At 33.9% G+C, this 57,671-nt stretch carries 36 protein-coding genes and 7 pseudogenes (2 of these 43 only partly in view); 18 read left to right on the top strand and 25 right to left on the bottom strand.

Annotated elements, in window-relative coordinates:
• The 5 genes and pseudogenes from OOK99_RS01065 to OOK99_RS01045 all read right to left on the bottom strand — a co-directional run.
• Positions 1 to 969, bottom strand: the 5' portion of a protein-coding gene (locus tag OOK99_RS01065; protein WP_264719917.1) for a hypothetical protein. Its footprint begins 1,218 nt before the window's first position; the window shows 969 of its 2,187 coding nt (coding positions 1–969); its start codon is at positions 967 to 969; its stop codon lies beyond the left edge, outside the window.
• A gap of 9 nt (positions 970 to 978) precedes the next feature.
• Positions 979 to 2,361: a hypothetical protein gene (locus tag OOK99_RS01060; RefSeq protein WP_264687007.1), complete on the bottom strand. Its 1,383-nt coding sequence runs from the start codon at positions 2,359 to 2,361 to the stop codon at positions 979 to 981.
• Positions 2,362 to 2,470: 109 nt separating this feature from the next.
• Positions 2,471 to 2,629: pseudogene (locus OOK99_RS01055) on the bottom strand (Rpn family recombination-promoting nuclease/putative transposase); the annotation flags it as partial.
• A 23-nt stretch (positions 2,630 to 2,652) separates the two neighbouring features.
• Positions 2,653 to 3,162, bottom strand: a pseudogene (locus tag OOK99_RS01050) (pyrimidine dimer DNA glycosylase/endonuclease V).
• A pseudogene (locus OOK99_RS01045) lies at positions 3,163 to 3,324 on the bottom strand (Rpn family recombination-promoting nuclease/putative transposase); the annotation flags it as partial.
• 73 nt (positions 3,325 to 3,397) lie between these two features.
• Here OOK99_RS01045 and OOK99_RS01040 point away from each other — a divergent pair.
• The 3 genes and pseudogenes from OOK99_RS01040 (at position 3,398) to OOK99_RS01030 (ending at position 5,765) form a co-directional block, all read left to right on the top strand.
• Positions 3,398 to 4,512, top strand: a protein-coding gene (locus tag OOK99_RS01040; RefSeq protein ID WP_264719915.1) for an IS3 family transposase whose coding sequence is annotated in 2 segments (ribosomal slippage) — positions 3,398 to 3,671 and positions 3,671 to 4,512 — 1,116 coding nt in all. Because the reading frame shifts where the segments join, the coding sequence is not laid out codon by codon here.
• A gap of 111 nt (positions 4,513 to 4,623) precedes the next feature.
• Positions 4,624 to 5,541, top strand: a pseudogene (locus OOK99_RS01035) (recombinase family protein); the annotation flags it as partial.
• Between the two features lie 65 nt (positions 5,542 to 5,606).
• The gene (locus tag OOK99_RS01030) at positions 5,607 to 5,765 is read left to right on the top strand and encodes a hypothetical protein (RefSeq protein ID WP_167471216.1); all 159 of its coding nucleotides are present in this window, start codon (positions 5,607 to 5,609) and stop codon (positions 5,763 to 5,765) included.
• Positions 5,766 to 6,034: 269 nt separating this feature from the next.
• Here OOK99_RS01030 and OOK99_RS01025 read toward each other — a convergent pair whose 3' ends face one another.
• Positions 6,035 to 8,929 carry an ankyrin repeat domain-containing protein gene (locus OOK99_RS01025; protein ID WP_264719913.1) on the bottom strand — a complete coding sequence of 965 codons (2,895 nt, stop codon included), beginning with the start codon at positions 8,927 to 8,929 and terminating at the stop codon, positions 6,035 to 6,037.
• Positions 8,930 to 9,875: 946 nt separating this feature from the next.
• Between OOK99_RS01025 and OOK99_RS01020 the strand changes: the two genes are divergently transcribed.
• Genes OOK99_RS01020 through OOK99_RS01005 form a run of 4 tightly spaced genes read left to right on the top strand, consistent with a single transcriptional unit; the run spans position 9,876 to position 22,366 of the window.
• Complete coding sequence (locus OOK99_RS01020; RefSeq protein ID WP_264719912.1) at positions 9,876 to 11,150, top strand: hypothetical protein; 1,275 nt, start codon at positions 9,876 to 9,878, stop codon at positions 11,148 to 11,150.
• A 32-nt stretch (positions 11,151 to 11,182) separates the two neighbouring features.
• The gene (locus tag OOK99_RS01015; RefSeq protein WP_264719911.1) at positions 11,183 to 12,148 is read left to right on the top strand and encodes a hypothetical protein; all 966 of its coding nucleotides are present in this window, start codon (positions 11,183 to 11,185) and stop codon (positions 12,146 to 12,148) included.
• A gap of 2 nt (positions 12,149 to 12,150) precedes the next feature.
• Positions 12,151 to 17,814 carry a hypothetical protein gene (locus OOK99_RS01010; protein ID WP_264719910.1) on the top strand — a complete coding sequence of 1,888 codons (5,664 nt, stop codon included), beginning with the start codon at positions 12,151 to 12,153 and terminating at the stop codon, positions 17,812 to 17,814.
• Positions 17,795 to 22,366 carry an ankyrin repeat domain-containing protein gene (locus tag OOK99_RS01005; protein WP_264719909.1) on the top strand — a complete coding sequence of 1,524 codons (4,572 nt, stop codon included), beginning with the start codon at positions 17,795 to 17,797 and terminating at the stop codon, positions 22,364 to 22,366. Before OOK99_RS01010 ends, OOK99_RS01005 begins: the two co-directional genes overlap by 20 nt.
• 337 nt (positions 22,367 to 22,703) lie before the next feature.
• Here OOK99_RS01005 and OOK99_RS01000 read toward each other — a convergent pair whose 3' ends face one another.
• Positions 22,704 to 23,657 (bottom strand): Rpn family recombination-promoting nuclease/putative transposase, encoded by a 954-nt coding sequence (locus OOK99_RS01000; protein ID WP_264719908.1) that lies wholly within the window; start codon positions 23,655 to 23,657, stop codon positions 22,704 to 22,706.
• Between the two features lie 89 nt (positions 23,658 to 23,746).
• Here OOK99_RS01000 and wmk point away from each other — a divergent pair.
• The 4 genes and pseudogenes from wmk to OOK99_RS00980 all read left to right on the top strand — a co-directional run.
• Positions 23,747 to 24,657: pseudogene (wmk, locus tag OOK99_RS00995) on the top strand (WO male-killing family protein Wmk).
• A 169-nt stretch (positions 24,658 to 24,826) separates the two neighbouring features.
• Entirely contained in the window at positions 24,827 to 25,483 is a 657-nt protein-coding gene (locus OOK99_RS00990) for a JAB domain-containing protein (RefSeq protein WP_264719907.1), read from the top strand.
• 107 nt (positions 25,484 to 25,590) lie between these two features.
• Positions 25,591 to 26,772, top strand: coding sequence for a hypothetical protein (locus tag OOK99_RS00985; RefSeq protein WP_264719906.1), 1,182 nt, complete (start codon positions 25,591 to 25,593; stop codon positions 26,770 to 26,772).
• Between the two features lie 65 nt (positions 26,773 to 26,837).
• Positions 26,838 to 27,041, top strand: a pseudogene (locus OOK99_RS00980) (helix-turn-helix domain-containing protein); the annotation flags it as partial.
• 107 nt (positions 27,042 to 27,148) lie between these two features.
• On the opposite strand, the pseudogene OOK99_RS00975 reads toward OOK99_RS00980, so the two are convergent.
• The 10 genes and pseudogenes from OOK99_RS00975 to OOK99_RS00930 form a co-directional block, all read right to left on the bottom strand.
• Positions 27,149 to 27,595 (bottom strand): annotated as a pseudogene (locus tag OOK99_RS00975) (IS3-like element ISWpi17 family transposase); the annotation flags it as partial.
• Between the two features lie 108 nt (positions 27,596 to 27,703).
• A protein-coding gene (locus tag OOK99_RS00970) for an IS3-like element ISWpi17 family transposase (RefSeq protein ID WP_214303219.1) occupies positions 27,704 to 28,818 on the bottom strand; the annotation gives its coding sequence in 2 pieces (ribosomal slippage) (positions 27,704 to 28,545 and positions 28,545 to 28,818; 1,116 coding nt in all).
• Between the two features lie 280 nt (positions 28,819 to 29,098).
• Positions 29,099 to 29,647, bottom strand: coding sequence for a 16S rRNA (guanine(966)-N(2))-methyltransferase RsmD (rsmD, locus tag OOK99_RS00965; RefSeq protein ID WP_264720210.1), 549 nt, complete (start codon positions 29,645 to 29,647; stop codon positions 29,099 to 29,101).
• Between the two features lie 104 nt (positions 29,648 to 29,751).
• Complete coding sequence (locus OOK99_RS00960; RefSeq protein WP_264719905.1) at positions 29,752 to 30,381, bottom strand: WD_0853 family protein; 630 nt, start codon at positions 30,379 to 30,381, stop codon at positions 29,752 to 29,754.
• On the bottom strand, positions 30,365 to 34,198 hold the full coding sequence (locus OOK99_RS00955) for a TrbL/VirB6 family protein (RefSeq protein ID WP_264719904.1): 3,834 nt from the start codon (positions 34,196 to 34,198) through the stop codon (positions 30,365 to 30,367). Before OOK99_RS00955 ends, OOK99_RS00960 begins: the two co-directional genes overlap by 17 nt.
• Before the next feature lie 81 nt (positions 34,199 to 34,279).
• Entirely contained in the window at positions 34,280 to 37,210 is a 2,931-nt protein-coding gene (locus OOK99_RS00950) for a TrbL/VirB6 family protein (protein WP_264719903.1), read from the bottom strand.
• Positions 37,207 to 39,579 (bottom strand): TrbL/VirB6 family protein, encoded by a 2,373-nt coding sequence (locus OOK99_RS00945; protein ID WP_264719902.1) that lies wholly within the window; start codon positions 39,577 to 39,579, stop codon positions 37,207 to 37,209. Before OOK99_RS00945 ends, OOK99_RS00950 begins: the two co-directional genes overlap by 4 nt.
• Before the next feature lie 17 nt (positions 39,580 to 39,596).
• Positions 39,597 to 42,170 carry a TrbL/VirB6 family protein gene (locus OOK99_RS00940; protein ID WP_264719901.1) on the bottom strand — a complete coding sequence of 858 codons (2,574 nt, stop codon included), beginning with the start codon at positions 42,168 to 42,170 and terminating at the stop codon, positions 39,597 to 39,599.
• Positions 42,163 to 44,568: a VirB4 family type IV secretion/conjugal transfer ATPase gene (locus tag OOK99_RS00935; RefSeq protein ID WP_264719900.1), complete on the bottom strand. Its 2,406-nt coding sequence runs from the start codon at positions 44,566 to 44,568 to the stop codon at positions 42,163 to 42,165. Before OOK99_RS00935 ends, OOK99_RS00940 begins: the two co-directional genes overlap by 8 nt.
• Before the next feature lie 9 nt (positions 44,569 to 44,577).
• Positions 44,578 to 44,874 carry a type IV secretion system protein VirB3 gene (locus OOK99_RS00930; protein WP_108784517.1) on the bottom strand — a complete coding sequence of 99 codons (297 nt, stop codon included), beginning with the start codon at positions 44,872 to 44,874 and terminating at the stop codon, positions 44,578 to 44,580.
• Positions 44,875 to 44,939: 65 nt separating this feature from the next.
• On the opposite strand from OOK99_RS00930, the gene OOK99_RS00925 reads away from it, so the two are divergent.
• Positions 44,940 to 46,517: a lysine--tRNA ligase gene (locus tag OOK99_RS00925; protein WP_264719899.1), complete on the top strand. Its 1,578-nt coding sequence runs from the start codon at positions 44,940 to 44,942 to the stop codon at positions 46,515 to 46,517.
• Between the two features lie 538 nt (positions 46,518 to 47,055).
• On the opposite strand, the gene OOK99_RS00920 is transcribed toward OOK99_RS00925, so the two are convergent.
• From OOK99_RS00920 to OOK99_RS00895, 6 genes are all read right to left on the bottom strand, one after another.
• A complete protein-coding gene (locus tag OOK99_RS00920; protein ID WP_264719898.1) occupies positions 47,056 to 47,670 on the bottom strand; it encodes a hypothetical protein in 615 nt (204 codons plus the stop codon).
• A protein-coding gene (locus OOK99_RS00915) for an IS630 family transposase (protein ID WP_264719384.1) occupies positions 47,667 to 48,678 on the bottom strand; the annotation gives its coding sequence in 2 pieces (ribosomal slippage) (positions 47,667 to 48,215 and positions 48,217 to 48,678; 1,011 coding nt in all). The genes OOK99_RS00920 and OOK99_RS00915 overlap by 4 nt, the downstream gene beginning before the upstream one ends.
• A gap of 20 nt (positions 48,679 to 48,698) precedes the next feature.
• The gene (locus OOK99_RS00910; RefSeq protein ID WP_264719897.1) at positions 48,699 to 49,037 is read right to left on the bottom strand and encodes a hypothetical protein; all 339 of its coding nucleotides are present in this window, start codon (positions 49,035 to 49,037) and stop codon (positions 48,699 to 48,701) included.
• A gap of 181 nt (positions 49,038 to 49,218) precedes the next feature.
• Entirely contained in the window at positions 49,219 to 49,797 is a 579-nt protein-coding gene (locus OOK99_RS00905; protein ID WP_007302033.1) for an RlmE family RNA methyltransferase, read from the bottom strand.
• A gap of 75 nt (positions 49,798 to 49,872) precedes the next feature.
• On the bottom strand, positions 49,873 to 50,403 hold the full coding sequence (locus OOK99_RS00900) for a PopZ family protein (protein ID WP_264719896.1): 531 nt from the start codon (positions 50,401 to 50,403) through the stop codon (positions 49,873 to 49,875).
• Positions 50,404 to 50,413: 10 nt separating this feature from the next.
• Positions 50,414 to 51,649, bottom strand: coding sequence for a TolC family protein (locus OOK99_RS00895; RefSeq protein WP_264720208.1), 1,236 nt, complete (start codon positions 51,647 to 51,649; stop codon positions 50,414 to 50,416).
• Positions 51,650 to 51,768: 119 nt separating this feature from the next.
• Between OOK99_RS00895 and rplM the strand changes: the two genes are divergently transcribed.
• From rplM to OOK99_RS00880, 3 genes are all read left to right on the top strand, one after another.
• A complete protein-coding gene (rplM, locus tag OOK99_RS00890; protein ID WP_006014941.1) occupies positions 51,769 to 52,227 on the top strand; it encodes a 50S ribosomal protein L13 in 459 nt (152 codons plus the stop codon).
• Positions 52,227 to 52,676: a 30S ribosomal protein S9 gene (rpsI, locus tag OOK99_RS00885; protein ID WP_264719895.1), complete on the top strand. Its 450-nt coding sequence runs from the start codon at positions 52,227 to 52,229 to the stop codon at positions 52,674 to 52,676. Before rplM ends, rpsI begins: the two co-directional genes overlap by 1 nt.
• A gap of 145 nt (positions 52,677 to 52,821) precedes the next feature.
• Positions 52,822 to 53,133: an HU family DNA-binding protein gene (locus OOK99_RS00880; protein ID WP_264336228.1), complete on the top strand. Its 312-nt coding sequence runs from the start codon at positions 52,822 to 52,824 to the stop codon at positions 53,131 to 53,133.
• On the opposite strand, the gene OOK99_RS00875 is transcribed toward OOK99_RS00880, so the two are convergent.
• Entirely contained in the window at positions 53,126 to 53,833 is a 708-nt protein-coding gene (locus OOK99_RS00875; protein ID WP_264336229.1) for a pyridoxine 5'-phosphate synthase, read from the bottom strand. The two genes, OOK99_RS00880 and OOK99_RS00875, sit on opposite strands and share 8 nt — an antisense overlap.
• 372 nt (positions 53,834 to 54,205) lie before the next feature.
• Here OOK99_RS00875 and OOK99_RS00870 point away from each other — a divergent pair, with 372 nt between their 5' ends.
• Positions 54,206 to 54,661, top strand: a complete 456-nt coding sequence (locus OOK99_RS00870; RefSeq protein WP_143689773.1) for an Hsp20/alpha crystallin family protein — start codon at positions 54,206 to 54,208, stop codon at positions 54,659 to 54,661.
• 625 nt (positions 54,662 to 55,286) lie between these two features.
• Here the strand turns inward: OOK99_RS00870 and gltX are convergent.
• Positions 55,287 to 56,639: a glutamate--tRNA ligase gene (gene gltX / locus OOK99_RS00865; RefSeq protein WP_264719894.1), complete on the bottom strand. Its 1,353-nt coding sequence runs from the start codon at positions 56,637 to 56,639 to the stop codon at positions 55,287 to 55,289.
• A 139-nt stretch (positions 56,640 to 56,778) separates the two neighbouring features.
• Here gltX and OOK99_RS00860 point away from each other — a divergent pair, with 139 nt between their 5' ends.
• Together OOK99_RS00860 and OOK99_RS00855 are read left to right on the top strand one after the other, a co-directional pair.
• Positions 56,779 to 57,456, top strand: a complete 678-nt coding sequence (locus tag OOK99_RS00860) for an ankyrin repeat domain-containing protein (protein ID WP_264719893.1) — start codon at positions 56,779 to 56,781, stop codon at positions 57,454 to 57,456.
• A 61-nt stretch (positions 57,457 to 57,517) separates the two neighbouring features.
• On the top strand, positions 57,518 to 57,671 hold the 5' portion of the coding sequence (locus OOK99_RS00855; protein ID WP_264719892.1) for an acetyl-CoA carboxylase biotin carboxylase subunit. The gene runs 1,826 nt beyond the window's last position; 154 of the gene's 1,980 nt are visible here — the first part of the coding sequence; its start codon is at positions 57,518 to 57,520; its stop codon lies beyond the right edge, outside the window.

The following is a 57,671-nucleotide window of genomic DNA, read 5'->3' as shown; positions in this document are numbered from 1 at the left end:
CTCTGATGAAGTGTGAATAGATATAGATGAAACGGGACATCTTCTAACGTAATTTTCAGCCTGTACTAATGCTCGATCAACTTGTCTGTCTCTTGCTTGTCCTGCTTTGAGTTCAATAATAATGGGAACAGAATCTCTCAACCGCTGTACACCACGCACAAGAAAAGTAATATCTGTATATCCACCTCCCACAAACAACTCAAGGTAAATGCCAGCTATATGGCGATACCTAAAATTCATTAAAAACCCTGACAGAAAACCATGATAATCTGACTCCTTACCATTAAAATCTAGCACATGATCATATCTATTGTAGATGCCAATTATATACTGCAAAATTCTCCTGGTGTCATCCCTTATACTACCTGCATCATTACTTGCTAGCCCTTCTATAAGGTCTGATAAGTAGTCTTGCTGTCTAGTTCTAACAATCTCCCGAAAGCCATCATTGAAAGGCCTAGTATGAGCAAAGGCTTCTCTTTCATTAAACTGTACACATCTTATTGCCTCTTCTTCTTCATCTTCACCTTGATTATCTGCCCATGCAGATACTTTGTACTCTTCACAAAAAACGCGTTCTGGATATAGTGTATTCTCTACCCATTCCCTCTCTTCCGTGCTAAACCTTGAATGTGGACTATTTATTCTGTCAGAAATGGTATAACATCTTACAATTCTCCTCCTCCTAGCAATATCATTAGTCAAAACAGCAACCTTTAGGTTTCCTTTTCTATTCTGCTCTCCATAATTTTCAAAACGGAAAAAAATTCTTCCATCATCTGCAACATCAGAATCAAATGCAGTAGCAAACATCCCAAAAAAGAATGCAGGAAAAAAGCGATCTTTGCCAACAGAATGCAAAAAAGACGGACACTGATCTAAAAAAGATTCAAATCTTTCAACAAACCCACGGCTATTTCCATTCAATAAACTTCTTATTAGTCCAATATTCTCACCATTGTTGTGCATGAAGAACTCCTACTTACTAAGACCAGAAAAACCACTGATTCCAGCACCCTTTAGCATGGACTGTGGATTACCAGAGCAATCGAGATTACTACTTCCTGGAAGCAAAGATATTTTTTCCAGCTCAGAAAACAACTCTTCTACTGATTCAATATAATCTACACCATCTTTCATGCCAACCCTATCAACCATTTTTAGATTATCAGCCACATCCTTTTTGAAATTCCTAAAATCTTGAGCTGAACAAATTTTTTGAGTGAATTGCAATATCTCTAATATTTGGCTTTTTTTTACAATTGACCTATTCTTATCATCGTCGTTATCGTTTCTCCAATCTATAACTAGATTTGCTAGTACATGTGTTACTGAATTTATGCCCTTAGAAAAATCAACTGCAATTTTTTTATGCTCATCGAAGAGATTACGTTGCCAGAGATCCATCATAACTGCTTTAACTTGAATGCTTGACCCAGGATTTTCAAGTATCATATCTGAAAGCATAGAAAGAAGGCGCGAATAATCCTTATGCGAAAGTATTTTGTCTGCAGGTAATGAAACTTCCTCATAGCACCAGCGTTTCACTATATCTTGAACTGCATCAAGAAAACCCCAACGTATTAACCTATTAAGAAGTGAATATACCCCTTGATCTTTCTCTGATAACTTAAGCAACAGATCGCGTTTTGTTGGATCATCCATTTTATACAGACAAAAATCCAAAACAATAGCACGATCGTAGTTACATTGAATAGTAGACAAAGCAATAACTGCATTAGTGACTTCCTCTTTTCTCTCTTGCTCACTTAAACGATTATAGAAATATTCCGCTCCCTCATTCCATTTAAGATCTACAGCTTCTCGGAAACCATCTACATTGCTGTATTCTTTTAATTTTAATTCTTCAGACTCTCTATCAATCCAAAAACTGGATACAGGATCATAACTTTTCATAGAGTCTAACAGATCACTTCTTATATACTTGTTATTGCCAGCTGCGGGTCTATCATCATTATCTACTGCATCAGGAGAAAACCTGCTCTTGTGAAGATCGAACTTTTCCTGAAAGAGATCCTTAATTTTTTCTTTCACACAATACCTGCATGCCATTTTATATCTAGAAAGAGGATTCTCTATTCCACCCATTTTTTCTTCAACTAGTTTCTGACCTAACATTGCATTGTTCAACTTTGTACCTGACCAACAACTTTCATCTTGGAATACATTGTATAAAAATTGTAACCCGTTATCTTTGAGATACTCTATTTGCCTCATATAGGTTTTCACCCATCTTTCAATAGCTAAACGCCTTCCAGCAGCAATATTACAATCCGAATGTTCAACAACATTTTGTAACTTATTAAGTACCGCAGCATGACGATCTGTCTTCCTTGGCATTTTACCCTCCTATTGAATGTTTTATGTACAAGGAGTATTATACAAACACCAAAATGGACTGCAACATAAAAATTACTAGAACAGAGGATTTAGTAAAAAAACGTTATGGCTAAAACTTCTTTTCTTGAATTTTCTCAATATAATCAACAGAAAGGCCTGTTATTTCAGCAATAACACCTATAGAGACACCCACCTTAAGTGAATTCTTTGCCACCTCAATTTTCTCTTCTTCTCTGCCTTTTTCATGACCGATGAGGATGGCTTTTTTATTTATGAGCTGTGGGTAAGATTTCATATTATCCAACATGGTGCTCCTCTGCCTTTTTCCCACTTAGCAAATCTCATCTTTTCCTTTAGGTAATACTCTCTATAGGCTTATATAGGGCTACTGCATTTATATCGATCCGGCAGGGCTTGTATAAAAGTTTGTGTATCATTTGATTGGAAAATGAGCAAATCCTTATTACTACTACACCAATCTATTACTTCTTCCGATTTATGCTTTTTTTTGTATCGCCAAGCATACTCTTTACATAACTCTTTTCCGTACTCTATCAACCAATAAAAGTTCCCCTTCGACTGCCTAGCCCACAAAGAACAAGGATGATTTTTGTGAGTAAGTTTATATGGAACTGTTATATCTTGGTTTGCAATATTGACGAAAGGATTTAGCACTTTTAATGCTATTGAAAAAACATTACTCAATAGTTGAGCAGTCTCTAATGGCATTTTTACTATATGCTTATCACATAACATTTGTGCTGCAATTGCTGGGTTTTCATCTAATATAAAGATATTCATCTAAAAGCTTAAGTTTTTGACTTCATCAGATGTAAGACCAGTAGTTTGAGTTATAATATCAACAGAAACCCCTGCTTTAAGTAGGTTTTTTGCAACTTCAAACTCTCTTTCTTTTCTGCCTTTTTCATGGCCGATTTGGATGCCTTCTAGTCTACCTTTTTGAGTTATAATGCACCCCATAAACTAGACCAAAAAAAAATGGTTGATCCGAGTAGGAAGGTAAAGGGGTAAAAGTATGGCAACAAAAAAATATGAACCAGAGTTAAAAGCAAAGATAGCTTTGGAAGCAATAAAAAATCAAAAAAGCACAGCTGAGATATGTAGTGAATATAAAATACCATCAACAAATCTATATGATTGGCGTGATAGAGTATTGGCAAGGTTAAAAGACCTATTTGTTGAAGAAAGTGAAAGTGCGAGAAAACAAAGAATCTTAGCGCAAGAAATAGAAAGTTTACATAAAGTAATAGGAGAATTGACAGTGGAAAATAGCTATTTGAAAAAAAAATTACTGAAATAAGCAAAAAAGATAGAGTAAGGTTTATAGAAAAAGATTCTGATCTGTCAATTAGGAAACAGGCTGATTTATTGGGGATTTGCAGATCTAGCCTATATTATAGGCCTATAATTAATAACGAAAGTGAAGTAGCAAATTTGATTCAAGAAGTATATTTGGCTTCTGATTGCCGTTATGGATATCGTAAAATTACTGCTGAAATCATAGCGAGTGGAGTAGTAGTCAATCACAAAAAAATCTTAAGAATTATGAAAAAAATGAAGATTAGTGGGCTGTATTGTAGAAAAAGATGTAATACAAGTATTAAAGAAAAAAAGCATAAAATATATCCTTATTTACTCAAAGATTTGATTATTTGTAGAGTTAATCAGATATGGGCTACTGATATAACATATATTATGGTAGAAGGTAAGTTTATCTATTTTGTGGCAATAATGGACTTGTATAGTCGCTATATTATTGCTCATTCATTATCACCATATCTCGATGCTGGATTTTGCCTTTATACTCTCAAAGAAGCTCTAAAACAAGGTAAACCTGAGATTTTTAATAGTGATCAGGGGGTGCAGTTTACTAGCTACAACTTTATTATGGAATTAGAGCGTGCTAATATTAAAATCAGTATGGACCATAAAGGACGTTGCTTCGACAATATATTTGTTGAGCGCTTATGGAGAACTTTAAAGCAAGAAGCTATATATTATTATAGACCAAATAGTATCAGAGATTTAAATCTTATAATAAATGATTTTGTTGCTTGGTATAACTATAGAAGGCGACATCAGACTCTACATTATAAAGTTCCTGCTGATCTTTATTATCATAAACAGTAAATGAATATATTGATAAATACTTTAAATGTGTGTCGACGTATTTATCAACATATTCATTTTAAAAATCGGATCACTTTGAAAAAAATGGTCTAGACAAATGGGTGCATTATATATTTGGAGCTAAAATCAATGGCAGAATTGGCAAGGGAGCTAAATAGTCAAGGTTACAGAACAAAATCAGATATCTTTAAAAAAGCGACGGTAAGGAGAATAATAACAAATCCAATATATATGGGAAAAATAAGGCATTATGAGAAAGAGTATGAGGGAAAGCATGAAGCAATAATAAAAGAGGAAAAATGGCAAAAAGCGCAGGAATTGATAAGGAATCAACCATATAGAAAAGCAAAATATGAGGAAGCATTGCTTAGGGGAATAATTAAGTGCAAGAGCTGTAGTGTAAATATGACGCTGACATACTCAAAAAAAGAAAATAAAAGGTACCGATATTACGTATGCAACAATCATTTAAGGGGAAAAGGTTGTGGATCAGAAAACCGAAATGTAATAGCAGGAGAAGTAGAAAAAGAAGTGATGAAGAAAGCTGAACAGCTATATGAAAATTGGAAAGAAAAGACCGAAGAAAAATGGAAAAATTTAAGTTTTGGAAAACAGGAGGAAGTAGTAAGGAACTTAATAAGTGGGGTAATGGTAAGAGACGATGGAATAGAGGTGAGTTCAGAGGATAAGGTGGAGTTTATAGCAATAAAGAAGAAAGTAAGCAAATGTACAGTAATTGAACCAGAAGGAAAAACAAACAATGCGTTACTCAAAGCAGTGGTAAGAGCCCATCTATGGAAACAGCAACTAGAGAAAGGGAAATATAGAAGTGTGAAAGAGCTGAGTGCCAAAATTAATATAGGTACAAGACGTATACAGCAAATTTTAAGGTTAAATTATTTAGCACCAAAAATTAAAGAAGATATAGTAAATGGGAGACAGCCAAGGGGTTTGAAGTTAGTTGATTTAAGAGAAATACCGATGCTGTGGAGTGAGCAACTGGAGAAATTTTATGGATTAGCGGCGTAATTATACCGTTTATAAAAACAACAAAAGGAGAGAAACTATGAAAACACCAAAACTATTGAAAGGTATTGCTGAGAAATAAGAAAGGTAGCCAAATTGCTGCTACTGCAGTTGATATAGAGGAATCAAGGACCTCTGATGTACCAAGAGATCTTGAGGTAAAAGAACAAACTAATGCTGAAAAAGCTACAGGAATCGACACTCAATTATACAAAATATCAATATAAATGATGAAGATTTTAGCATATCAAATGCAATAGTGGTAGAAAATGTATCGAATAAACATCAAATAAACATCAAAAAATTCAATACTCTAAACCCCAGCACACAACTCCAGAAAGTAGTACATGTGGAGCAATCTATAGCCCTTTTTGAATCTGAGAGTGTGCTTGAAAATTGATAAGCGCTAAGTAAACTTTTTAAATAAAATAAATTCTTCTTTAACCATCTAAATAAACTTCCTCCATCATTGCTGTGTAGCAAGTCATATACCGAGCTATGATCCACTTACAGGTAGTGACTTATGTTGGTGAGATTCTATCTTTAACTCGTCCATATTACACCTTGGTGAGCTTGAATAGCATTTTGCCAAGACCTTATTTCTACAAAGTAGGGGTTGAAAATGATTACTTCCCTTATTTACTATATGTAAGACATTATTGTCATCATAATCTATCCTATTATACTCACCTGCACTTCTTGATCCTGAACTATCTATTAGTTGATGCAAGTATGGATCTTGTTGCTCATCAGTAGCATTGAATGGATTACTCTCTGCAACATGTAATTTCACACCATACTTACTACAAAGTACTCTGCCCTCGACATCGGAACGTCCCCACAATTCATTCTTTCCAATGCTATTGATATATTGGTTACACGTAATTCCACGATTTACGAACTCACCTTCAACCTCATCAAAGTCGTTGCCAATTTTACTTATAAACCACTCTGGAGGATTGTCTTGCGCAAATCTCTTACACTCATTCCTTAACTGCTCTACAGTAACTTTGATTCCCTTCTGTTGTTCCAGACTTTGCCTGAATGAATCAAAAAAACAGCTTCCATTATTGATTGCGTGCCCTAAATAGAAGTCATCAGGTATGTTTGATTTTTGCTCTTTATCACCTTGTTTTTCTGCCTTTTCAATAATTTCTTCCTCTAAACCAAAAATCTTACTCCAGTTGTATTTACCTTCTAACCCCAATTTTTTACTTTCCTTTTCTGCTGCTTTAGCTAAGTCTGTTTTAGAAATATCCCCTTTTTCTTCATAGAACCTAGATAAAATTTTAAAGATATCTATCAGGTAAGTTTTTACGTCAAAATTCTTCTCCTTTTTTACAATATTAGACTCAATATTGCGTAAATCTTGTAATAACTTATGCCTTCTAGCAACTTCCTCCATAGAATCCTTTCTTAACTCTTCACGTTCTGTCCATTTGTTGTTAGACTCGCTTATTACTTCAGGATGCATTAATTTTCCAGACCTTTCAAAATATCCCTGTTCAATAGCATCGTAGACCCAGTAGTTACCAAGCTCGCAATCATTGCCTAACTCTTCTTCGCGACCTTTGAATTTTTCTAATATTTCCTCTCTATTACTCACTTCTACTATAATTTTGCTTTTATTCTGTATGTCAGGATACAGCCTAACGTCTACATTTCCCAAACTAGTATAGAAAGTTAATACTACATCGCTGCCTTCTGTAAGATCTGTGTAATTCCTTATGCCATCTTGGGTTATAATTTCCACCTCACTTTTGCCAATTTTTATTACACTCCTTCCATATCCTTTTTCTCCTTGAGGTATTCCTAAATTCCTTGTTCTATCTGTGATTTTTGCAACATCTATTATACTATCCTCTGAGTATTCTAAGTAAGATACACTGTTATCGATTTTTCCATCACACAGTTGACCACTGGTAGCATCCTTTGCAACTCTAAAAAATTCTTCAGCATAATTAATGTACTCTACATGAGCCTTGATTACATTAGCTTTATGATCTTTAAACTCTCGTTCTATTGTATCAATGACTTTTAAACTATCTGAGTTTTTTAACTTTGCTCCTCTCGATATTAATGCACATACTATATCACTGGCAATTCCATAGCTTCCTTCTAGCTGAGCAATTTTTTCTAGTACGTGATCTGCAAAGTAATAATCTTTGTCTTTAGCAAAATTTAATCTCATTCCAGAAGCTATAATCTCATTTACAACTTCCTGTAGTTCAATCATGCTTTTAGCTTTTACTACCTTACTCAAAAACTTATTTAGCTTAGCAAGTTGATTTGTTTGATACATCTCTGATAAGAGACTATCACATTTTTCACAATTATCTTGCTTATTACCTACAAAGTCAGTTGCTCCTGCTTTTAAGAGTAAAGCTTTTACATCAGGAAATTGACAAAACGGCCAAATTGAACTATCACCCTTAACATTTAAAACTATCTTTAAATCTTGGTTATTTTTATGTTTATCTAAAAATTTTTTCAGATCTTCAACACCTGGACCATAAGGATTATCCCAATCTTCATCAGAATCTGTAGCTTTAACCATTTTACGTAGTTGGTCTCTTAACTTTTTTTGGTTGTCAGTTAAAAAACACTCTATAATATTGTTGCTATCAATTGCAATTTGCAGTGGGGTTTTTCCATTGTTATTTTTTATGTTTAAATCAGCTCCTTTGCTTATGAGTAAATCCATAACCTTTCTGCTATAATCATTACAATTAGCAGCATAATAGTGTAAAGGTGTATTACCTTTTTTATCTTGTATATTTGGATCAGTTTTTGCATCTAAGAGATACTTTAGACCTTCATACTCACTGGAATAAATAGCAGTATCATGCAAAAGTGTTTTACCTTTATTATCCTGCATATTTAGATCAGCACCAGCTTTGAGAAGAGGATGAATGGCTTCATCGTGTGCGACAAACACATTCAATACTGTTGTTCCTAGATGCCCTCTTTTTAGATTAAGAACGTACTTCAGGTCTTTATTTTTCTCGTTACTTTCTAAAAACTGCTTAAGATTTGAAAATGAGTCATAATTCCCCATATTAAAATCTTTTATAATACTATTGAGTAATTTTTGATTTAACTTTTTTTGACTCTCTTCCAGTTTTAAGTTAGGTGCATGAATAAGCCACTCATCTATTAAATCCTCTAAGTATTTTTTATCATCTATCAAACTTCTATCAGCCCAAAGTAAACCTCGCTTAATGAATTCATAATAACTATCTACTGGTAATTCAGTTGCTTCTGTTTTTGGGCTACCTATTTCTGAACACTCTTGTCCAGCACTTAGGTCACACTTCAGTTTTTGCTCATCAGTGTGTTTGCTTTGTTCACTGATAGGTTCTGCAATATATTTTACTGACCCTGTACCCATATTACCTGCTAGCTCTAGATATAGAATATATTATATAGAATGTGTAGTATGTGTCAAACTAATTTCAACATAATCTTTTTACTACTCATATTTTTGTTAAGTTTTTATGGTGAGTACTGCTAGGTTAAAAGTTGTTTATTACTGGAAGTTTTAGCCAATTTTACTATAGATCAACAAAATTGAGAACACCAGCTATATTTAATATATAGGAATATGATGCTTTAAAGGAGTACAAAAACTGCTGAAGCTTATACAGTAACCTGCGGAGCCACTTCAGCAGAATAAACAAACATATGCTAGTATTAGTAGAGAATTATTTATAAGTCAACTAACTTTTTAAAAAAATATTTTAGTGAAGATACCATGCTAGCTAGTGTTATAAGGAATTGAATTATTGACTCTTCCTAAGATTGCAAAAAAGGTCGTATATTTGTGAGAACAAGCCGCGTAAAAATAAGGTTATAAAAATAGAAGATTTAAATTATTTCTATAAGCTTGAGCAAATTAGTTCGTATGTAGATATGGATGAAATGGGCTAATGTGGCTAGTTTTAGCGCATAGTAAAATTATTATAAAGAAAAGTTCGTATGTATCGTTTGGTAGACCAATACATTCCAAAAAGAACAATTCTCACCGACTTTGATTTTGAGCGCTGGAAATTGGTTATATTATTTTATTTTTAATAAAGTACGTCACTAAATTAATAGCATTTTACTTTCGAAAGAATTAACAAGCGTATGATAAAAATAAAATATAAAAACAAATTGATCCTGTTAAGAGTCTTTCATCGGAAATTACTTTGGGTTGGAAAAATTTCTAAAATCATGATTGACAAGTTGTAAAGACAGAGTAATATGCCTAGAGTATGATAGAGGCTAGTTCATTATGGTACGTGAGAGGGTTAAGAATCAAAGTATTTTTTCATCATTTGCAAAGAGGGGTAATTATGGACCGTGGAGATATTCCGGAAGTTTTATTTTCATCTATTAAGGAGGATGATCCTTACAAGGCATCTAAGCTCCTCCAAATTGAACGCTGGTGCTATGCACATTGGGGTTTAATCACAAAGATTGGTAAAAAGTGGTACAATTTTCTTGCACAAGTACTATCTGACAAGCAGTCTTGGAAAGAAGTAAGTGGCTTGCACGGAGTTAAGCTTAATAGACAAATGGTAGGTAAAAAGCTTATTGCACCACCAGATTCAGATAATCCCTTTATTAGAGAAAAAAGATATCAGATTGCATGTGAGTGTTGCTTGGAAGATGAAATACGAGCTATATTTGAGGAAAGAAAGGAGGAGTTGTCTGCCCAAGGTAATGACAGTTTGCTTGAATATAGTCACTTAGTTAGGTGTTGTGGAGAAGGTCCTTTAGCTCAGTTTTGGTCACATTTCATTAGTGGGTATCTCGATAAATTGGATTTAAGAGGTCGTCATCCATATGAGTATGGGCTTTACTGCGCTATAGATCGTAGAAAAGTAGAAGCAGTGGAATTCTTTTGGAATAAGATAAAATCATTGCCTGCAGGTGAATTAAGTGCTCAGAAGAAAGATGAGATCTTGATGAAAAATGCAGCTTATACGGCAGGACCTAATTTTCGCGTTTACCCTGATATATTCGAGTTCTTCCTTAATCAGATAAATCCTGATAGATATCGAGAGCTCTTGAAAAGAGATTTAGAGAAGAATGGTTATTATGGTTCTTTAAACGTTATGATTGATATACTCAACTTTGGTAAATTTCAAGAATTATTTGATTGTTTAGAACCAAGTGATGTTAAAGAAGATGATTACCTTCTCTGGGTAAAGTCCATGACAGGAGACTGTCCGGAGTGTTATTTAGATGAAGGTGTAAATGTTTTCACGCACATGTGGAAAAAGAGGGGTTTTGATGATCATTGTGTTTTGATATTGGAAAAAGAAATGATGAATGATTCTTTCTTTCAAGGAAGATTTTTAGTGCCTTTGATTGAGAAGGGTTATATGGAGCCAGTGTGGGCAATGTTAGATAAGGCTAATTCTAGGCAAATCAAGGAGTTTATGGATTCTAAAAAAGATCATATACGTTCTATATTATTAGGGAAGGAAGATAGTAACTCATTAAATAGGTTTTTGGCATATGGTAAGTCTGCTGATGAAGAACTTAATCCCAAAAATATACCTGGCCCAAGTGGTGATCTAACTGAAGTGGAAGTTAGAAAAACACATAGCCAGTCTAAGTAAATAAAAAAAGTTATATATTAACAGGGAGTTTTATGCCGAACGAAGAAAGAACACAAGATTTTGAGTTAATAGAACTATTAATTCGAGAAGCAGGTTCAAATGCAGGAGCTAGCCCAAGTACTTCAACTCAACAAGGAAGTGATTTTGAATCTTTCAAAGCAAGGTTTCAGTCATATATCGATCAAATTCCATCATATTTACATTCAGTAGGTAAAGAAGGATTTTTTCCTCATTTCTTTTTAGGAAGTTTTTCTACTTTGATAGATACAGAAATTGCGAAAAGTCTGAAGATTAAAAAAATGTATTTTAGATTTGATTCAGGTACATTAAAAGTAGCTGTTATTAGTAATGATAAAATACAATCTTATGAAGACGTTAAAAAGCATGTAAAATTAATTTCTATTTCAGAGCATAACTCTGATAATAAAAACTGTAAGTTTACTTCAGGTGATCTGGTAGAGATATTGAAGAAATGTCTTACTCCACCTAAAGGCAAAAGTATACAAGCTGAAGCTCAAGATATAAAAGATGCATTTAAAGGTCCGATAGATTCTGTATTAGAAATGGACTTTAGGTTAATACATATTTCCAGAAATAATATTAACAAAGAGGGTATTAATGTCGAAGTAATAGATACGAGAGTACTTAATTCTGCTGTTAGCAAAGGTTTTCATGAGGTAAGAGGAGGGTTGTGGAGTAATCCAGAAAGTGATATAGCGAAGCTGACTAATCCTGATGTAAAAAAAGTGAAAGAACCTGTTGAAAATATTCTAAAAAAAGTTAGTAAAATTCACTCTGAATATAAGAATTCACTTACCTATGCTCAAGGAACACGAGAAGCAGCGCATCATGGGTTTGTAGCAGGTGTTCTTGTAAATTTTCGCTATAGACATAATCTTAGAGTTTATCTAGAGCAATTTGCAGGAAGGGGTTATGCTGATATTGTTCTGGTACCTCGTGGTAAGGATAGATCATTAAATGCTATCCTATTATTATAGAGATGAAGGCTGCTACTAAAGCAGAGTTAAAAGAAGGTAAAATAGGAGAAAAGAGTAAAACTACACCAGCAGCTGCTTTAAAGCAAGCTGAGGATTACACGAAAGGTTTTCAACCGAATGTAATGAGAATTTTAACTACTGCAAATGACATGCTATGCGTTGGTGTAAACCTTGATCATCCATCTCCTGTTTCGAATATTGTTGCTAAATCACGTGATCAAGAAATTACTCCTCTTTTTGATGAGGTATTGGTATCTATTAATGAGCACAATAATCGTAAAATTGATAAAGGAGAGTTGAAAGAGCGAATTCAAAATAATATAGAGCGTATTTATCATACATTTCCTGGTACAGGAGAAAAGGGAGATAATCATTATTTTAGCAGGTTTTTGCTAGGACAATCATTATTGTTAAATGAAGTTAAGGTTTTAAATAGCAATTTTGAAAAGCATGTTTTTATTTACGGTGAAAATATACCTACCGAAGCTCAACCTGAACCTAAATCTCAACGTCTTAAAGATCAGAAAAGTAAAGGGCAAGGTGCCGGTCAACCATCTCACTTGGATCAAAGCCATGGAGCTGTAACAATGGTATTTATTCCAAGCAATGCTCAAAAATCAGTTTGTGTAATGAATATTATTGAAACAGATGGAAGAGCTAATGTGATGAACAAGGGAATTCCTCTTGATCGACTTCAGCAAGAAATAGGAGAAAGAAAAATAGTTGAACTAAATCTTAATTTTAACATTAAGAAAAAATCAAAATTTAAAGAGTATTTTAGCGTGGAAGTGGGAGAATCCGTTTCCCTAGAGCAGTATAATAGAAGAGAAACTAATAAATTTGAAGGTAATTTTAAAGATATTCCTTATCCTAAGGATTTTAAGAAAACATTTGATGAAGTACTAGTATCTCAGCTTGCTTCTTTACAAGATCAATCTTCATCAATAGGTAAGTACAAGAAGTTATTTGGCAAAGTAGGCGAGGCAATATTACCTCTTAAAGGTTTAATAGAAAAAGAAGCACATACTCAGGCAGTATTGCATGGAGCATTTGACCATTATAGTGATATCAAGCTAGGAGAACCACAACAAGAAGATAGAGCGTTAATATTAACAGAGTTTCAAACAGGTAGGGGAAAACGCATTGATATGCTAGTTCATGGTATTAAGTTTGCAAACCAAGCCAGCAGTGCTAAAGAGTATGATCCGGTAGGATTGGAGGTTAAAGGACCAAGGGAAGGTAAGACAGCTGATGCATTAATAACAGAAGCAAATAATCAAATAACTAAAGAGTATACAAAAGGTGTTACTTATAAAACGCTTACAGATGGCAACAAAGTTGCTTTTATGGGTGTTATTTTTGACAAAGGGGCGAGTAATACAAATTCTCTTATTTTAGTAAGTAAAGATGAATTTACTCCTGTTAAGGTAGTTCATAGCTCCATTTTTAGTTTTAGCCAATGTGCAACAAGAAAAAGACGTGATATAGGTATACCATGCATAGATTCACGTGATGAAGAAAAGGTTACAAAGGAAGAAAAAAAGCAACGTGTTAAAGAGCTATTTGATATTGATAATGCTAAGGATTTAACTAATGAAATTGTAGATATAGGTCGTGAGCAAGTGTTTGATATGATAGGCAATGCTGATAGGACTGATGTAAAAGTAAAAGATAACAATGGTAATGATAAAAAATTGATAATAGGTGATATTATAGAAATGAAGAATGCAGAAAGATATTTTGTAGATGATTATAGTGATGGTATTGAGATCTTAGTAAAAGTAGGCAGAGATAAGGATCGCGTTATAAAAGAAAAAATAAAAGGACAAAATATTGAGTATTATTTAAGCATCGATGGCTATGAAGTAAAATTCGATGATATAATTAAAAATTTTACTACAGATGCAGAAAGAGAGAAAATTCATAATAAATTACATCAACTATCAAATGATAAGCAGTTGTTAGAGAATAAAAAATACATTGAAGATATAGGTGATGTTCAAACTAATCAAGATTACTCTAATATTGTAGAGGAAATTAAACAGAACTTGCTAGCAAAAGGTGTTAGGGAAGATACTTTTGATACGTTTAAAAATCATTTTGATGATCTTGGTGAAAAAGTTTTTGCAGATTATATTAGTAATGTAGAAAGCAGCCTTCAAGAAAAAGGAATTGCATTTGATCGTGATAAATTTGATTCAGCGAAAATAAAAGGAGCAAAAGGTGGAAAGTTTTTTTCCATGATGGCTATATATGACTTGCTTGATAGTATAGGTGATACAGCAACACTTGGACGACATGATAATAATGCTTTAAAGCAAGTATTTGGTATCAATGGTATACTAGATGCTATGGATGATGTTAGGACGAGTGTAAGTATTTCTTCTAATAGTAAAGTAGGAAAATTGATTAGTAAAGTACCACAACCTGTACGTCAAACGTTTGTTAAGATTATCAGTAACCCCATAGTTCAAAGTATTACATTTGCAACTATTGCTTATCAATTTGGGTATAGTATAAATGAAATAGCTCAAGGTAATCATCATCCATTAAATTATTATTGGACAGCTAGTAGTGGTGTAAAACTAGCAAGTATGAGCATAAGGCCTATAAGTGCAAGTGTTAGCTTTACAGTAAAAAGTGTAAGTGCTACTACTAAGATTTTAAGAGGGTTATCTGCTGCAGGTAAAGTTTTAGGTAGGGTAGCAGTAGTTACTATGGTTGCTGATGTATTAATAACAATTGGTGTAGAAGTTCATGAGAGAATAGAGTATACAAAAGCAATAGCAGAACAAGTACCTCTATTACCTGGTGGTGAACAAGCGGAAGTATTTTTTGCAGGGGTAATCAAGTTTTTTACAGGAAGAGATGTAGAAAAAGAATATGAAGACACAATTAGAATAAAAGGTTATTTAACTTACGTAAAAGAAGCAGCTATTAAACTGTTAAATGACAATTATGACATAGATGCGGTTGTACAATACGTAATCTCCATTGAAGAGAAATATAGTGAGGTGATTAAAAATATGGGTGCACAGGCTATATGTATTATGCCATCACCGTATGGTCCTGAGTGTGCGACGCAGATGAAGTGGACATGTGATTTAGAAAAAAAATATAAAGATATCTCTTTTGACAAGATCAATATAGCCTCTAGTGTAAAAAGAGATTTGTCTTCTATTGATATCTCTAAGATATTGACTATGACACCTTATACTTTGGTTATGAGTGAAGGTTGGGAAAGGTTTATCTGTGGTATAAAGAATAGTCCTCAATGCTATCAAGAGATTGAAGAAAAGAAAGTTTATGTTGTTAATACGGATGCAAAACATATCCCTCATCTAACAAAATACGAGTATGAAAATCTTGGCTTAAGAATTGTAGATGCACCATTAACAAATCCGATACAAAAATCTCAATGCAGCAAAACAATCAATACAAAGCACACAGGTGACGATGCGTTCGCTCCATGTAACAGTGGCAAAATTTATAGAAATTGTCAAGAGAGCTTTACTCTCTCAGGCGAACCTTTTATCTTTACTAATCCAACAAGAAAAGAGCATAGTAATACAAAAAAGCAAACATTTCCTAGAGGATCAGTATTATATATTTCAGGACCAAGAACGTTAACAGCAGCAGCAAATTATCCAGCAGTAATGCATATTCCAGAGGGTAGTAATATACGTTATGTTGGCTCAAAAAATAATGAAACTATTTTTATTATTAATGACTATACGTCTGGTACTCTTGAAGGTGGACCAGGAAAAGAAAATACTCTAGTAATGAATGTTAAGGCTAATAATGTCGTTGCAAATTTGCATGGTAGAACTATACGTTATGGTAATAGTAATAACATGAGATTGGTTAACACATATAACTATGTGTCTAATTCTGACAGCAAGCAAAATATTACTACTCACTGTAAAACAAGATTGATTAATGTAAAAAATGCAGAAGTCTGGCAGAATTCATTTAACTGCACAGACAAAGATTATGAAGTTAGAGTAGTTAACAAAGAAAATGTGCATAACAGGGGATTAAAACAAACAATATTTGTTGTTAATGAAGATAGTGATAATGCTAAGATAGTAAGTGATTTGGGCAGTACAGGAAAAATAAAAGGAAATATTGACATAATAAAGGTTCAAGTTGCTAATATCACACAGTGGGGAATAAGTGAAGATATAGAAAAGGTCGGCTATAGCTTAGATGTTTTAGCTAATAATACACAAAGTATTGTTTCAAGTACTAAAATCAATGATTTTAAAAATCTAGTAATTCAAGTAAATAGCAATGGAATAACAGAGTCTGTTGCAATACAAGATAAGTCTTTGTCTGATACAATAGAAGATATTAGATATCAAGAGCTGAAAAGTTCAGGAAGTGATATTAGTAGAGAAGTAATACAAAATAGTGCAAAAAAGTTAAAAGCATTTATACAAGCAAGTATTCTAGACCAACAACTACTTGATACTTACCAAATTGCAAAAGATATTGTCAATAACAATAATTTTGACATACCAGTATCTCAAGTAGAAGTTATTAAAAACCACATGGGAGTACCTAGTGAAAAAGTGATAATTGCTGGCATGTACTCAGGTCAAGTCATTGTTGATTTTAGCTATAGTAGCTCTGACGTTACAAGTAGTTATCAGAAATACCTTAATGGTGGACGGAACTATGGTTATGATGACTATCTGATGCTGTGTAATTACTATCAGGACATTACAATAGAAGGAGAGAAAGGGCAACACCAGTATATTATCAAACTACCAGATACATTAAATAGCAAAACTTCATTGTCGCCAATAAGGCTCAATTTAAAAATAAAAAACAAAGTGGTGTCTTATCAAAATATACCCTATAGTATCATTGATTTTGCTGAGTTAAGTGTAACAGATGTTGATGGTATAAGCATAGAAGAAGGTAAAAGGGATTATATAAATGAATGTTATGGCAAATCAATCTCTGACCTTACAGAGGATAGTTTAAAGATACAAGATATTACAATATTTGATAGTGTAGGTACTAAATGGTCTTTATCCATTGGTTTAGTTGATTATTTTCAAAATCCAGAGAATCAACAAATTGTGTTACAAATGAACAATGAGCTTTATAAAATTGATAGTACAAACTTAGGGCTTGAGCACGTAGAAATGAACCCGGACTCTTTCAGATACTATCAACCAGAGGAACAAGGGTTACAAATTTATCATAATCAACCTATCGATAAGAATGATATTGGTTTGGTTGATTTTAGAGATAAGTCTATATTGGATTTTGATACCGAGATTACTGATGATAGTTTAGTGTTATCACATAAGAATAATACCTTAGCGAAAGTAGAAAATTGGAATAGTTATCAACCAGCAAGAGAAATGATGTTTGCTTTTAATGATACGATGGTTTCTAATTTGAAATGCATAGTCTCTACTTGTAATTCAGAAGATATTATAGAGGATTTTTATAAGGAAAAAGTAGATTTATTAAAAGAGCAGGTATTTAATGCAACATTGCAAAGAAATAATAGTAAAGCTGAGGATTTGATAAAAAAGATTAAAAGTATAGATATTGGAAATGAGCATGAATTAACACCTTTAAATATGGCTATTCAAGGAGGTAGGTTGGATGTAGTAAAAGTTCTTTTTGATAGAAAGGAATTTTAGTGTTGAAAATAAGGACGCCCTTCCTCTGCACTTAGCTGCTCAGGAGGGTAAATTAAATATAGCTGAGTTCCTTATCGATAAAGGTTATGATATTAAAGCTAAAGCTGAAGATAAAGATAGTAGAACACCTCTTCGTATAGCTGGTTGCAATGGTAATTTAGATGTGGTCAAATTCTTCCTTAGTAAGGATGCAACAAGTATTGAGGATAGAAACAACGATCCATATAAGATGATGGAAACGGTTAAGGTTTTAAAGAAGGAGATTATTAATCAAGCAGAAACCGTGCCTAACGTAAAAAGATGGGCAGAGTTTTTTGTAGAAAAGTTAAAATATTCAATAAAAAATGTAGTAAAAGAGAAGCTAAAGGATGGTATGTTACATGATCGTTATGGTTCGGTTAATACACTTGCTAATGACATTTATAATTTCGATCAAAGGTTGTTTAATAATACAATTAAGGGAGTTATAAATGACGTATATAGGAAAGTAGATACGAAAAAAATATTAAGTTGTGTAGAAAGCCATAATGATGTTAGTCAGCGTATATTGGGTTATGTGGCTGTATTTAACGCAATGCAAAGAAATAATGATTTAAATAATAGTGCAGTATTTAAGTTAGCTTACTATGTTAAAGAAGCAATCGAGATGAAGAACTATCCTGATGTTCATCAAGAAGAAAGATCTAACCTTGAGAAACTAAAAAGCAGATTGCCAGAATCAGTAAGGAATGCAGTATTTTCATCGAAAGTATGTATTAAGAATATTTATCAAGGTGAATATTTATATGCTGCTAACAAATGTTTCAATTATGATACCGACAGACGAATGGCATTTACTTGGACTCCAAAGAATGAAAAAAATGATAAGTTTAGGTGGAATATTAAACCTGATGGTGACAACTTTTATATAGTGAATGTTGCATTTAATGAAACTTTGTATGCTGCTAGTAACTATTTTAATTATGATAATGATAGACGAATGGCATTTACTTGGATTCCAGGTGAACAGGTTACACAAGGTGTGTGGAAGATTGAGCCTAACGGTGATAAATGTAATATAAGGAATGTTAAGCATAATGAGTATTTGTATGCTGCTGATTATGCTAAATATGACAAAGATAGGAGAAGAGTATTTACTTGGATTCCAGGGGGCAAGGTTATGCAAGGTGTATGGAAGATAGAAGATTGTGGGTCTAATGTAAGAAAAGTTAGAGATATTGTTAGTAATGCTAAGGGAGAATTAGATCAAGAATTGCTAGATGCTGTAAAAGTTGGAGATATGAGCAAAGTAAGAGATTCTGTCAATCGAGGAGCTAATGTTAATACTGAAGACAGAGATGGTAATACCCCTGCACGCAATGCTGTATTAAAAGGTCACTTTGGTATATTTAAATACCTTGTTGAAAATGGCGTTAGTTTAGAGGGTAAAGATCATCGTTGTCGCCCCTCTATATGTGATGCTTCTTATAGTGGTAATTTGGATATACTAAAGTACCTTATTGGGAAAGGCGTTGATATTAATGAGTCTGATAATAATGGTTGGACACCGCTACATTTTGCTGCATGGAGAGGCTACTTAGAAGTCGCTAACTTTTTAATAGAAAAGGGTGCTAATATTAACGTTGAGAACATTTTTGGCAGGAAACCTATACATGTTGCTGCTGAAAATAATAATACAAACATTATAGAATTTTTTCTCAGCAAGGGAATGAGCATCGATGATGTTGATAGATATGGTCGAACACCACTATACTGTGCTTCTTGGAATGGTCACTTGGGTGTAGTAAAGTACCTTGTAGAAAAGGGAGCTGACGTTTATACTCAAGACAAAGGTGGTAAAACATTACTAGATATTGCTACTCATCAAGAGCGCAGCGATGTTGTAGACTATTTAAAACAAGTGCAGCTAAATCAAGAATTACTTATTGCAGCACAATATGGTAATTTTGATGAAGTTAGAGATCTTGTAAGTCAAGGGGCTAGCTTGAATGCTAAGTATAGTAATGGGATGACTGTTATGCATTCTGCTGCTTATGGTGGTAATCTGGATATAGTAAAATATTTTGTAGCAGATGCAAAAAATAGCTTAGAAATTAAAGATAATGGCGGTAGAGTTCCCCTGCACTATGCTGCTTACAATGGTAAGCTAGATGTGGTAAAGTATTTTGTAGATGAAGGGGAAGTTGATGTTAATCTAAAAGATAGTGATGGGCAGACAGCATTGCACATGGCTTCTGGTGGCGGCCATCTGGATGTAGTGGGGTATCTTGCAAGTAAGGGAGCAGATATCAAAGCTAAAGATAAGGATGGTAAGACACCGCTAGATATCGCCATCGACCGAAAGCATGATAGCATCGTAAAATACTTAAAACAAGCTCAATTAAATGAGCAATTACTGGCTGCAGTAAAAGATAGTGATTTTAATGAAGTTCAAGGCCTTGTAAATCGAGGTGCTAACGTTAATGCTAAAGATAAAGATGGTAAAACCCCTCTACATTATGCTTCATGTTCTGTTCATCATTTAGGTATGGTGAAGTATCTTATAAGTAAAGGTGCTGATATTGATGTTAAAGATAACAGTGGTAGAACTCCTGAAGATGAGGAACGTTATACTAATTCTGATACAATGAGGCAAGTTTTTATGCAAGCACACTTAGATAAAGAATTGTTACTTACTGTAAAAAATGAAAAAGATCTAAAGACAATTAGTGATCTTATTGCGAAAGATATTGACGACAGAACGCATGGTGGGTTTTATTATACTTGGAGTGGTAATTTAGGTACAGTAGAGTTTCTTGTTAGTAAAGATGTGAGTGTTAATGCGACTGATAAATATGGCTGCACATTACTACACTGGGCTGCATTGAAAGGTCATTCAGATATTGCTAAGTTTTTAGTTGATAAGGAAGCTAATGTGAATGCTAAGGATATACTTGGCAGGACTCCTATTCACTTTGCTGTTATGAATAATCACAAGGATATTCAAGATGTATATGGTAGAGGTTCTACATACACTACTGCTGAGAGCAGTGATGAAGAGGTTATACAACTTTTTCTCATGAGAGGAGCAAGTATTAATGGGGCTGATAAAAATGGTGAGACGCCACTACACTTGGCTTCTTGGGGTGGTCATTTAGATACATTGCAGCATCTTATAAATAATGGAGCTAATATTAGTACTAAAGATAGTAGTGGCAACACACCACTAGATATTGCTAGAGATAAGGGACATAATAATCTTGTACAGTACTTACAACAAACACAATTAATCCTAGATAAACAGTTATTAAGCGCAATAGGAAATAGTGATTTTAATAAAGTTAGAGGTCTTATTGCTCAAGGTGCTAATATTGATACCAAAGACAAAGATGGCAGTACACTACTGTATTCAGCTGCTGAAATCGGTGATTTAGATAGAATAAAATTCCTTCTTGATAATGGTGCTAATATTGAAACTAAAAATGGGGAATATCAAGCAACTCCTTTGCATGGAGCTGTGTTAAATGAAAGACTAAATGTGGTCAAATTGCTTCTTAATCGTGGTGCAAACGTTAACGCTGAAGACAAAGACAATTGGACACCTTTACATTATGCTGCTGATACCAACAGTCTTGATATAGTAAAAGTTCTTGTCGATGCTCATGCTAATCTTGATGCTAGAGGTGATTACGGCAAGGCACCGCTAGATATTGCTAGAGATAGTAGTATTGCAGAATATTTAGAGAAAAAACTCAATGAAAAAGGAGAAAAACCTGTGCAACGCAGACGCCGTCATCACCACGGGGATCACAATCGCAATCATAATCACTCATCACATAAATTCCTTTCTGTAGATTCAAGTAATCAACCTGGAATAGCAGCAAGTAGTAGCACAAGACCATCTTCATGGATAAATGATTTGTTTAGTTGGGTGAAAAGTTCTGTAGGTGGGTTTAGAGCTGTTTTACCTGAGGAAACATCAAGTACTACAAGTTCAATTTTACAAGTTGATGCGCCAATAGATGTAAATGGTACGATAATGTTACTTGATGTGCTTGTTAGAAAGGTTACGGGTCAAAAATACATTTTTACATCAGATCAGAACGTATCATTACTGGAAGCGCAGGGCTATGCATTGAATATTACAGAGAAATTTGAGAAAGTAGTAGAACAAGCTGCATTAAAAAGTGGCATATCAATGCACCGGTTAAATATTGATTATATGGAAATGCAGAAAGAGATTACTAGGAAAGTCATGAGTGGTAAATTTAATGAAATTTCAGGGATTTTAAAATCGTATGTAGAGAAAGCATGCCCTGGTAAAGAAGCTGGTAAATTAAGTCTGAAGAAATTTGACAAGTTTATAGCTCAATTTAATAAGGGTCTGCTAAATCAATCAATAGAGCAGATATTACACAACAGAGATGGTACATTAGAAGTTGATGGTGCAAAGCAAATGAGTTTAGAGCCTCAAAGTTATTTAAGTAATGCTTCAGTTCACAGCCATTCAGAAGTATCAACTTGTCTTTCTGAGATAGGAGTAACCAGACTTGGAGGTAATCTCAATAGGTAAGTTATAATATAAGGGGTGGAGCTATAATATGCCAAGTAGTGGAAAATTTAAAGTGAGGGTAGCCAAAATAATTAGGGAAACCAGTAGCAAGTTTGATGATCCTAATACTAAAATGGATGAAGTAGACATTAAATGCTAAATGTTTGATGTGTTTTCCATATTGAGCTTACAGCACGTAGCTTTGATGTAGAAGTTTGGGTAACGTTATGATAGTAATTTATATAATTCTGTGTGCTATCTTTATAGCTGTTTTAGACAGTTCATTAGACTCTTAATTATGGGGTATGTTTAACTTAAGAAAGGTTTTCATAAATGTTGAAGTGAATAAGTAGGAATATTATGTTTTTTCTTTGAGTTGTGAAATTTCAGAATGAGAAAAACCTGTAGTTTGTGATATGATATCAGTAGAGACACCAGCTTTAAGTAGGTTTTTTGCCACAGCTATTTTAGCTTGTTTTTCTCCCTCTTCCCTACCTTTTTGATGGCCGATTTGGATGCCTTCTTGTCTACCTTCTTGTCTACCTTCTTGTCTACCTTCTTGTCTACCTTCATGTTTAGCATCATCGAGTTTTTGAGCAAGGACAGCCTGTTCATCACGAATACGTTTGATCTCTTGTTCATAGGCAATAAATTCTTTTTCTGACCAGTTGAATCTATTTAGTTCTTCATAAGCTCTTTTAATTATTAGATCACTTCCTATTATTCTCTCTAGCTCTTCTTCACTAGTTTCGTCTGCATATCTAAAGAAGTAGATCCATTTCTCGACTATACTTGAAAGCTGATCTTCCTTGGTTTTTGTAAATTTAGGTAACTCAATAAATATAAAGTAAAAATCTTTTAGATCATGTTCATTAGTATCTTCATCACGAATAGTATGCTTTGATTTGTACTCAGACTTATCAGGAAATAAAATACAATCTGCTATAGCAATAAAGATAATTTCCTTAAGGTCATGATATTGATCACCCTTACTAGCTTGTCTTGAGTAAGCTTTAGCTGCGTAATATTGGGCACGTTTTTCAAAGCCCTTAGTTTTAGCGACCTGCATTTCGACTATGACTTGCAGCCCATTTTCATCCCTACAAAGAACATCAACAATGCTTTGTTTTTTAGAAGCAATATCAGGGTCTTGAATAGTACTTAAGAACTCTATATCCTTTATTGTACTTTTGCCAGTGAAGCCAAGGATATCATTAAGGAAGTGAATAAGAATGTCCTTGTTTTTTTCAGTGCCAAAGATGCGCTTGAACGATATATCATTTTTTGGATCGAGAAACTTCGAAAGAGCCATGACGGGTTAACCTAGAAAACATTAATAATTATACACAATTTTGAAGAAATGTTCAACAATTTTGATTTATGTTAACTTGTATAATATCTATGACAAATATCTCGATAAGGTACAAAATAGCGCAAAAAGTAAGGAGCTGGAGGTTAAAGCGAGGTTATACTCAAAAAGATTTAGCGGGAAAAATTGGCGTAACGTATCAAATAGTACTACAATATGAAAAAGGAACACGAAAAATTTCGATTGAAAAGTTGTGCGCTATAGCAAAGGTGTTATCAATTAATATTACGGATCTTATTCCTGTATCAAATGAAAAAATCTGTTTTGAAGATAAGGGAGAGGAAATATTAAATCTAGTAAGAAAATATAAAACGATTAATGATCAAGAGTTGCGCAAGGTGTTTTACTTGCTAACAAAATTTACCCGAGTTGGTGAGAAAAGTAGTAAAAAAGCAGAGAAAGTAAAAATTGCAAAGGGCCTGGTTAAAGCAGGGATTTCTGTTGATATTGTTTCACAAGCAATTGGCCTCTCTGCTGATGAATGTGTTGAAGAAAAAATAGGTTCTATATACTGCAAAATAGGAAAGAAGATAAAAGAATGGAGACTAGTGCGGGAATATACTCAGAAGGATTTAGCAAAGAAAATGAGTACAACACGTGATGAAATAAGCAACTATGAACAAGGAAGAACTGCTGTTCCACTGGGAAGATTATATGAGATAGCAAAGGCGTTATCGATTAATATCATGGACCTACTTGAACTAACAGAGGATGCAGATGATAAAGTGGTACTAATTTAATTGAAGAATACAAAAAAATTGAAAGCCAAGAACTACGTCATGCACTAATGAAATCTCTGTTTGAAAGCATACAAATTTGCGAAGAGAAAGTGAAAAGAGCAGAAAAGATGAAAATTGCAAAGGATTTAGTTAAGGAAGGAATTTCTATCAATATTATTTTAAAAACAGTAGGCATCTCTTTAGACGAAATTCAACAAATTTAAAATAAAAAATCAGTATCTATTAATATCTTTACTCTTAGATGAAAAAATAAGTAAAAAAGATTGAGAAATTGATTTGACTTCACTCGAAAGCTATGGCTTTATGCCAATGCTGATAAAAAACAGCAGTAAATATCTAAAAAAAGTTTGTTGTTAGTGAAGGGTAAATTATATGAATAAAAGTAAAGAAGAAATCGAATTCAGAATATTAGAAAGCAAAGGCAAAGCACTACTTGATCGTGAAATAATGGAAACATTTTTAAGTGCAGTACATGAAAGGCCACAAGCTCAAGAAATTGCTAAAAATCTGGTGAATACTTATGCAGGAGTAGGAAGGATTTTAGGTCGAGAAATGGATGACCTGAAAGTCATAGAAGGAGTAACTGATTCTGCAGTAGCAATGATTATGTGCGTTAAGGAAACACTAGAAAGGGTACTGAGAGAAAAGCTCAAGGGAGAACCAATCATGGACTTACAAGGGCTAGTAGAATACTTGAACGTAAGTATAGGTCATGCAGAGAGGGAATGTGTAAAAATACTGTACTTGAATAAAAGGCGCCAACTAATCGGAGAAGAATCCTATATTGGTGAAATGGAAAAAGCACCAGTGTACATAAAGGAAATTATAAGAAAAGCATTAATAAAGAATGCAACATTAGTAATAATGTCACACAACCATCCTGGGGGACGCTTAGAACCATCAGAAGAAGATCAAGAAGTAACGAAGAGCTTAGCAGCAGCATGTAGTACTGTAAGCGTAAAATTGTTTGACCATATTATCATCACAAGTGGAGGCTATTTCAGCTTTCGAGAAAACGGATTGTTATAGTAGAAAGTATTTGCAAATCTACTCACTATAATTTATAATGAGTAATAAAATGTATAATAATAAAGTTTATTGTACGCTTAAAAAGTATTTTTAATAGTGAGGATAATATGGGTAATAAAATAATTGTACCTTTTGATGATCAAGAAGGAGGTACTTACGAGTTAAACATTGATCTTGATAGATTATCGAAGGGTGAAATATCAAATTCTATTAGAGGTATTGGTCGTACTAGCCAGCAGCCTACCTTTGTGAGCAAAATTAATAAGGCTAAAAAGCTTGGAGAAGTGCCCTCCCCTGATAGAGACGTTCAAATCAACTACGGAAAAGGGCTCGACTACATATATGGTACAAAACCTTTAAATGATCAAGAAGATAAAAATCCATTTGCTTCAGCTTTGCAAAAAATAAAGCCAAGTATAAGCGAAAGCGAAAAGTTGAGCTGGTTTAAAAGTGAAGTGGTAGAGGCAAAAAACGTAAATGAATTGCACAAAACTATAGACCAAGTACTAGCCTCTGGAGCAAGAATAAATGCATATAACGATGGGGAATGGAGCATTGCAGAGTATGTAGTATTGGGTACACATTTTCATAAATTTGATAAGACTGATCGAAAAAAGATAATGCGTAAATTAATGCTAAGTGGTGCAGATTTTCATGATACTTTATTGCAGAATAAACTAATAGGTGAAATCTATAATGAGCTACAGCCAGAAGTTCAGCCACAGATAGATAAGCAACTAGAAGAGCTAGAGGAAGCTGGCGAAAATGCTGTGCAAGAAGGAGAATTAATAGATGTTGAGATAGATAATACAACATCGTATATAGAATTTTCTGGGAATAGTAAGGTAGAGGTAGCCAAAATACCGAGAAAGTTAGGAAGTAATATCTTAAAAATTGGTAATGATGTAGTTGAAGTTAAAAGTGAGAAGGGAGGTATAAGAAACTATACCGATATTTCAGATGGCAGCTCTATCATGTTAGAATTTCCTACAAGCATTGGTAAGCTAAATATTATATTGTACCACGATGTAAAAAAATATGATCAAGTACAAGTCAGAGTAGAAAACAAGGAAATGTGGGCTGAGTTACAAAAAAGAGGCGAAGAAATAGGAAAAAACTGCCTTTTTGGAGGAGTGAAACTTCAAGAAGCAGTAGAGAAAGGTAATTTCACTAGATGTGGCATATGGAGTGAAAAGTATGCTATAAAAGAGATTAGCAATGATGAAGTATTGTCTTCATGGGCAGACAAAGTACGTGAAAATAGTAAAAAAACTTGTAGGGCACTTTAATTTAAAGGTTCCAGAGTCTGGCTATTATATCTGGAGCCTTTGAGCTATAGTAGAAAATATTATATATGGTTCTTTGCGTGGAAAGAAGTCTAGACTATGAAGTAGGGCAAAAAGTAAAAAGTTGGAGGTTAGAGCGAGGGTATACTCAGAAGGATTTAGCTAAGAAAATTGGTGTAAAGTATTGGGTAATACTGCAATATGAGAAAGGGAATCGTAGAGTTCCAATTGAAAGGTTATATGCTATAGCTGAGGCACTATCAATCAGTATAATGCACCCATTTGTCTAGACCATTTTTTTCAAAGTGATCCGATTTTTAAAATGAATATGTTGATAAATACGTCGACACACATTTAAAGTATTTATCAATATATTCATTTACTGTTTATGATAATAAAGATCAGCAGGAACTTTATAATGTAGAGTCTGATGTCGCCTTCTATAGTTATACCAAGCAACAAAATCATTTATTATAAGATTTAAATCTCTGATACTATTTGGTCTATAATAATATATAGCTTCTTGCTTTAAAGTTCTCCATAAGCGCTCAACAAATATATTGTCGAAGCAACGTCCTTTATGGTCCATACTGATTTTAATATTAGCACGCTCTAATTCCATAATAAAGTTGTAGCTAGTAAACTGCACCCCCTGATCACTATTAAAAATCTCAGGTTTACCTTGTTTTAGAGCTTCTTTGAGAGTATAAAGGCAAAATCCAGCATCGAGATATGGTGATAATGAATGAGCAATAATATAGCGACTATACAAGTCCATTATTGCCACAAAATAGATAAACTTACCTTCTACCATAATATATGTTATAATGCACCCATTTGTCTAGACCATTTTTTTCAAAGTGATCCGATTTTTAAAATGAATATGTTGATAAATACGTCGACACACATTTAAAGTATTTATCAATATATTCATTTACTGTTTATGATAATAAAGATCAGCAGGAACTTTATAATGTAGAGTCTGATGTCGCCTTCTATAGTTATACCAAGCAACAAAATCATTTATTATAAGATTTAAATCTCTGATACTATTTGGTCTATAATAATATATAGCTTCTTGCTTTAAAGTTCTCCATAAGCGCTCAACAAATATATTGTCGAAGCAACGTCCTTTATGGTCCATACTGATTTTAATATTAGCACGCTCTAATTCCATAATAAAGTTGTAGCTAGTAAACTGCACCCCCTGATCACTATTAAAAATCTCAGGTTTACCTTGTTTTAGAGCTTCTTTGAGAGTATAAAGGCAAAATCCAGCATCGAGATATGGTGATAATGAATGAGCAATAATATAGCGACTATACAAGTCCATTATTGCCACAAAATAGATAAACTTACCTTCTACCATAATATATGTTATATCAGTAGCCCATACCTGATTAACTCTACAAATAATCAAATCTTTGAGTAAATAAGGATATATTTTATGCTTTTTTTCTTTAATACTTGTATTACATCTTTTTCTACAATACAGCCCACTAATCTTCATTTTTTTCATAATTCTTAAGATTTTTTTGTGATTGACTACTACTCCACTCGCTATGATTTCAGCAGTAATTTTACGATATCCATAACGGCAATCAGAAGCCAAATATACTTCTTGAATCAAATTTGCTACTTCACTTTCGTTATTAATTATAGGCCTATAATATAGGCTAGATCTGCAAATCCCCAATAAATCAGCCTGTTTCCTAATTGACAGATCAGAATCTTTTTCTATAAACCTTACTCTATCTTTTTTGCTTATTTCAGTAATTTTTTTTTCAAATAGCTATTTTCCACTGTCAATTCTCCTATTACTTTATGTAAACTTTCTATTTCTTGCGCTAAGATTCTTTGTTTTCTCGCACTTTCACTTTCTTCAACAAATAGGTCTTTTAACCTTGCCAATACTCTATCACGCCAATCATATAGATTTGTTGATGGTATTTTATATTCACTACATATCTCAGCTGTGCTTTTTTGATTTTTTATTGCTTCCAAAGCTATCTTTGCTTTTAACTCTGGTTCATATTTTTTTGTTGCCATACTTTTACCCCTTTACCTTCCTACTCGGATCAACCATTTTTTTTTGGTCTAGTTTATGGGGTGCATTATACTTTTACCCCTTTACCTTCCTACTCGGATCAACCATTTTTTTTTGGTCTAGTTTATGGGGTGCATTATAGTTTATTGAAGAAGCACATGAATATTTGTTGAAAGGTGAATTTAATAAAAATTTTAACCTAGGAGACTACCGTAAAAGTAGTATCTCCAGAAATTTGATGAAAATAGAACTGAAACTCGTCAATGAAAAGCCTATACAAGTTTAAGTTGATAGAGAAAGAAAAATTATTTTTGCAATACCGTAGGTACGCTCCAAAATTACACTGAAGTTTTTATTGCACTCAAAATTTTCGTTCTTCCTCATTTCTAGAATTATTAACGCATTATCATTTAACCAGCCTGAGTGAGCTAACTCGTCTAAAGTTGAGTTAAACAGATTGATATTATAAGGTGGATCCATAAAAACTATATCGCACTTTGAAATAGGTCTTGGTAATCCGTTAGCATTGCAACAAATTAACGTGATATCGCTCGTAATTCCAAAATCTTCTGCTGTTTTTTTAGGCAGTTGCAAATTGTAATAATCTGAATCTACCATGAATGCATGTTTAGCACCTCGAGAAAGTGCTTCAAATGAAAAAGAGCCACTTCCGCAGAATAAATCAAGTACATTTAGGTTATAAATAGGTTTTCTTGAAGAAAGTATACTAAATATTGCTTCTCGGACACTACTCATAGTGGGCCGTGCAGCTAAATTCTTGCCTGTAGTTATTTTTCTTCCACGATATTTACCCGCAATAACACGTAACATATAAAACAAGTTCGAAGTTAACTAATTATTTATAATACACATTTAATGTCAACATAGCTTCAGCAGTCTAATAGAAAGAAGGTTGCTTGTGGAGGAACGCAAGATCAATCGCTTTTCTTTGATTTATTTTCTATACTGATTGCACGACCAATCTCGTCTTGTAAATCATCATGGTTGTTTTTTTCATCATGACCCATCCCTTCAATTCTACTTTCTAACTCTAACTTAATTAAAGTATTGATTTTCTCTATACTATCGAGGAAATTGTGACACTCTTCATCACTATATTCCTCACCAGATGCTTTTTTTTCTATAAATAGACTTTTGAACCCTATTAGATCAGAACTCTGATCGGCATTCAACACAATATTTCTCTCTATAAAACTAAGATCTGATAGTAACAAACTAACCTCTAATAGATCTTCACTTTCAATGTTTGCAAGATTATCAAGATCGCCTAAAATAGAGAACATCTTAAGCTCCTTCTGTGCAATTTCTTTGTCTTCTTTGTCAAATTCTGACGATAGCCCTTTATCATCTATAAGTCTCTCATTCAGAGCTTTATTTAGCTTTGAAAGACTAACATCACCTTGCTTAGTGCTATCTAGTAACAAATCTACCCTCGCTCTGCGCGCATTTAAAACATCATTGTAATCGTTTAACTTGATATTACCATCTTCGTCTTGCTGAAGACCATAATAACTTAGTCCTTTAAAATTAAGATTCCTCGTCATTATCACCTCTGCTATCAGCTCTTTCACTACCCTCACGTTCTCTGTCTTCTCCAAAAAGTGATGAGGTATCATAACTTTTGTCTTCCTGATCTCTTTCTTCTTTTTTTCTAGCTCTCTCAGCACGTTTTTCTATCGCTTCTGGAGTATTCATCTCAAAAAGTGATAAAGGACTGTAAACCTCATTTTGCTTTCTTCTTCCTTCTCTTTCAGTACGCTTTTCCATACCTTCAAAAACAGACCCAAAATCATCAACATCATTCTGATCTCTTTCTTCTTTTTTTCTAGCTCTTTCTGCACGTCTTTCTATAGCTTCTGTAGTGTTTTTTAAATTTTCTGGTTCCGTGCCTAAATTTCGTGTCACTTCATTTGATTGATCAGGCTTATCTTCTTCTGTTGGCTGATCATGCTGTAGTTGATTAGGCTTGTCTTCTTGTTCTGTGCTTAGTTCTCGTACTACCTTATCTGGCTGACCTCCCCCTCGTAGTCGAAGAGGGTCGCCTTCTTCTAGTGGCTGATCATGGTTATCTCTTACTAGTTCCGTGCCTAACTCTCGTTCTACCTTATTTGATTGATCAGGATTGTCTTTTTCTGGTTCTCTCTTACGGCCGATAGTGTAATCATGAAGCTTCTCAAGAAATTCCCATCTATATGTTTTTGCTCTATAGAGTAGATTATGCTGGTAACCATCCTTTTCTCCTGTAGCAGGGTTAATTCCTATAGAGTCGAGACCATGTTCCCAAGTAAACTTCATAGCATCTTCTATTGTATAGCCCAAATGTGATCCTACATATCCTTTATAATATTCTAAATATTTATCAATTCTTCTATGTGCAATATCTTCTTTATCAATTCCAAACGCCCTGTAGATTTTTTCCTCAAGCTTATCGACGTCATTTTCAGGCGATGTTGCAAATTTTGTTGCTTCAATTCCTGAATGAACAAGTTTGCGAGACATGTCTAATGTCTTTCCAGCCGCACTAGAAATTATTCCTATAGGTTTGCTAGATACATCTAATGCCTTTCCAGCTGCACCAAGAACTGCTCCTATACCTCTGGCTATTCTCCATTCCTTTTCCTTTAAAATTTCACTGCCTTTTCCACATGAATGAGCTGCTTTACCAAGAAATTCACCAGTTCTTCCAAGTACATGAGCTACACCTCCGGCTAATCTGTCCGGTACATGAGTAGCCCAATCACCTAAAGACTCTAACTTTCCGCCAGCAAAGTTCTGCCACTGCTGCTTTAATCCCTCTGTGACACCAGTTAGAGGTGATGCTTGATACATACTAGATATATTGTAAACACCAAACCCACCACCGGCAATGCTTGAGCCCATCTGTTGTACAAACTCCTTCAAAGAAAACATCAAAAACGAAAGCAAGAACAATACAAAGATCTCTCCTGCGTTGATTAAATAACCTCTCTGTATGTCTTGCACCCTTTGGTAATCACTATTTTCTTGATAATTTTTGCAATCCTCACAATCTTTACAATCTTTACATTTCTGACAGTATTCACTGTTGGGATCCTTATATAAATCATGAAGTTTCAGTATTCTACAACCTTGTTTTTCTACCGCACTCCGCACTAAAGATCTTATTTCATTAATTATTTCCCTATAACTATTGCATTTATTTATATCTTGACAGTAGCGTTTTATTATTTCACTAACATCACCTATCCTTTTCTCTATATTGTTGATCAGTAATATAATGTCAGCCCTCTCTGATGCATGAGATAAACTATTTGTTAAGCGTACTAGATCTTTTGCACTACAGCCATTACTAACTATCATATCACTTTCCGCAATATAGTGGTCTGCTGGATTATCTTTAGTTCCAGGAATTGGATTAAAGAAAGGATAATCTATATAACGAAAACCTTTATTAATGTAATCTGGTGGAAGAGGGATATATCCAGCGCCACCAGTAAACTTTACTGTACCACCTATTCTGCTTAGTTTTTCTATACCTTCTATATTCTTATCTACGTTCAATGGAGAAGCCTCTCCAATAGCATAAGGTACAAAAATTTGCCCTGGAGTCCAGCTAAAGTATTCTTTATCAATTATACAAAAACCACCAAATACCCATTTTGGAGCACATAACTTTATTTCAAGCCATTTATTATAGCACACAGTAAAGCCTAACTGTTTATAAAAGGTATTCATTATCATCGCAGCAAGTAATGACAGCAGGGTAAATATCATAATTGATTGCAAACAGAAACTAATACAGAATTTTATCCAACCCTCAAATAGACTTTTCAGTGGTGAAAATAAAATAGAGATTAGGAATAGCGGCATTATAGCTACAAGAAAAGCTATACCCATAAAACCAGAAAGGAATATTATGTAAGCATACATACACAGCAGGAAATATAAGACAATCCCTATAAAAATTGCCGGTATCATAAGGAGACTTGCCCACATTTGATAATGTAAAAATGCTGCAAACTTTCTCCAAACAGAGTAAGCAAAAAACTTATTAAACATATCCTCCATGAAGCTAAACAATTTAGCTTCATTTCCTTGAGCAACGTTTGAATTACCTCCGGTGTTCATGTTGGGAGCAAAATTAGTAATTATGCTTATCAATTGTTCAAGACCTTTAACAAATAAAACAAGAAAATGATCATAGAAAAATCTAAAACTTCCAGGAGATATAAGCACTATTACTAGAGTGATTTTCATCATTCTGATGAGCATATCATGCTTAGTTTCTCGTATCATGCCAAAAAGATAAAGAAGCGATGAAATCACTATAAATAGAACAAGCAAGGAAAGAACAAAATTGTGAAAGCTCGTACTTTTTTCAGCTATATTTTCGAACATCGCCTGTGCAGCTGCAGGATCATTGCTATCAAAATGCTTTTTACAATTTTCGTTAATCAATAATACACATTTTAGATAGTTATAAACGTAATCAAAAAATCCAAAGTTACTTAGTTTCTGCACTCCGCTCAAAAATTCAAAAGAGTAGCCACCTGCATTATCTAGATAATATCTATCTAATATCTTTACATATATTTTCCATCCTTTTTCTAACCTCACCTTATTACAATTTCTGTCCTGTAATGTGGTGTTATTTCTGTCTAAAGTAAAAAGCCCACTTCCATCTTCCGCTACGGAATTGTAACCTAGATGTACAGTAGGATATTGAGGATCGCGCATTAACTTTAGATTTTCGTTAGGATCACCTTTCCCCGTTTTAAACAAAAGATAAGCACCATGACCGTTGGTAAACCAACATGGAGCACCACGTGATACTGTATTTGCGCTATCATCTTCATTAATGCACTTGCAATTTACAGTGCAACTTGCATTAGGCTTACTTGAAAATTTTTGTATGCTAGGTTTATAATCATTACAAACCAAGTGAAAGTCAGGCAGACTGTTGTCACCTTCCCCTCTTTCAAATTTGGTTGCATATTTTAACTGCTCCAAACTTTCCAAACTATAACTACTTTGAGATTTCTTCTTATTACTATTGCTCCAAGATGTCCATGCACCATTTACTCGTACTACTAAACTATCTCCATTGGTTTCAAATCCAGTATCTTTCCACTTCACCACTTGATTAGAGTGAAAACCATAATTAATTTCTCCAGTATTAGGATCAATAATTTCTCTATCTTCTGGAACAAAAGCATCATGATCTCTTGAAAAATGAGCACCAATTGCAATGGGTTCAGGACCAAAATAATCAGCAGATATACATCTTGGAAAAGGCATATCATTCTTACTACAACCTGTAACCAGAACACAGATTACCAAAATTAATAACCTAAACCAACATTTGCCTAAGCGTGATTGCATACCTAAACTTTTTCCAATACAGAATAAATTTCTAAAACCTTACTTCAAATATCTTTTTAATTAGTTACTCCATATATCTCATCAATCTTCCTTGACTTGTCCTTTTGTTTTATCAGAATCCTTTTGCTTATCTGGCTGGCTTAGTGTTTCAGATTTGCTCATTTCTCTGCCAGCACTCCCTTTCCCATCTGCTTGCTTTGGTGTATCAGGCAATTTAGCTTCAATTTTGCTACGATCTTTACTCATTCCCTGCTTGATGTTATGTATCATATTTTGGGTTCTATCATCAAGGCCAACAGTTGACAGCATAGCTTGTGATGCGCTCCTAGAAATATGACTAACACTTTGAGCAACTCCATAACCAGAGCTGAACAACGCCTGCGCCATAGTTTCTGATATAGAAACAAAAGCTTCCATTGCACTAGCAATGATGAGATATATAAATGCCTGGATTAGATCTATAGGTAATGCTGCAAAGTGCCCACCAGCCCTTTCTCCAGTACTGAACGCAACATCAACACTAGTACCAGGACTATACCCAAGAGGTAATATTGATTTCATAAGACACAGATCATACGATAAAAAATTTACACTAATTAAGCATTGATAGCATGCAGAAAAATTTGTGAGGTTGTATAGAACTGAATACATTAACTGGTTTAAAAGAGACAAGGATGAAAATAAAATGACTGGTTGCAATGAAACATGAGCCAGCGTTTTTATCCAATTATCAAATAATGTTTTAGTTTGTTGAAATAGAATAAATACGATAAATAAAGGTGCCAACGACAATAAAAATGCTACTAAAACAGTAGATATTACATACTTAAACGTAGCACTAATAATGCATCTTAAAAACACAAAAGTGGCATAAAGTATTGCCAAAAATGCAATAAAGCCAAAAGGTCCTGATAGCATTAAAGACAAAAATTTCAGCCATGTTTCTCCTGTAAATAATACTCCCGCTGTTAAATCTAAGAATGCAAATTTTTTACCTCCTTCTCCTATATAGCCAGAAAAACTATCAACTAAATAAATGCTACCATCAACAAAAAGCCCAGACAAAGTTGTACCAAAGAATTCCCAACTTCTATCACTAAAAGCAAAAGCTATAAATGCTATTTTGAACATTCTTATAATAAAATCGAATTTACTTAGCTGTATTGTTCCAAGCATATAGCCAACAACAGTAAATATAACGTATAGAATAAGCAAAGCTCTTACTCCTTGTAGAAGCCCTTTTCTATATCCTTCATATGGAATTTTAATTCCGTCTTCACTCCCGTCTGTTATGAAATAAAAAATCTTGTTTACAGTGGATGAAATAAAATCGTTTATTTTTCTTTTTAAAAATAAATTTACTGTGTATTTGTTATCTTCATAATATTTGCCTTCTTTGTCCGTAATATCATCTTTCTTTACGTTTTCTACATTAATACCAAAGTATATCTTTTTAGACTCTTTATCCTTTAAATGACTTCCATCTATTATGTAATATTTTATGCTATCTTCTTTAACTTTAATTAAATCTCTTACTCTTTTAAAATTATTAGTGTCAGCAGGTCTATTTTTAGGCAGCTCATCACCTAGATACACATACAACTTTCTGCCGTCAGTGAATTTGCACGATCTAGTCACTTCAACATGATATCCACCTCTATGAAGAAAGTAATTGCCATTGCTTGCTATAGCAAGCATCACACTACTACCAGGTATTATATCTTTTTCATCTATTTTATAATCATGATTTAATTTCAAAGAAAAATGTTCAAAATTATCACCAATTTGCGAACACACATTATCCCCTTTTGCACCCTTTCTCTCTGGAAAACATTGAATACCTTTAGCAGTATTCTGATTATTAAGATCGCCAACTTTTGCAACAAGAGCCTCAGCCCAAGAAATATCTTCTCTGTCCTCTTTGAAGTTTAATTTAGAATTTGATATTAAATTAATGTCAATCTGCTTAGAATCCCTCTTATTTTCTTCAATCTCTTTTAGTTCATCCTCAATACGTTTAAGGTGAGAATACATGTCACATGTATTTCCTTTATCATACTTCTCATACCTGACAGAAGAAACACAATTTCGTTTTCCTTCTGCACCTATCCCAAAACTCCATATACCCTCTTTATTGTAACATACGTTCTGATAGTAACAATTAAGTTCATAAGAACTGTACTTGTTCAGCTCATTAAAATCACACCTTTTCCCATTACATAATTCATTCAGTCCTATTTTAGTTCGTCGTAAATCTAACAATGCACCATTTATCCATGAATTTTGAATATAATCCTTATTAAAATGTACCTTATTATCATATGGAGTGTAGCCATTGCCAACTAGCACTCTTCTTTTATTCATTTCTTCTTTATTCAGCGGCGGAAATTCTACTACAGTTCTTTTACCACTTTCTCCACAAAAGAACTTTCCTCCGTTTAGCATGTCTCTTATTGTAGCTCTGTCTTTTTCATCCCCTTTTTCAGTTCTATAGCAATTATCATCAAAACTGATACCTTTTCCTTGTGGATTGTCATAATCAATCGTTATCTCTCTGGGAACTAAGCTAAAGCTTAACTTATCACCAGGATTTGCTTTAATTCCAGTATCTACATAACGTCTATTGCTATAGAATTCATTATTTCCAAAGCCTATGTCCCCACATATTTCTCGTTCATCAAGACTAGCATTATCAGTTAACTTATTACTGTAATTTGGTATTAAATCATTAGCACAAAATACAGCGGGCACAAGTACTCTCTTTGGATTTTTCCCTTCTTTAAGAGGACAAAGATTTACTGACCCACCAAGAGTAAATTTGATTTTCTCATCCTTGCTAATTACTTGACCAGAATCAACCCAATGAATTTTAACTCCTTCGCCAGCTTCACGAACTGGAACATCTATACTGACACTAGTATTTCTGCTCTGCAACCCAGGTTCAACACAATCCATTGTGCAGCCAGTAATTACAAGACATAGTATCAATAATAATGATTTTCTGCTCATCATTGATTTCCTGTGTTTGTCGGTATTTTAGGTGCTGATCTTTGAGCTGATTGTGGTATTTGAGGTCTTCGACTTGGTGTACCAGATTGCTGACCTGCTCTTCTTTGGATACTTTGTTCATCTAAACCTACTGTTCCCATTAAGCTTTGCTGATATTGCCTTCCTGGTTCGCTTGCTACATAAACACCAAACAACGAATCAGATATTGTTGAAGATGCCTCAACTAAAGCTTTCATAGCATGTCCCAAAATCACAAAAGCCATCATAGCTGTGATGTTAGGTGCATGTTTGGAAGCATAACCATAAATAATACAAGGATTAAAAATCTTTAAGTTAAGATTAAGTATACATGTAGGACAGACCTCAAAATTAAAGACCGAATACACAATATAATCCATAACCTGGCTTATTAATGATATAAAAATTAAAAGCACTACCGGATGAATTGCAAATCTTGCTAAATTTTTGACCCAATTGTGAAACATCTGTCTAGTATATCCAAATAGAAGGCAAATAATAAAAAGAGGCGCCAAGGAAAGCAATAATGCAACTATTGCTATAGATGTGATAAAAGAAAATAAGGCGTTAAACATCGATAAGCTCACTGTTATCAAACCCCAAATCACCAAGCAAAACGATACAATACCCAAAGGACCGGAGAATATAAGAGATACTATTAGTAACACTGAGTGTGCTGATAAAAACCTATTGAGCGGTAAATCAAGAAATTCAAAAACATTTGATGTTGTACCTCTGAAATTTGCTATTTCTATTAACTGTTTTGGAGCATTAACAAAAATAGAAAATGCATTGTTATAAAAAAAACTCCAACTGTTATCGTTCAGCAATTGGGTAATAACTCCTATCTTTACACATATAATTAAAAATTCATATATAGAAGCATGAGACAATCCAAAAAAGTAATAAAGGGTGTATAAAACTATATATAATACTAATAACGACACTATTGTAGATCTGATGGTATTTGTTCTATTTGATGCTACAAAACTTTGATAAAGAGACTTCACAGGGCTAGTATCAGAGTGAATCGCGTTAGTGTCTTTGTAGCTAGAACCGAAAAATGCAGTTTTTACTTTTTCATCAAAAAAATTATATATCGCACTAAAAGTTCTTACAGGTGGCTCTTTAGTTGTAAGGTTAATGCTAAACTGACCCTCATTTTTCTTATAATCACAGCCATGATCTCTTATTCCGTAATATATAGTGCCACTCTTGTCCTTTAGCTTTTCTTTTAAGCCTTCCATATATTGAGTATTATAAACTTTGCTAATGTCTACAGGTATATCTCCCTGAGTTTCATCGGGCTCACGCTCAGGAAATTTGTCAGAAACGCTTATATATAAGCTTTTTTCTAAATTAGGGATTCTTGTTACTCTTATGTTGAAACCACCCTTGCCCTTACCATCACCTAAACTAAAAGTTAACTCTGGTTTTGGATGGTTACGATCTATCTTATGATCACAGTTAATACATATACCGCCTCCTGGAATGTGTTCAAATTCCTCATTATCCATGTGAACACGTAATAGTGTAATGTCAGTTTTTACCCGTTTTTCCTTTAATACGTTATCAATAATTTCAGCAATAACAGATTCACCTCTAGAATTTAAAGTATTGAATATCTCACCTTCTATACTATTGTATTCAATATATACGCAACCTTTTTCTCCGCTGCCGAAAGAAAATTTACATATACGTCCACAGAGTAAATTTAAAATGCGCGTATCTATCTTACTTGCACTGCTCTCTGAAAGCTTGCTACAGTCTACATTTTCCCCTTGCTGTTTTATAGAGTCGATGACATTTCTAATTTCCTCTCTTTCACTTTGATCTAATTCTGAAGACCAGTACTCTTTTCCATTTAACCATTGTGCATTGCCTATTTCATATTTATTAGGACATATTTCACCTTGACACTTCTCTTGATTTAAAACATGTGAAAAATACTCCTTTTCCCCTTCACCGCAATTTTCGTCAATTTTTTTGCAGGTGACCATGCCATTATTGTTTTTACACATTTTACTTCCAACAACACTAAAGCTTATCGCATCGCCAGCTTTAAGCGCAAACGGTAATGTAACGTTTCTTACTCCAGGTTCAATTGCAAAATCTTTATATTGCGAACAAAAATTAACCTTATTAGGTACTATATTAATCTCTGTTACTTTTATTTTATCCGAAATATAGACTCCAGAATCAACCCATTTCTGCTCTGTTGACACTATATCCAATTTCTCACGCAAGCCTGATGAATCTTCTGGCTTAATACACCCGCACCCAGATAATAAAAAGAGTATCACAAAACTTATGCATAGCTTAACCAAATTTTGGTTGCTCAAATGTTCAAACATCTGTTACTCACCTGCGCTCACTCTCCACCTGATTTTATAGATTCACTAGAGGAAGATCCCGATCCCTTATTATCATCTCCACCTCCTCCAATAGCCCCTCTTGCCTTATTTACAGCCGCAGCAGCAACTTGACCAGCACCTCCAGCAGCAGCTTTGGCAGCAGATAAAGCTTTATTCACCATTTGTGCAGGAGTGCTACCTGAACCAAGTGCTGCTCTGTGATTACCAGCAAGCTCAGCAGCCATGCCGGGAAGAACGTTTAAAAAGTGGTAAAAGAGGAATAATACTAAACACAATTTTAATAATTCTCCGATTAGAGAGCTGCCAAACTCCATGTATGTAAAGTCGAATAGACCAAGTATGCTGCTCTTTTTAAAGCTATAATTTTGCATCATACATGCGAGAGTAGTTTCATTTTTATCACATTCCCCATCTTTCAATTTAAACCACTGTTTTTTCTTACTATATGAGATTTCTGCTTGTTTCTTTTCATATGACTTGTCTGGTTGTTCATTTTTATATGACTCGTCCAGTTTAAAATTTAAATTTTTAAAATAGATTTTATCACATGCTATGAACATAAAGGATAAAAACGCAAAAAGGATAACTGGGTATAAACTGTAGGTAATTAACTCTTTTAGCCAACCATCAAAATATCCCTTAGTATGTTGAAACAAAACCATAGGAATGAATAAAGGCGATAAGATGATAATTACACTAAGCGCAACTAAAGATAAGATAAATACATAGCACATCCACAAAATAACCATCATCATCAAAATGGCCATAAATATACAGACAAGAGCTACTAAGATCTGTCCACCAGCGAAAATAATACCAATCACCGAACCTGCAACTAACAAGACAGGAGCAGCGCCAAGCAAAACCGCTAACGTTGCAACACCTCCAGTACCAATTTTGCCACCAATTCCATCTAAAGGGGCACCTAAATAAAATAAAATTCTGCAATCAAGCCTATCCCAAGGTGCAAGATAACTGTAGGATACCCTCTTTCCTGCGCGATCGTATTCATAATCTGTACCTGACTCATAATTACATATATTTTTACTTTCAGATGACGCTTTAAGCACTATCTCTGACAAACCATTTGAAAGCTTTGTTAATTCCCCGTAATAATGAGACATAGTGCTACCTGTCGTAAAGTAAATCACTAAAGCGAATTTAATGATCAACATGTACATTTCTTGCGGACTACGCACTCCACCAGACATAACTTTTATAGAGAACAGTATTAAAGCTAAAACTAGAACAGCAGTTACAGTATTTTTCAACCTTCCTTGTGCTACAGACAAAAAACTACCCTTAGCATGTCCATTTTTGTCTGTAAGTAAGTTACCACTTGAATCAATACCTGCCACTAAATTATCTAACGACTCCTTAATACATTGCACTATCATAGAAGTTATGGGAATAGGAGATAATGACTTACTTCCCGCTTGATTGTAGCAAGCTTCAGAGACATACGAGCTAAAACAGCTTTTATTGTCATAACCTACAAAAATTTTTCCTTCTTTTTCTTTTTTCCTGATAAGAGTTTTATAATCGTCATCCCTGTTGATAAAACTCCTTTCTTCACCACCTGTACCATCTTTATTTTTGAATAATATCACAGATTGTTCACACATAGGAGCAATCGGATCAGGTGGTAATTCCGTGCATCCTATATCAATTCCTTGCGGCCAAGCAGTTCCAGCTGCCCTAACTTCAGCCAATTCCACACATAACCTACCCATTTTTCTCAGTGCCCTGAACGTTGATCCATATATGTCTTCGCTCTGTCCAGCTTTAAGCACTTTACATTCTAGATCGCCATCAACCTTCGGAGACCATGACCCACTTTCATATCCAGTATCTTTCTCTCTGATATCAAAGTCTATGTATCCATCTTCCCCTCTGAAATTAAAGTCATTCGTCTTGAAAAGGTTGCCAAATGTTAAAGGATTGCGATGACATACTTCTATGTATTCACTATATTGCACACCATTTTTTGGCCAGTAGTAGTGTTCCCTATCAACATTCACAACATCCCAATCAGTAAAGTTTAAAATATCTTTCTCTGTTTGTTTTCCATCTTTTCCTGATCTTTTCTGTAATGCAGAAAAATATTCATCTTCTGTTCGATAATTTTTATCTGTGTCACCACTATAACCTGTGTCTTTTAGTTTAAAATTTTTATATCTCCCATCATTATCGTATGCAACTGGATGCCTAACAAAACTATGCTGACAAACAATAAGTCCCCCCACTGCCTTCCAGACTCCAACAATTGCAGCTATCATTCCAACGATAACAAGAGCAGTAAATAAACCAGCAGAAGAGACAATCAAAACAATACCAGTAAATATTGCACCAATAGCAATTGCTATCCCAGCAACTGCTGCAGCTGTTTCAAACGCCTTACAGTCAGGATTAGAAGCACGACTAAAGCTGCCAGTAGAATTAAATCTGCTAACAAATTCCGTTTTGTCAGTACCACTTACTGTATCTGCAAACACTGGATATGAGAGCAAAAAATCTATATTTAACAAAAATATCGCAACTAACAGTAATGACAGTTTAGTTTTAAACATTTTTCACCTTTTGATAAAACACAGGCAACCACATCTTTGGATCATCTCCGACTTCTTTCAGTATATCATGTAACAATAGGACACTTTCTGCACGTCCAGATAACACGTTAACCACATCATCCAAATCTTTCAGATCTATTCTAGCTACTACAGCATTAACTCCCTGCTTTACTAAAAAGAATCTAGTACTTGGATCTGTGTGTTTGATCAGTATGTACTCACGTTCAGTTAACATAAAAACATCTCGATAGACACTAGTAGCTTTCAGATTTGGCAAAAAAATTTGTGTTGCTGTCTGCTGTACAAGTGTATCACTAATAGCACTTTTACTTGCATCTTCAATACTCTGAGTAGCAAAAACTACAAAAGCATTTAACTTTCTCAGCACTTTCAACCAGTCTTTTATCTTAGGTGCAAAAACTGGATTATCTATTAACGCCCATGCTTCATCAAGAACAATAATAGATGGAGTACCATCAAGCGATATACTAATCCTATGAAACAAATAAATCAAGACCGGTCCAAGAGCAACAGGATCTTTTAGCAAGCTAGCCATTTCAAAGCCAAACACTCTTGCTTTTGAAAAATCTAGCAAATCTTCTTTATTGTCAAATATTGCAGCATGAGAGCCATCATCATGCCACATAGATATTGCTCCAGCTAGAGTATCAGGGCCCGCAAGTCCTAAAAATGGTACGAGATTTCTCAAAAATCTGTCTTCTTTTTTTAATTTAAAATTTCCCTCAATTGCATCATTAATTCTAGCAATATCTTCTGAAGTGAATTTATCGTTGTACACTAAAATTAAAGATTTTATCCATTCCATCAAAAATGTTTTATTATCAGGAGTATCATCAAGTTGTAGAGGATTAAAATTTGTCTTAGTTCTTGGTTCTATTATAGTATAGATACCACCAAGTGCTCTTAAAAAAATTTCTGCACCGCGATCTTTATCAAAAAAGAATATTCTTGGAGAAAATTTCATTGCTTGAGCACATAAAAAATTCATTAAAACAGTTTTACCAGCACCTGTTGGCCCAATTATCATAGTATGTCCAACATCCCTTATATGAAAGTTGAAGAAAAATGGAGTGCCAGATGTTGTATCAAAAACTGTAACAGCATCTCCCCAGTGGTTATCGAATTTTTTACCAGTAGGATAATTATGTTGAGATGCAAAACCGGCCAAATTAAGACTACTTATTGTACCTTTTCTTACTATATAATCGAAATTACCAGGAATTTGCGCCCAAAATGCTGGCTCTAGATTAACCCTCTCACGAACAGGATAAACACCACAATTAGAAAGCTCTGATTCAACCAATGATAAAGCATTATCTAATGATTTAGGGCTTTTTTCTATACATAAGATAGTTAAATGGTGTGCACCAAACGCAATCTTACCACTCATTGCATCATCAAGTGCATGAGAAATTTCTGCTATTTGAGAAATAGCTTTATCTGCAGATTGTATCATACGATTTTGCTGTATCTGCATTTTCGCAATTGCCATTTGCCTATTTGTAAATTGAAAAGACTGCGTGATAATAAATTCATAAGGAAGTTGTAAAAAAGAATCAAGCATTCCTGCAGAAGTATTATTTCCATATTCTTTGATACTAACTATTCCAGCATATTTACTTTCATTATGAGTCACAACCTGTATCATCTTATGGCCAAAAAATAACCTATGAACTGGTAAGTATCTTGATATTTCAGTTTTTAGTGGAAAGAGCGTGTTTGTAACAAAGCCACAATTTACAATTCTAGACAGAAACTCCATTATTTCACAAAACAGTCCGTTTGGAGTTTCTTTTACTCCAAGGACTTTAGGCGAATAATTCCTAAAGCTTGTTACTATACGATTTGTTGTTTCCTCTAAATCTTCATAGGTATCACGCATATCACTTTCCCAAGCATGTTTTGAAGTTACATGCCCAAATTTTTTCAGTAGATGTGATAAAAATTCTACTCCTTTTGTGTCTGCCCTACGAATAATCGTAATGTATAAATCATTAATAAAAGATTGCCTAGTTGCGTGTTTTTCTCTCCATTTTAGATTTACATGGTTAGCAAAAAAATTTGGTAAACTCTGGCTTGCAAATTCATCAGAAAAGATATTCTTCTTACGCCTGATGGTATGAAAGTATAAACTAAATGCTGGAGATGAAATACTTCTTAGCATCTGATTTCTGATATTATTTTGTATCGCCAAGTCTTCATCATCGGCCGTTTCAAACGCAAAGCCATTTAATTTTATAAATTTAACTAACCAATTCTGCTTTGTCATCAAGGTTGTACTATTCCAATAGCAAGAATAAGGTATAAATTCAGCAGCGTGAACCTCCCTACTTAGAATAGATTTATTCTTTGATTGAATAGCTCTAAATCTCAACATTGCATAACATCAAGTAATGTCATAAGAATTGGCTCCATGATAAAACCGATTTAAACATTTGGAGCATTTTCCCAATTTTACCATAAATAACTCAATAAACAACGGTTCCTTTGCAGAAGCTATATAGCCAAGTCCATGTATCCCTGGTAACATCAGGAGAATTACTCTAAGATCATTTGTGTTAATGAAAATTAGCATGCAAATTAAAACGTTTAATATTGCAAACATATAACTCACACCAAAAAGCATCGCAGGTCTTGTAAGACCTTTAAATAATTGATCCGTTTGTATATTACCTGTGGACATACCCTTGATCTTCTAATTAATAGCTCTAACACTAATACTACATCATTAATTAAAAATCTATTGAAATGAATAGCACTTTAGGTAAGATAACCAATTTAACTCTAACGATGACAAACTGGCCATTTCAAGAAGCAGAAAAAATACTACAAGAATTCCCTAATAAAAAAGAGATAACATTTGAGACTGGATATGGGCCATCAGGTTTGCCACATATTGGTACTTTTGGGGAAGTTTTTCGTACCACAGTTATTGCAAACGCTCTAAAAAAAATAGCTCCTAGTATAAAAACCAAAATCATTGCAGTTTCCGACGATATGGATGGTTTGCGAAAAATACCAGATAATGTACCAAATCAGGAAATGCTAAGAGAGAATCTGAACAAGCCATTAACCATGATACCTGACCCATTTGGCACTCATGAGAGTTATGGCCATCATATGAATTCATTGCTGTGCAAATTCCTTGATTTATTTGAGTTTGAATACGAATTTAGAAGCGCTACAGAGTGTTATAGATCTGGTGTTTACGATGAAAAGCTCTTACTCTTGCTGAAAAATTACGACAGAGTAATGGAGGTAATGCTTCCATCATTCCGGGAAGAAAGGCAGCAGACTTACAGTCCATTCTTGCCGATATGCCCAAAAACTTCTCAAGTTCTACAAGTTCCAGTAATTGAAAGAAATACAGATAAAGGAACAATCAAATATAAAGAAGCAAATGGAGAAGAAATAGAAGTTCCAGTAACAAAAGGCAGATGCAAATTGCAATGGAAACCTGATTGGGGAATGAGATGGGCTGCATTCGGAGTTAATTACGAAGCTCATGGAAAGGATTTGACTCCATCTGCTGTGCTTTCAAGTCAAATATGTAAAATACTTGGAGAAAAGCCACCGCTTTTGTTTTGCTATGAGTTATTTCTTGATAAAGAAGGAAAGAAGATATCAAAATCAAAAGGAAATGGTATTTCAATTGAGGAGTGGCTAACTTACGCACCCACAGAGAGTTTAGCGTTATACATCTTTCAGAGCCCTAGAAAAGCTAAACGTTTATATTTTGATGTGATACCAAAATCAACTGATGAATATTTGGAGTTTGTTAAGCGTTATAATGAAAGTAAAGAAAAGGATGTAAACAGTCCTGTATGGCACATCCATCAAGGTAAAGTTCCAAACGTAGAAACTTCAGGCATAAATTTTTCGTTACTTTTAAACCTGGCAGCAGCTTGTAATGCTGAAAATAAAGAGATTCTTTGGGGTTTTATATCAACTTATGCACCAAACGTTACACCAGAAAGCAACAAAATGCTAGATAGGCTTTCGGATTTTGCAGTTAGGTATTATCACGACTTTATCAAGCCAACAAAAGCGTATAAAGCTTCAAACGAAAAAGAGAAAGAAGCGTTACTAGATTTAAAGAGCAACCTACATTCCCTGCCTATTACAGCCACTGCTGAAGAGATTCAATCTCAGGTTTTCTCCATCGGAAAAAAACATAATTACAATAACTTACGCGATTGGTTTCAGTTGCTATATGAAACGCTGCTTGGCCAAAAAACCGGTCCTAGAATGGGATCTTTTATAAAGCTTTATGGGATAGATAATACAATCTCTCTTATAGAAAGTGCTACTGAACGTACACTTTAGAGTTTACCTTCTTCCATTTGAGCCCTCTAGTTTTATTACTTGACAAACCTTCCCACTTTCCTTATTATACTGATAAAGGTATTTATCCTTGTTTTTGGGCTCAACGACAAAATTCAGTAAAAAACTCAGATATTTATTGGCAAATTACATAAAATTATAGTGGCTTTTTTTATTTTTTCTACATTCAGCCAAATCGCGTTTGTTAGCACATTATCAATTTACATTATTAAAACTCGCTATACGGGGATTCTTTTGTCTTTTTTTATTTAGTAAATTTCTTAATATTTGTAGCTAAAGTAATTTTAGAGAGCCAGCGCGTGACCAACCTGGTCAGTTTTCTGAATCCCAGTACTGGAATAACAAGAAAGAGGGCGCTGAGATGACACCATTTGCTGTCTTCAAAATGAATGTTAATACACCTAGGATGTTTAAACCTTAATTCTGTTTTGGTGTTAAGCAAGGTATCCTAGTATCTAGATACCTCGCTAAATAAGAAAACTTGGAGAAAAGGAAGAAGAGACTTCTTCCTTCTACTTAACTATGCTGTTACGCCTAACTCTGAAGAAACTTCTGATTGTACATCAACTTCATTTAGCTCATTACAAGGCTTACACACTTCATACGTAATACCACCAGTAACAAGTCCTGTAAGTACAAAAGCAGCAACAGCTATACCAATTAAAGCCAATATTGGTAATGCAACACCAGCAGCAAAACATCCACCACCAACTGCTAATGCAGCTACAACACCACAAACACTACCAATCATTATTGATTTATTAGTAGTTTTTACTATATTTTCTTCAGTTCTAGGCACACTACTTTCAGGCACTAAAGGCTTTTCATTACTTTTACAACTAGATATTCTATCTCCAAGTATTGCTAGCCAATTATCAATTTTAGTTTTTTGCCCTTCATCTTGCTCTTGACTTTTTAATGTTTTTAAAATCTCCTGAAGTCTGCTACGATCATTTCCTTCTACATCAGCAAAAACTTCTTCTAACATATTATTATCTTCAACTACATCTAGAATAGTTTTAACTTTTTTTCCCGGATTATTGAAATTCATAGCATAGCCAAGCGGTGTTAGATTATACTCCGTACCATTTGGTAACTTTTTAGTTATATTTGCAGTAGTAATACCAATTCTCATTGTTGTGGAGTCAAATAGGAAACAGAGCAGAGTTGTTTAATTGTAGAAGTAGCAAGAGAGGTAAGAAATTTGCATAAAGTGCTCTCAAGCAAAGCAATAGTACTGTATATTTTATTGCGCAAAATGTTCTGTTTTATATATAACCAAAGCCTCTCAACAGGATTAAGTTCAGGTGAATATGGAGGTAGGTATATAATCTCAATGTTTTTAGGTACCTTTAAATTTTTTGACTTATGCCAACTAGCACAGTCCATAACAAGAACAGCTTCTCTTGTCCCTAGATATTGCAACATTTGCTCAAGAAATATATTCATGCAATCAGTGTTAACATTTGGTGCAAATAAGCTAAAACTCTCTCCATTTTTAGGATTAACTGCACTGTAGAGATAAAAATTATGCCTACCTAACTTTATTTTAACCCGAGTTCTAGTACCTTTTTTAAACCATCCATGCCCAACTTTCGAATGTGTGCCAAACCTTGATTCATCAAAGAAAAATAGCTCTTTTTCAGGATACTTTCCAATAACTTCATTGAGATTTTTTTTTGAATTCCTCTTGTTTACTTTTATCTTGTACGTTGTGTACTGGTCTTGGTGTAATATATGAAAATTTCATCTTTTGCATATGGCGGTGTACTGTAGATTTGCTAATATTTAAGTCGAACTTTTCCTGTATTCTTATTCTCATTTCTTTAATGGTAATATTAGGGTTTTCTTCTATCCATGCTTCAATTTGCTGTAGTTGAGCCTGATTTAATTTAGTTTTTCTTCGGCGTGATCGAGGAGCAAACAGTTTTTCTTCTCTGCCAAATTTCAAGAGTTTTATCCACGAAGTTAGTGCCTTTCTTGAAATGCAATATATTTTTGCTACAGACGTTATACTGTACTTTTTTGCTGCAATTACAGCGTTTAGTTTTTTTGAAACATATGCATTATTCCTTACTTTCTTCAGCATCTCTTTTGCTGATTTTACTACTTCTTCATCCAATAATTTTGATCTGAGTGCCATTTATACCTAAACTATTTCACTTATTTCATTATGGCTTTTCTTCCATTATTGTCTATCTGTTTCCCGTGTAACGGGAATTGGTATAAGATTCTTTGTTTTCTCGCACTTTCTTCTACAATAACTTTGATTATTTCCTTAAAATCATTGAAATTCATAGCATAGCCAAGCGGTGTTAGATTATACTTCGTACCACCTTCTAACTTTTCAGTTATATTTGCAGTAGTAAGAACTTCTTTTAATGCGCCTTCTTTTTTAATTTCTTTAAGAATATGAGTAATATCCTTTTCATTTTCTATCGCATCCTTTAACGTATTATATAATTCCTTTTGCTTTTCTGTTAAATCTTCGTACCTTGACATATTAACTTTTCCTATAATAATATACTTTAATTATTATATATTTTAGTAATAAAGTCAAGAATTTAATAATTATACCTAGGTATCATAAACAAGAAAAAGAGGCTTTTGTACGAGCGTTATTAATCTTCAGTTTTATAAGGAATAAGGAACCAAGATTCGTCAACGTTTCTGTAAGTACCTGCTATACAGAATAGTTGCCACCAATAAAGCCTAAGCTGACCAAATACATTTCTGTAGATTCAGATCTACTTGACTTTGGTTTGAAGTATCTTACTGTTTTGAACATTTTTTTTAGCTCATTGCAGAAATCTTTATCAGATTCTCCTTGAAAAATTTTTACTACGAACTTGCCATCATGATTCAAAAAATGCTTTGCAAAATTGAGCGCTGCTTCGCATAAAAGCATAATTCTGATATGATCTAACGATTTTAAACCGCAAGATTCTGGTGCCATATCAGATAAAATTACATCAAATTTGTGATCCTTGAATTTTTCTCTTAAAATTTCAAGTTCGCTGATAATATCACACTGTATACACTCTACTCCACTAATTGCGTTTATTGGTTTTATGTCAACAGCAATCACACTCGCTCCTTTCTTAGATGCAACTTGTGACCACCCACCAGGAAAAGCGCCAAGATCAATAATTTTTTGCCCTTGTTGGAGTAGTTTAAATTTATCGTCTATTTCTATTAACTTATATGCCGAGCGCGATCTATAACCGTCCTTATTGGTTTTTTGCACATACTGATCATTCAAATGGCGATGTAGCCATCTTGTTGAAGATAACTTTCTACCTCTAGCTGTTTTTACTCTGGTCTTTATACTAATAACCTACTTATTATTGATTATATCTTTGAGCTCTTTTTCAACTACTTCTTTTACCAATGCATGTAGATACTTATTCAGCCACTCTGAAAGCTGAGGTTTTAAAAGAGATACAACTAATTCTTCAACAGTAAGATCCGCTCTTTTTTGTTGTTTATGCCGTAGTTCGCTTTGCATCTTTTCAAGCAATGTTTTAATTTCCTCCATATTTTCTTTTAAAACTAAATGCTCGTTACTTTGTTCTTGATAGCTCACTTTGTTATTACTCATTTGGATATTATCATACAAATTTTTCTCTTCTGAGTTGTAACTATTAAATTGGTTATTCATTTTCTCACTTTGGCAATCGTTCTCTTCTTCACTATTTTCCTTTTTATCATCAACATCTTTTTCAATTTCTTCTAGGTATTCCTCTTCAAGGCATAATACTTCATCATCTTCATCTATTATTTCTGCTCTATCGCCACTTGGATTTTTACCCGATATAGCTTTTTTTATATCTTCTAGTATATCTTTTACAGATTGATTATCGCTCATACCATTAAATTTAAAGGTTTATACTATTTATCATAAAAAGCAAGTTGTAAACACTAATTACATAATTGCTTTTTGCCTGAATTAGATCGGAACGTGCTTTAAATAGTTCATCTTCAGTATCCAAAAGATCAATTGTGCTCTTTAAATTTAAGTTTACTTCTTGCGCAACTCCTTCCAATGCTAAAGCTGCTGCTTTTTCTGCTTCTTGACTTGCTTTAATAATAGCTTTTGCTGTCAGCACGTTATTCCAAGCATTTATAACTGCTTGTTCTATATTTTTTACTGCTTCGTAATAATCGTAAGTGGATTGTTTTGCATCCATTTTAGCTCTACTAACACCAAAAACATTAACTCCTCTTTTAAAGATCGGAATATCAAGAGTAAAGACAACATTCACATTTTCTAGTAACGTGTCTAATTTTATATTGTCCTTTCCAAAATTTTTACTTGCGCTTAGATTCAAAGAAGGAAGCCACTTGGAACTTTCAGCAATCACTTCCATTCCAGCAGCTCTTTTTTTATAAATAGCTGCTTTTAGGGACAAGTTGTTGGTTTTTGCTAACTGTAAACATTCATTTAATTCTGGTATAGAAGGTAGTTTACCATTAGTCTCGTGAAGATTATCAGCATCTTCACCAATTAAATGATAGTAAGCAATATTAGCGAGCTTTAATTCACCTTCAGCATCAACTCTTTTGGATATAGAAGATGAAAATTTTGCTTTTGCGAACAAAACCTCAGCATTAGTAACTTCTCCAAGAGAAAAGCGTTTTTTCATAGCTGACAAATGTTCTAAAGAAACACGTTCTTTATGTTCCCCCAGTTTTAATATTTCTGCCTTTTGTAAAACATTAACATATGCTTTCACAGCGCTGAGTGCAACTTCTTGCTTAGATTGCTGAAATCTAATTTTTGCTGCTTTAAGAAGATGATTTGATCGGCTGAATGTAGCAAAAGTGCCACCACCATCTATTATTCTTTGACTTAATGTTAGACGTTTTCCAGAGTTTTGTAGACCGTTAATAATATTAAAATTACTATCGAAATTATATTGTAAATTGATGTCAGGTAAAAACCCAGCCAATCCAGAAGATTTTAGTTGTTTTTCAGCACTCTTATATTGGTAAAATTGAGACTTTATTTTTGAGCTGTTTTTGATAGCTTTGCTTATAGCTTCCTCCAAATCAATTGCATAGCAATCTATAGCACTAAAAGCGATTACAAATATAATAATCAATCGAAACATTTTGCTTTCTAGCATATTATTAAAGTTATTAGCATAAATTACTTTAATAATCAATAACTAATGTTGTTGACACTATCAAGCAACTTAGTATATCATAATCTACTGTTATGTATTGATATATGAAAACTTTTTTCTTAAAAGAGAAACAAGTCGACAAAAAATGGCTTGTTATAGATGCAGAAGGATTAGTAGTAGGAAGGCTTGCAGCGTTTGTAGCAGCGCTATTGCGTGGAAAGCATAAGCCTGAATACACACCTCATATGGATTGTGGAGATAATGTAATTATTGTTAATGCAGAAAAGGTACATTTTACCGGAAAGAAACTTAAAGATAAAATCTACTATAGGCATACAGGTTATTCTGGTGGTTTAAAGAAAACTACTCCAGATAATATTTTAAATGGCAAATTCCCTGAGCGTGTGATAAAAATGGCAGTAAAAAGAATGCTTGATGATGGTCCTATGGCACGCAGACGGTTTGAAAATTTGTATGTTTATTCTGGTTCAGAACATAAGCATCAAGGACAGCAACCTGAAAAAATAGATTTTGCCTCTTTAAATCGTAAAAATAAGAAATAATGGAGCAAAAAGTGAAAATAAATAATAATGATCAGCCAAAAAAGGCAATGATTGACTCACTTGGTCGTTCATATGCCACAGGTCGAAGGAAAGAATCTGTAGCAAGAGTATGGATAAAGCCAGGAAGTGGAAAATTTAGTGTTAATAAAAAAGACGATTTAATTTCTTATTTTAAAAGAGAATCAGTGTGTCAAATGATTAAAACGCCATTCATAGTAACTTCTATGTTAGATAGGTATGATGTGTTTGCAACTGTAAAAGGTGGAGGACTATCTGGCCAAGCAGGTGCCTTAGCTCATGGAATAAGCAGAGCTTTAAGTAGTATAAGTCAAGATCTACACTCTATATTACGTAAAGGTGGATTCCTAACTAGAGATTCACGTGTTGTTGAGCGTAAGAAATATGGTCAACATAAAGCTCGAAAAAAATGTCAGTTTTCTAAGAGATAATTGTTTTATAATGGTATTTTTTTGTAAATGTTATACAAGTTCTTACAAGGGTTTATGACATTTTCTCTTTTTATGACGAATTTAGTTGACTATTAGCATTAGCATAATATGCTGTTTATGTAATTTTTCAATATTAAGGTAATTTATGAGTAAAGAAGATATAGTAAACCAACTGAGTAAAGAGTGCTCTAGTCAAGGTATAGATATAACAAAAGCTAGTTTAGGTAAGATTCATGATATTTTTATGGAAACAATCAAGAACGATCTAATTTGTCAGGGTGAAATACGTTTGCATGGAATAGGGACATTCTCTACTGCTATAAGTAAGGAAAGACAATGCCGCAATCCTCAAAATGGTGAGATTATGACCGTTCCTGAAAAGAAAAAGGTAAAGTTTAAAGCAAGTCAAACTCTTTTAAGTACTTTAAATGACAAAGAGAAAGTATCAGCTATTTAGATATAGTCATTTTCATCTTTTTAGTTACACTGTGTAAACCATGAAATATAGCCTCACTGATTAAAGAATGGCCTATATTAAGAGCTGAGATGTGAGGTATCTCTTTTATTCTTTTAGCATGTTTATAATTTATGCCATGCCCTGCGTGGCACTCTATTCCTAGCTTATTAATGTATTCTGCAGAGTTAGTAATAAGTTTTAATTTTTCTTCTGATGGATTATCACAGTAATTCCCCGTGTGAATTTCTATTATGTCAGGCTTTCTTTCTAGCTTCTCAAGATATTTTAGTTGATTAATATTTGGATCGATAAACAGTGAGACTTTTATGTCAAAGCTGTGCATTTCCTCTATTATACCAGAAAGTTTACTGTGCATATTCACGATATCCAAGCCACCTTCGGTTGTTAATTCTTCTCTTTTTTCTGGTACTATACAAATCGAGTAGGGTTTTACTTCTTTTGCTATTTTGAGCATTTCTTCCGTAGCTGCAATTTCAAGGTTCAACTCAGTGCTAATGTTTTGTTTTAGATTGAATACATCCTCATCTCTGATATGCCTTCTGTCTTCTCGTAAGTGTACAGTGATAAAATCTGCTCCAGCATCAATAGCTATTCTTGCTGCTTTTAATGGATCTGGATAAGAAGCTCCACGTGCGTTGCGAAGGGTTGCAACGTGATCAATATTAACGCCCAATTTCACAATTGACCTCAAAAATTATTTATAAATTATACATATTATTAGATCTTATGCATGTCATTGTTTAATGCCATAGCTGAAAGACGGAGCTAGCAGTTATACCAATTCTCATTGTTGGCAAGTCAAATAAGAAACATTCAAAATTGTTTGATTGTGGAAGTGGAAAGAGAAGTAATAAATTTGCGTACACTTGCCCTTTTTTACAGTTAATCTAGTTTATAGAACTACTCGTGGTAATCCAAACAAGATTTTTTCTCATAATCAGGTTATAGTAAACGGGGAAAATTTTTCGCATCTAAAAAATTTTAGATTTAGGATTGAAATTAATAAGTGGAGTGATTATGTAGTTCATGTATTAGTAAAAGGAGGTACAACATGGGTAATATAGTTCATTTAAATAAAAACAATAACCGTGATAATTTTAGTGTAAGAGGGTTACAAAGAGCCGTTGATGACATATTTGATAGCTTCTTTACAGGATGGAACCCAGAGCTTTCTAAAAGAGGCAGTAGCCTACTACCAGTTTGTGACCTTTATGAAACAAAGGAAAGCTATTGCCTATCATTAGAGTTACCAGGTATTCCTAAAGAAAGCATAGACATTAGTATATCTGGCGATAACTTAATAGTGAAGGGTGAAAAAACATGTGATAATGAATCAAAAGATAAGCAGTTTTACCACAAAGAAAGGTACTATGGTTCTTTCTATAGATCTATTCAACTTCCAACAAATGTAGAGCAAGATAAGGTATCTGCCAACTTTTTAGATGGGGTATTGCATGTAACCATACCTAAATCAGAGAAACACATAAAGAAAATTGATGTAAAGTAACCAGTAAGTAATAGCAGGCTTCTGACCTTGAGGCTTGCTATTTTAATATCTGTTCAGCAAAGTGGCAAAATAAGATAGACAGATAAGACAATCATAAAAATAAATGTTGTCATTCCAGCACTTGATGCTGGAATCTAGTAAAAAAAGAATGGATCCCAGTGTCTGAACACTGGGATGACATCATCATAGAGATCAGCTACTTGAATGACAATATTTGCTGTGTAATTTACCTTAAAAAATGAATATTCCTACAGCTACGTGTAAGCTACTTTCATGATACTCATTTACTTGTCTTTTTTGCCACTTTGCTGAACAGATATGTAAAATATGAAAAAAATACCAATAAAAAAAGGCCGTATTAACTTTAACAATTTAAAATGATTTAATGTGAAAACCATAGGCGCCAATTGTTTTTTTAACTTAAAAATAAAAGTCAAGTATCAGGAATTCTAGACATAAACCCTCCTATATGAATAAAGAGCTAGCAAAAATAAACTTATATATTTTTTGCTGAAATTTGATTATTTGGTGAAAAAACCTGCAGGTGAAGATAGATTTTGGATCCTAAAAAACCTTCATTTTCCACTATAATGAAGCCACCAGAGTCTGTCAAGTAATTTTTTATTTAAATTTGTTGCAATCTTTTTATACATTCATCTTTCCCAAGAATTACCATGATATCGATGATTCCAGGCGCATCCATTACTCCTGTTATAGGGGCGCGTAATGAGTGGTATACATCGCTCATTTTCATATTATATAACTTCGAAAATTCCTTGATTTTAGCAGATAAAAAATTCTTATTCCAATCTTCACTACCTACACTCGAAAGAAATGATACAAGTAACTTAATTATATCGAGGTTAGATTTGATAATTTGTTGAGCTTCTTCACTAAAATCAACTTGAATATAAAATTTTGCTAAATCCAATAATTCGGTCAGATAGTTTGCTCTTTTTTTCAGCTCTGTCAGTCCCTGAAGTAAATAGCCCTTTTTTTTGTCAGTTAGAGTATTTTCTCTAAGCATTAGAGTCAGAATATCTTCATTGCTCATATTACTAATATAGTGGTTATTCAAATGCTCCAGTTTTTTGAAATCGAGCCGTGCAGGTGAGCGACCGATGCTTTCTAAATTAAACCACTCTATTGCTTGCTCATCGCTAATAATCTCATCGTTGCCATGACTCCAGCCAAGTCTTAGCAAGTAATTACGCATTGCCTGTGGCAATATTCCCATCTTTTCATAATCGCAAACACTTGTAGCACCATGTCTTTTAGATAACTTATTCCCGTCTTCTCCATGAATTAGCGGTACATGTGCAAAGCGTGGGACATCAAAATCAAGAGCCTGATATATTAGTAATTGTTTGAAGGTATTAGTGAGATGATCAGAGCCACGTATAATATCGGTTATTCCGGCATCATGGTCATCAACCACTACAGCAAAAATATATGTTGGAGTATTGTCAGAGCGCAAGATTATTATGTCATCAAGCTGATCTCTACTTATTGTAACTTGGCCGTATATTTTATCGTCAACAACAATATCTTCTGAGTCTGGCACTTTGAAGCGAACAACAGGCTCTGCATTTGATGTCGAATGAGTACACTTATGCTTATATATTTTTCCTTCTTCCCTTGCTTTTGCCTTCTTTTCTGCAATTTCATTCTCGGGGCAGTAACAATGATACGCCCTACCCTTTTCAACTAAAAGATTTGCAACCTCAATGTGCTGCTCTATTTTTTTTGATTGATATATTATTTCCCCATCATAGTTTATTCCAAGCCATCTTAACCCATCTATTATTGCATCAATTGCTTCCTGTGTTGAACGTTTTCTGTCGGTATCCTCAATCCTTAGTAAAAACTGGCCACCATGACGCTGTGCATAGAGCCAATTAAATAAAGCTGTGCGAGCTCCTCCAATATGTAAAAATCCTGTTGGTGATGGAGCGAATCTAGTGACTATACCTGGCATATTTGTCTATTGTGATAACGTAACCGATGATAACTAAAATTTGCACTTGCAACAACGTGGAACTATAGTAAACTTGAAAGATCAATTTACATTTATTTTTAACAAACTGCAATATTAGTAAATGCAGTGAGGTGTATATATGGGTAATTTATTTGAAATTGTAAGAGAAGTTGTAACAAAAGAGGATGAAAATAAATTTATTGAAGCTTGCAAGAAAAGAGTTGCTTGTGTAGCTAAGCATAGAATTGATGAAAATGGAAACCCATTTCATATAGCAGCAAGTGAAGGATTCCTGTTACCTGCGTTAAAAGAGATTATAGAGTATTTAGAAGAAGATACTGAGAGCAGAGTCAAGAAAGCAAAAGAAGCTAAAGATTGGGAGAAAGTAAAAAGCTTAAAAAAGGAACTTGAGAACAATAAGAAATATATTAAGGAAGCACTCCTCGATAAAAGCTATATTAAGGATGACGGGAAGAAGGCAGTATCACCCCTTTATTTCTTGGACCCTGCAGAGCGGAAGGAAGTTAAGCAAATTGCAGATATAAAATGTGGCTTTATATGTAATAAGAAGTTTCATATATGCTTATATATAGTAGGAGCTATAGTGTGTGCTATCACTATGTGTGTATCTTTGTATCTTCTATTTTTGGCTTCTCAATCTCTTGCATTGGCTTCAATAGCAACAATAGCTTCTGGAGGATCTTCATATCTGTTATTTAAGGCATGTAATGAAGTATATGGCCTCTATAACGAAAGTACTATAGTGATAGATCCTGATGTTATGCAACTTTTAGATAGTGGTTTAGCCCCAACATGAAGTACTTGCAGGAAATAATATAGAAATTTACTTTCTTAACTTAAGAAAGTATACTGATAAGATGATAAGAAAGAAGTATAGTAAGATTTTAGTAGCGAACAGAGGGGAGATTACCTGCAGGATAATCAAAACTGCGCACAAGATGGGCATATCTTGTGTGTCTGTGTACTCAGATGCAGATGCAAATTCTGTGCATGTAAAGCAAGCAGATGAGT

Origin of the sequence: Wolbachia endosymbiont (group B) of Eucosma cana (assembly GCF_947250645.1) — a bacterium.
Classification (GTDB): Bacteria; Pseudomonadota; Alphaproteobacteria; order Rickettsiales; family Anaplasmataceae; genus Wolbachia.
The sequence above is the reverse complement of the archived record's forward strand: the minus strand, read 5'-3'. Positions and strand labels throughout refer to the sequence as shown.

What these genes read in the sequence shown, in the direction of transcription:
- OOK99_RS01060 (WP_264687007.1), bottom strand. Translation starts at nt 2,361, where the DNA reads ATGCCAAGGAAGACAGATCGTCATGCTGCGGTACTTAATAAGTTACAA.
- OOK99_RS01025 (WP_264719913.1), bottom strand. Translation starts at nt 8,929, where the DNA reads ATGGGTACAGGGTCAGTAAAATATATTGCAGAACCTATCAGTGAACAA.
- OOK99_RS01020 (WP_264719912.1), top strand. Translation starts at nt 9,876, where the DNA reads ATGGACCGTGGAGATATTCCGGAAGTTTTATTTTCATCTATTAAGGAG.
- OOK99_RS01015 (WP_264719911.1), top strand. Translation starts at nt 11,183, where the DNA reads ATGCCGAACGAAGAAAGAACACAAGATTTTGAGTTAATAGAACTATTA.
- OOK99_RS01010 (WP_264719910.1), top strand. Translation starts at nt 12,151, where the DNA reads ATGAAGGCTGCTACTAAAGCAGAGTTAAAAGAAGGTAAAATAGGAGAA.
- OOK99_RS01000 (WP_264719908.1), bottom strand. Translation starts at nt 23,657, where the DNA reads ATGGCTCTTTCGAAGTTTCTCGATCCAAAAAATGATATATCGTTCAAG.
- OOK99_RS00990 (WP_264719907.1), top strand. Translation starts at nt 24,827, where the DNA reads ATGAATAAAAGTAAAGAAGAAATCGAATTCAGAATATTAGAAAGCAAA.
- OOK99_RS00985 (WP_264719906.1), top strand. Translation starts at nt 25,591, where the DNA reads ATGGGTAATAAAATAATTGTACCTTTTGATGATCAAGAAGGAGGTACT.
- rsmD (WP_264720210.1), bottom strand. Translation starts at nt 29,647, where the DNA reads ATGTTACGTGTTATTGCGGGTAAATATCGTGGAAGAAAAATAACTACA.
- OOK99_RS00960 (WP_264719905.1), bottom strand. Translation starts at nt 30,381, where the DNA reads ATGACGAGGAATCTTAATTTTAAAGGACTAAGTTATTATGGTCTTCAG.
- OOK99_RS00955 (WP_264719904.1), bottom strand. Translation starts at nt 34,198, where the DNA reads ATGCAATCACGCTTAGGCAAATGTTGGTTTAGGTTATTAATTTTGGTA.
- OOK99_RS00950 (WP_264719903.1), bottom strand. Translation starts at nt 37,210, where the DNA reads ATGATGAGCAGAAAATCATTATTATTGATACTATGTCTTGTAATTACT.
- OOK99_RS00945 (WP_264719902.1), bottom strand. Translation starts at nt 39,579, where the DNA reads ATGTTTGAACATTTGAGCAACCAAAATTTGGTTAAGCTATGCATAAGT.
- OOK99_RS00940 (WP_264719901.1), bottom strand. Translation starts at nt 42,170, where the DNA reads ATGTTTAAAACTAAACTGTCATTACTGTTAGTTGCGATATTTTTGTTA.
- OOK99_RS00935 (WP_264719900.1), bottom strand. Translation starts at nt 44,568, where the DNA reads ATGTTGAGATTTAGAGCTATTCAATCAAAGAATAAATCTATTCTAAGT.
- OOK99_RS00930 (WP_108784517.1), bottom strand. Translation starts at nt 44,874, where the DNA reads ATGTCCACAGGTAATATACAAACGGATCAATTATTTAAAGGTCTTACA.
- OOK99_RS00925 (WP_264719899.1), top strand. Translation starts at nt 44,940, where the DNA reads ATGAATAGCACTTTAGGTAAGATAACCAATTTAACTCTAACGATGACA.
- OOK99_RS00920 (WP_264719898.1), bottom strand. Translation starts at nt 47,670, where the DNA reads ATGAGAATTGGTATTACTACTGCAAATATAACTAAAAAGTTACCAAAT.
- OOK99_RS00910 (WP_264719897.1), bottom strand. Translation starts at nt 49,037, where the DNA reads ATGTCAAGGTACGAAGATTTAACAGAAAAGCAAAAGGAATTATATAAT.
- OOK99_RS00900 (WP_264719896.1), bottom strand. Translation starts at nt 50,403, where the DNA reads ATGAGCGATAATCAATCTGTAAAAGATATACTAGAAGATATAAAAAAA.
- OOK99_RS00895 (WP_264720208.1), bottom strand. Translation starts at nt 51,649, where the DNA reads ATGTTTCGATTGATTATTATATTTGTAATCGCTTTTAGTGCTATAGAT.
- rplM (WP_006014941.1), top strand. Translation starts at nt 51,769, where the DNA reads ATGAAAACTTTTTTCTTAAAAGAGAAACAAGTCGACAAAAAATGGCTT.
- rpsI (WP_264719895.1), top strand. Translation starts at nt 52,227, where the DNA reads ATGGAGCAAAAAGTGAAAATAAATAATAATGATCAGCCAAAAAAGGCA.
- OOK99_RS00880 (WP_264336228.1), top strand. Translation starts at nt 52,822, where the DNA reads ATGAGTAAAGAAGATATAGTAAACCAACTGAGTAAAGAGTGCTCTAGT.
- OOK99_RS00870 (WP_143689773.1), top strand. Translation starts at nt 54,206, where the DNA reads ATGGGTAATATAGTTCATTTAAATAAAAACAATAACCGTGATAATTTT.
- gltX (WP_264719894.1), bottom strand. Translation starts at nt 56,639, where the DNA reads ATGCCAGGTATAGTCACTAGATTCGCTCCATCACCAACAGGATTTTTA.
- OOK99_RS00860 (WP_264719893.1), top strand. Translation starts at nt 56,779, where the DNA reads ATGGGTAATTTATTTGAAATTGTAAGAGAAGTTGTAACAAAAGAGGAT.